Source organism: Pandoraea sp. LA3 (assembly GCF_022696215.1).
GTDB classification, from domain to species: Bacteria; Pseudomonadota; Gammaproteobacteria; order Burkholderiales; family Burkholderiaceae; genus Pandoraea; species Pandoraea capi.
This window is the reverse complement of the sequence record NZ_PTPY01000038.1, coordinates 115,343-173,013: the sequence shown is the minus strand read 5'-3', so window position 1 is coordinate 173,013 and position 57,671 is coordinate 115,343. Positions and strand designations below refer to the sequence as shown.

51 protein-coding genes (1 of these 51 cut by a window edge) are annotated in these 57,671 nt (G+C 64.2%); 21 read left to right on the top strand and 30 right to left on the bottom strand.

The window, feature by feature from the left end; translation table 11 throughout:
• Positions 1-32 precede the first annotated feature (32 nt).
• On the top strand, positions 33-1,013 hold the full coding sequence (locus C5N93_RS23350; protein WP_242561104.1) for a 2-hydroxyacid dehydrogenase: 981 nt from the start codon (positions 33-35) through the stop codon (positions 1,011-1,013).
• A 163-nt stretch (positions 1,014-1,176) separates the two neighbouring features.
• Here the strand turns inward: C5N93_RS23350 and C5N93_RS23345 are convergent, their stop codons facing one another.
• From C5N93_RS23345 to C5N93_RS23335, 3 genes are all read right to left on the bottom strand, one after another.
• Positions 1,177-2,988 (bottom strand): hypothetical protein, encoded by a 1,812-nt coding sequence (locus C5N93_RS23345; RefSeq protein WP_242561103.1) that lies wholly within the window; start codon positions 2,986-2,988, stop codon positions 1,177-1,179.
• A 101-nt stretch (positions 2,989-3,089) separates the two neighbouring features.
• Complete coding sequence (locus tag C5N93_RS23340) at positions 3,090-4,139, bottom strand: porin (RefSeq protein WP_069342429.1); 1,050 nt, start codon at positions 4,137-4,139, stop codon at positions 3,090-3,092.
• 275 nt (positions 4,140-4,414) lie between these two features.
• A complete protein-coding gene (locus tag C5N93_RS23335) occupies positions 4,415-4,882 on the bottom strand; it encodes a VOC family protein (protein ID WP_150720285.1) in 468 nt (155 codons plus the stop codon).
• A gap of 286 nt (positions 4,883-5,168) precedes the next feature.
• Between C5N93_RS23335 and C5N93_RS23330 the strand changes: the two genes are divergently transcribed.
• From C5N93_RS23330 to C5N93_RS23310, 5 genes are all read left to right on the top strand, one after another.
• Positions 5,169-5,822, top strand: coding sequence for a GntR family transcriptional regulator (locus C5N93_RS23330; protein WP_069342427.1), 654 nt, complete (start codon positions 5,169-5,171; stop codon positions 5,820-5,822).
• 391 nt (positions 5,823-6,213) lie between these two features.
• Positions 6,214-6,717, top strand: a complete 504-nt coding sequence (locus tag C5N93_RS23325) for an inclusion body family protein (protein WP_069342426.1) — start codon at positions 6,214-6,216, stop codon at positions 6,715-6,717.
• A 102-nt stretch (positions 6,718-6,819) separates the two neighbouring features.
• Positions 6,820-7,368, top strand: a complete 549-nt coding sequence (locus tag C5N93_RS23320; RefSeq protein ID WP_242561102.1) for an AidA/PixA family protein — start codon at positions 6,820-6,822, stop codon at positions 7,366-7,368.
• A gap of 266 nt (positions 7,369-7,634) precedes the next feature.
• Positions 7,635-8,879, top strand: coding sequence for an amidohydrolase family protein (locus C5N93_RS23315; RefSeq protein WP_242561101.1), 1,245 nt, complete (start codon positions 7,635-7,637; stop codon positions 8,877-8,879).
• A gap of 172 nt (positions 8,880-9,051) precedes the next feature.
• Positions 9,052-9,891, top strand: coding sequence for a bifunctional allantoicase/(S)-ureidoglycine aminohydrolase (locus C5N93_RS23310; protein WP_242561100.1), 840 nt, complete (start codon positions 9,052-9,054; stop codon positions 9,889-9,891).
• Positions 9,892-9,953: 62 nt separating this feature from the next.
• On the opposite strand, the gene C5N93_RS23305 is transcribed toward C5N93_RS23310, so the two are convergent.
• The 10 genes from C5N93_RS23305 to C5N93_RS23260 all read right to left on the bottom strand — a co-directional run bounded on the left by C5N93_RS23305 (position 9,954) and on the right by C5N93_RS23260 (position 22,006).
• Positions 9,954-10,844: a LysR substrate-binding domain-containing protein gene (locus tag C5N93_RS23305; protein ID WP_069342422.1), complete on the bottom strand. Its 891-nt coding sequence runs from the start codon at positions 10,842-10,844 to the stop codon at positions 9,954-9,956.
• A gap of 103 nt (positions 10,845-10,947) precedes the next feature.
• Entirely contained in the window at positions 10,948-12,648 is a 1,701-nt protein-coding gene (locus C5N93_RS23300) for a gamma-glutamyltransferase family protein (RefSeq protein ID WP_242561393.1), read from the bottom strand.
• A 199-nt stretch (positions 12,649-12,847) separates the two neighbouring features.
• Entirely contained in the window at positions 12,848-13,384 is a 537-nt protein-coding gene (locus C5N93_RS23295) for a DUF1097 domain-containing protein (RefSeq protein WP_083253889.1), read from the bottom strand.
• A gap of 28 nt (positions 13,385-13,412) precedes the next feature.
• Entirely contained in the window at positions 13,413-14,684 is a 1,272-nt protein-coding gene (locus tag C5N93_RS23290; protein WP_242561099.1) for an amidohydrolase family protein, read from the bottom strand.
• Between the two features lie 307 nt (positions 14,685-14,991).
• The gene (locus tag C5N93_RS23285; protein WP_242561098.1) at positions 14,992-15,636 is read right to left on the bottom strand and encodes a response regulator transcription factor; all 645 of its coding nucleotides are present in this window, start codon (positions 15,634-15,636) and stop codon (positions 14,992-14,994) included.
• Positions 15,627-16,775, bottom strand: coding sequence for a PAS domain-containing protein (locus C5N93_RS23280; protein WP_242561097.1), 1,149 nt, complete (start codon positions 16,773-16,775; stop codon positions 15,627-15,629). Before C5N93_RS23280 ends, C5N93_RS23285 begins: the two co-directional genes overlap by 10 nt.
• A gap of 264 nt (positions 16,776-17,039) precedes the next feature.
• Positions 17,040-17,777 carry an aspartate/glutamate racemase family protein gene (locus C5N93_RS23275; protein ID WP_242561096.1) on the bottom strand — a complete coding sequence of 246 codons (738 nt, stop codon included), beginning with the start codon at positions 17,775-17,777 and terminating at the stop codon, positions 17,040-17,042.
• A gap of 116 nt (positions 17,778-17,893) precedes the next feature.
• The gene (locus C5N93_RS23270) at positions 17,894-19,420 is read right to left on the bottom strand and encodes an NCS1 family nucleobase:cation symporter-1 (protein WP_242561095.1); all 1,527 of its coding nucleotides are present in this window, start codon (positions 19,418-19,420) and stop codon (positions 17,894-17,896) included.
• 201 nt (positions 19,421-19,621) lie between these two features.
• Positions 19,622-21,247, bottom strand: coding sequence for an ATP-binding protein (locus tag C5N93_RS23265; RefSeq protein ID WP_242561094.1), 1,626 nt, complete (start codon positions 21,245-21,247; stop codon positions 19,622-19,624).
• A gap of 126 nt (positions 21,248-21,373) precedes the next feature.
• Positions 21,374-22,006, bottom strand: coding sequence for an esterase (locus C5N93_RS23260; protein ID WP_242561392.1), 633 nt, complete (start codon positions 22,004-22,006; stop codon positions 21,374-21,376).
• Here C5N93_RS23260 and C5N93_RS28500 point away from each other — a divergent pair.
• On the top strand, positions 22,005-22,151 hold the full coding sequence (locus tag C5N93_RS28500; RefSeq protein ID WP_242561413.1) for a hypothetical protein: 147 nt from the start codon (positions 22,005-22,007) through the stop codon (positions 22,149-22,151). The two genes, C5N93_RS23260 and C5N93_RS28500, sit on opposite strands and share 2 nt — an antisense overlap.
• An 83-nt stretch (positions 22,152-22,234) precedes the next feature.
• On the opposite strand, the gene C5N93_RS23250 is transcribed toward C5N93_RS28500, so the two are convergent.
• Positions 22,235-23,125, bottom strand: a complete 891-nt coding sequence (locus C5N93_RS23250; RefSeq protein ID WP_242561093.1) for a LysR family transcriptional regulator — start codon at positions 23,123-23,125, stop codon at positions 22,235-22,237.
• 108 nt (positions 23,126-23,233) lie between these two features.
• On the opposite strand from C5N93_RS23250, the gene C5N93_RS23245 reads away from it, so the two are divergent.
• Together C5N93_RS23245 and C5N93_RS23240 are read left to right on the top strand one after the other, a co-directional pair.
• Positions 23,234-24,265 carry an NAD-dependent epimerase/dehydratase family protein gene (locus C5N93_RS23245; protein ID WP_242561092.1) on the top strand — a complete coding sequence of 344 codons (1,032 nt, stop codon included), beginning with the start codon at positions 23,234-23,236 and terminating at the stop codon, positions 24,263-24,265.
• Positions 24,266-24,377: 112 nt separating this feature from the next.
• Positions 24,378-24,875 (top strand): DUF2165 family protein, encoded by a 498-nt coding sequence (locus C5N93_RS23240; RefSeq protein ID WP_242561091.1) that lies wholly within the window; start codon positions 24,378-24,380, stop codon positions 24,873-24,875.
• A 33-nt stretch (positions 24,876-24,908) separates the two neighbouring features.
• On the opposite strand, the gene C5N93_RS23235 is transcribed toward C5N93_RS23240, so the two are convergent.
• Together C5N93_RS23235 and C5N93_RS23230 are read right to left on the bottom strand one after the other, a co-directional pair.
• Complete coding sequence (locus C5N93_RS23235; protein ID WP_242561090.1) at positions 24,909-25,814, bottom strand: IclR family transcriptional regulator; 906 nt, start codon at positions 25,812-25,814, stop codon at positions 24,909-24,911.
• 41 nt (positions 25,815-25,855) lie between these two features.
• Positions 25,856-26,533 (bottom strand): hypothetical protein, encoded by a 678-nt coding sequence (locus C5N93_RS23230; protein WP_150720301.1) that lies wholly within the window; start codon positions 26,531-26,533, stop codon positions 25,856-25,858.
• Between the two features lie 213 nt (positions 26,534-26,746).
• Between C5N93_RS23230 and C5N93_RS23225 the strand changes: the two genes are divergently transcribed.
• Positions 26,747-28,009, top strand: coding sequence for an MFS transporter (locus tag C5N93_RS23225; protein ID WP_069342414.1), 1,263 nt, complete (start codon positions 26,747-26,749; stop codon positions 28,007-28,009).
• A gap of 135 nt (positions 28,010-28,144) precedes the next feature.
• Here C5N93_RS23225 and C5N93_RS23220 read toward each other — a convergent pair whose 3' ends face one another.
• From C5N93_RS23220 to C5N93_RS23200, 5 genes are all read right to left on the bottom strand, one after another.
• Positions 28,145-30,046: a feruloyl-CoA synthase gene (locus tag C5N93_RS23220; RefSeq protein WP_242561089.1), complete on the bottom strand. Its 1,902-nt coding sequence runs from the start codon at positions 30,044-30,046 to the stop codon at positions 28,145-28,147.
• Positions 30,031-31,203: an ABC transporter substrate-binding protein gene (locus C5N93_RS23215; RefSeq protein WP_242561088.1), complete on the bottom strand. Its 1,173-nt coding sequence runs from the start codon at positions 31,201-31,203 to the stop codon at positions 30,031-30,033. The genes C5N93_RS23220 and C5N93_RS23215 overlap by 16 nt, the downstream gene beginning before the upstream one ends.
• Before the next feature lie 64 nt (positions 31,204-31,267).
• A complete protein-coding gene (locus C5N93_RS23210) occupies positions 31,268-32,188 on the bottom strand; it encodes a 3-keto-5-aminohexanoate cleavage protein (protein ID WP_242561087.1) in 921 nt (306 codons plus the stop codon).
• 73 nt (positions 32,189-32,261) lie between these two features.
• Positions 32,262-33,188: a 3-hydroxyacyl-CoA dehydrogenase NAD-binding domain-containing protein gene (locus C5N93_RS23205; RefSeq protein WP_242561086.1), complete on the bottom strand. Its 927-nt coding sequence runs from the start codon at positions 33,186-33,188 to the stop codon at positions 32,262-32,264.
• Between the two features lie 38 nt (positions 33,189-33,226).
• Positions 33,227-33,985, bottom strand: coding sequence for a crotonase/enoyl-CoA hydratase family protein (locus C5N93_RS23200; protein WP_242561085.1), 759 nt, complete (start codon positions 33,983-33,985; stop codon positions 33,227-33,229).
• Positions 33,986-34,225: 240 nt separating this feature from the next.
• Between C5N93_RS23200 and C5N93_RS23195 the strand changes: the two genes are divergently transcribed.
• From C5N93_RS23195 to C5N93_RS23175, 5 genes are all read left to right on the top strand, one after another.
• Entirely contained in the window at positions 34,226-35,137 is a 912-nt protein-coding gene (locus tag C5N93_RS23195; protein ID WP_242561084.1) for a helix-turn-helix transcriptional regulator, read from the top strand.
• A gap of 246 nt (positions 35,138-35,383) precedes the next feature.
• On the top strand, positions 35,384-35,893 hold the full coding sequence (locus tag C5N93_RS23190) for a sigma-70 family RNA polymerase sigma factor (protein WP_242561083.1): 510 nt from the start codon (positions 35,384-35,386) through the stop codon (positions 35,891-35,893).
• Positions 35,890-36,894, top strand: coding sequence for a FecR domain-containing protein (locus tag C5N93_RS23185; protein WP_242561082.1), 1,005 nt, complete (start codon positions 35,890-35,892; stop codon positions 36,892-36,894). Before C5N93_RS23190 ends, C5N93_RS23185 begins: the two co-directional genes overlap by 4 nt.
• 123 nt (positions 36,895-37,017) lie before the next feature.
• A complete protein-coding gene (locus tag C5N93_RS23180) occupies positions 37,018-39,543 on the top strand; it encodes a TonB-dependent receptor (RefSeq protein WP_242561081.1) in 2,526 nt (841 codons plus the stop codon).
• Between the two features lie 8 nt (positions 39,544-39,551).
• On the top strand, positions 39,552-41,057 hold the full coding sequence (locus C5N93_RS23175) for an alpha/beta hydrolase-fold protein (RefSeq protein ID WP_242561080.1): 1,506 nt from the start codon (positions 39,552-39,554) through the stop codon (positions 41,055-41,057).
• Between the two features lies 1 nt (position 41,058).
• On the opposite strand, the gene C5N93_RS23170 is transcribed toward C5N93_RS23175, so the two are convergent.
• Complete coding sequence (locus C5N93_RS23170; RefSeq protein WP_242561079.1) at positions 41,059-41,568, bottom strand: helix-turn-helix domain-containing protein; 510 nt, start codon at positions 41,566-41,568, stop codon at positions 41,059-41,061.
• A 108-nt stretch (positions 41,569-41,676) separates the two neighbouring features.
• Here C5N93_RS23170 and C5N93_RS23165 point away from each other — a divergent pair, with 108 nt between their 5' ends.
• Both C5N93_RS23165 and C5N93_RS23160 read left to right on the top strand, forming a co-directional pair.
• Entirely contained in the window at positions 41,677-42,186 is a 510-nt protein-coding gene (locus C5N93_RS23165; protein WP_242561078.1) for a DUF2938 domain-containing protein, read from the top strand.
• Positions 42,187-42,322: 136 nt separating this feature from the next.
• The gene (locus C5N93_RS23160; RefSeq protein WP_150720314.1) at positions 42,323-43,108 is read left to right on the top strand and encodes an FRG domain-containing protein; all 786 of its coding nucleotides are present in this window, start codon (positions 42,323-42,325) and stop codon (positions 43,106-43,108) included.
• A gap of 99 nt (positions 43,109-43,207) precedes the next feature.
• On the opposite strand, the gene C5N93_RS23155 is transcribed toward C5N93_RS23160, so the two are convergent.
• Positions 43,208-44,572 carry a GGDEF domain-containing protein gene (locus C5N93_RS23155; protein ID WP_242561077.1) on the bottom strand — a complete coding sequence of 455 codons (1,365 nt, stop codon included), beginning with the start codon at positions 44,570-44,572 and terminating at the stop codon, positions 43,208-43,210.
• Positions 44,573-44,724: 152 nt separating this feature from the next.
• Positions 44,725-44,973 carry a hypothetical protein gene (locus C5N93_RS23150; protein WP_069342404.1) on the bottom strand — a complete coding sequence of 83 codons (249 nt, stop codon included), beginning with the start codon at positions 44,971-44,973 and terminating at the stop codon, positions 44,725-44,727.
• Positions 44,974-45,185: 212 nt separating this feature from the next.
• On the opposite strand from C5N93_RS23150, the gene C5N93_RS23145 reads away from it, so the two are divergent.
• On the top strand, positions 45,186-45,656 hold the full coding sequence (locus C5N93_RS23145; RefSeq protein WP_242561076.1) for a VOC family protein: 471 nt from the start codon (positions 45,186-45,188) through the stop codon (positions 45,654-45,656).
• A 10-nt stretch (positions 45,657-45,666) separates the two neighbouring features.
• On the opposite strand, the gene C5N93_RS28495 is transcribed toward C5N93_RS23145, so the two are convergent.
• Genes C5N93_RS28495 through C5N93_RS23125 form a run of 3 tightly spaced genes read right to left on the bottom strand, consistent with a single transcriptional unit; the run spans position 45,667 to position 50,879 of the window.
• A complete protein-coding gene (locus C5N93_RS28495) occupies positions 45,667-48,741 on the bottom strand; it encodes a VTT domain-containing protein (RefSeq protein ID WP_347403324.1) in 3,075 nt (1,024 codons plus the stop codon).
• Positions 48,742-49,392 carry a DUF4142 domain-containing protein gene (locus tag C5N93_RS23130; protein WP_242561075.1) on the bottom strand — a complete coding sequence of 217 codons (651 nt, stop codon included), beginning with the start codon at positions 49,390-49,392 and terminating at the stop codon, positions 48,742-48,744.
• Positions 49,393-49,430: 38 nt separating this feature from the next.
• Complete coding sequence (locus tag C5N93_RS23125) at positions 49,431-50,879, bottom strand: sigma-54 dependent transcriptional regulator (RefSeq protein ID WP_242561074.1); 1,449 nt, start codon at positions 50,877-50,879, stop codon at positions 49,431-49,433.
• A gap of 166 nt (positions 50,880-51,045) precedes the next feature.
• Here C5N93_RS23125 and C5N93_RS23120 point away from each other — a divergent pair, with 166 nt between their 5' ends.
• Positions 51,046-51,999, top strand: a complete 954-nt coding sequence (locus C5N93_RS23120) for a sigma-54 dependent transcriptional regulator (protein WP_242561073.1) — start codon at positions 51,046-51,048, stop codon at positions 51,997-51,999.
• 153 nt (positions 52,000-52,152) lie between these two features.
• On the opposite strand, the gene C5N93_RS23115 is transcribed toward C5N93_RS23120, so the two are convergent.
• A complete protein-coding gene (locus C5N93_RS23115) occupies positions 52,153-53,106 on the bottom strand; it encodes a BON domain-containing protein (RefSeq protein ID WP_242561072.1) in 954 nt (317 codons plus the stop codon).
• A 562-nt stretch (positions 53,107-53,668) separates the two neighbouring features.
• Between C5N93_RS23115 and dapA the strand changes: the two genes are divergently transcribed.
• The gene (gene dapA, locus C5N93_RS23110) at positions 53,669-54,619 is read left to right on the top strand and encodes a 4-hydroxy-tetrahydrodipicolinate synthase (RefSeq protein WP_242561071.1); all 951 of its coding nucleotides are present in this window, start codon (positions 53,669-53,671) and stop codon (positions 54,617-54,619) included.
• A gap of 22 nt (positions 54,620-54,641) precedes the next feature.
• Here dapA and C5N93_RS28380 read toward each other — a convergent pair whose 3' ends face one another.
• Together C5N93_RS28380 and C5N93_RS23095 are read right to left on the bottom strand one after the other, a co-directional pair.
• The gene (locus tag C5N93_RS28380; RefSeq protein WP_277990420.1) at positions 54,642-56,267 is read right to left on the bottom strand and encodes a methyl-accepting chemotaxis protein; all 1,626 of its coding nucleotides are present in this window, start codon (positions 56,265-56,267) and stop codon (positions 54,642-54,644) included.
• Between the two features lie 375 nt (positions 56,268-56,642).
• On the bottom strand, positions 56,643-57,167 hold the full coding sequence (locus C5N93_RS23095; RefSeq protein WP_242561070.1) for a DMT family transporter: 525 nt from the start codon (positions 57,165-57,167) through the stop codon (positions 56,643-56,645).
• Between the two features lie 97 nt (positions 57,168-57,264).
• Between C5N93_RS23095 and C5N93_RS23090 the strand changes: the two genes are divergently transcribed.
• Positions 57,265-57,671: the start of a LysR family transcriptional regulator gene (locus C5N93_RS23090; protein WP_150720324.1), read on the top strand. The gene runs 502 nt beyond the window's last position; 407 of the gene's 909 nt are visible here — the first part of the coding sequence; it begins with the start codon at positions 57,265-57,267; its stop codon lies off the right edge, out of view.

Sequence of the window (57,671 nt, the reverse complement as noted above, 5' to 3'; positions counted from 1 at the left end):
TTCAATCCAACGCATCGAGGCGATTAAGACCCATGACCGACGCTCCGCTCCTCCTCAATCTCATCCCGCTCGAACCGCTCGCACGGGCGCAATTGCTTGCCGCAGGACTGCGTCTGCACGATGTCGACGTGCGCACCACGCGCCTCGAATCGAGCGACATCACGCCCGGCGTGCGGCTCGTGCTGACCAACGGCACGACGGGCTTCACGGCGGCGCAAATGGACGCCATGCCACACGTCGAGCTCATCTGCGCCTTCGGTGCGGGCTTCGAGAACATCGACGTCGCCGCCGCCACCGCACGCGGGATCGCGGTCGCGCACGCTCCCAACACCAACGGCGAGACCGTGGCCGATCACGCGCTGGCGCTGATGCTCGCAGCCGCGCGCGGGCTCGTGACACTCGATCGCGCCGTGAAGGCGGGCGGCTGGGCCAGACATCGTGCGCCGCGCCCGACCCTGCACGGTGCGCGACTCGGCCTCGTCGGCCTCGGCAACATCGGACAAGGCATCGCAACGCGCGCCGAGGGCTTCGGCATGTCGATCGGCTATCACACGCGTACGGCGCGCACCGGTTGCCGGTGGCAGCACTACGACAATGTCGACGCGCTGGCCGCTGCCAGCGACTTCCTCGTGCTCGCCTGCCCCGGCGGTCCTGCCACGCATCACCTCGTGAATGCCGACGTACTCGCACAACTCGGCGCCAACGGCTTTCTGGTGAACGTGGCGCGCGGCAGCGTCGTCGATACCGTGGCGCTCATCGAAGCGCTGTGCGACGGCGTCATCGCAGGCGCCGCGCTCGACGTCTACGAGAACGAACCGGAAGTCCCTTCCGCGCTGCGCATGCTGGAAAACGTCGTGCTGACGCCGCACATCTCCGGGCGTTCGCCGACGGCGTTGCAAGCGCAGATCGATCTGTTGCTGGCCAACGTGCGCGCCCACCTCTCGGGCAAACCGTTACCGGCGGCCGTCAACACCGTCAGTACCGTCACAACGCATCGCAAAGCGAACGAATAAAAAAGAAGCGGGCAACCGGGAGACCATCGGAGGTTGCCCGCTTCAACACTTCACGCTTTGGAGGCCCTGTGAAGTCGTTCGCGGCAGCGGCACGACATCACCTGTCGTGCCGCACTGGCGTAATGCATTGACGCAGTGCCTATGAAGGCCGGTCAGCCACGTCTCATCGCGCCGGCCAGGGCTTTGCCGGTGCGCCCATGACCGGCTCACCCAGCAAGGGGCTCGACAGTGCGTAGGCGCCGTTCTCGGTGAAGGCCCACATGATGTTGCGGTCGTACTCGGTGTACATCGCGAAGACGCCCTTGCCCAGCGTGTAGACCGGCAGTTCCGTCTCGTCGGCCAACCCCGGCACGAAGTACCCGGCAATGCGCGGCTTCGCCGGATCCTTCACGTCGAAAATCTGTACGCCGGCGTTGTAGTACGAGTAAGGCACGATGCCCTGACGCCAGGTCCCCGGCTGTCCGATCGAGTTCGAACGCTTCGGGCCGTAATTGCCGCCACGCTGGCAGAAGCTCGTGAACGGCGCGCCTTCCGGGATTTCCGGCTCGGGCAGCTTCGTCGTGACCTTCATCCTGGCGGGATTGCGCGCATCGACCACGAAGATGTCCTTGAACGGCTCGTAGCAGTCGCGGTTCATCGGATAGCCGCTGGTGAGCACATAGCCCGTGCGCTCGTACTGGCTGACGTCGGCGTTGTCGTACTCCGTGCCCGCGAAGCTGGGCGGCGTGTTCACGTTGCCCACCACCTTCGGATGTGCCGGATCGGACAGGTCGAACGACCACAGCCCCAGACCGCCCATGGCGCCGAAGCCCACCTTGCCGCCCTGCTCCAGCGGCTTGGGCAGGAAGATCGGCATGCGCGAACCCATCCACGACGTACGGTTGCCCGCGCGTGCGTTTTGCAGATACGCCTGCTCATGTTCGGCGTTGCCGAGAATCTGTCCCGGGACCGAAATCTGCGAGACGAACTTCGGGTTGGCCGGGTCCGACATGTCCCACACCTGATAGCCCGGCGAGTAGAGATAGTTCGGGTACTCGGTGAGCGCGTAGCTGTCGTCCGGTGCGGACGAGAGAATCATGTACTTGCCGCCGTAGAACTCCGGCGAGTCGAGCGAACCGGACCCCTGCTGCTGGCCGACGGGGGCATCCGGATGCTTGTAGTCGGTCGTGCGCGTGGCGATCAGCTTCCAGTCGGAGGGCAGCGGTCCGTCCATCACGAAGACCTTGAAGCCCTTGAGCGAGTTGTAATTGCGTTGCGCTGCGACCTTGTCAGGCTGCTTCGACTTGTCCTGCATCAGCCCGTAGCGACCGATTTCGAACGAGGCGACGAGGATCGGCTTGCCCAGCTTCTTGTTCCACACGATGGTGGCGCCGCCGAGATAGTCCTGCACGTTGTTGGCATCGAACTTTTCGCTCGATCCCTTCGGCCCCCATACGCCGCCTTTCGAATACACGACCTTGCCGTTCGCCGGATCGGTCACGTCCATGATGCGCAGATAGTCGCGGTCATGGATGTAGAGATAGCGCTTGCCGTTGAAGTCGGCGATGTTGTTCCACGCGTGGAACGGCGAATCCACGCCCGGGTAGAACGCCAGCACCTTCACGTTCTTCGCATAGCTCTTCTTGTCCCATGACGTCAGCTCGCCGGGAAAGCGCTGGCCCGTGTGGACTTCAGGCGTGGCCTTCGGCCAGATGAACTTTCCCGTCGCGGGGTCCATGCCGTAGTCGACGCCGGGTTTGAGCGGCTTGGGCTCGCGATCCGGCGTGAGACGCAGCCAGCCGGCCAGATACGGATCCTTGACGTTGGGCGTGCCCGGCGTGCCGCCCGGCTGTGCCTCGGCAGCCTGTGCAGCCTGTGCCGGTTGTGCGGCCGGCGCACTCTCGGGTGCCGACGCGTGGGCCGCGAGCGTCATCGTCAGCGCGGCGAGCACGGCCGTCGCTGTCAAGGACACACCGAGTGATTTCGTGCGAAACATGTCTTCCTCCTTCGTCTCAAAAGTCTTCTTGCCAGCGCCCCGATGTCGGACCCGACACGCGGGCACTGGCGGCTTGATGCAGGCAACCGGAATGCGTCCGGTCAGAACGCGTGACGAATCCCGAACTGCACGCCCGACGGGTTTTGCGAACCGGTCGGCGTGACCTGGAACGTCACGGGGTAATGAACGAGCGTGTCGTTGCTGTGCTGGACACGGGCGTAGGTCGCATAGAGCGTGGTGCGCTTGGACAAGCCGTACATGTAGCCGACGACAAAACCGTTGGCGTTCGAAAGCGCCTTGTTGTCGTCGTCCTGACGATGGACGAAGCTCGCGTAGAAGCGATGGCGATCGGTGAGTGCATAGCGCACGCCCGCCTGAATATCCCAGCCGCGCACGTTGAAGGCGACATACGGGGGATAGGCGTAATAGCCGTTGTACGTGTGATAGATCAGGGTCGGCTCCACGCTGCCGAACTTGTACGTCGCCGCGAAGTAGTTGTCGCGCGATGAACGGATCTGGCTCGACGAATAGATGTCGCGCGTGTATTGCAGCTCACTGACCGCGCCCAGGAAGATGTTGCCGCTGCGGTATTCGAGTGCCGCCGAATAGAAGCGGCCCGAGCGCGTGCCGTCGCCCACACCGGTCGTTGCCATGAAGCGGGCGTTCAAGCCGTACCACGACGGTGTTTTGTACTGAATGGAGTTGTCCACGCGGTACGACGCGTAGAAGAACTCCATGTTGTTGACCATACTGAAGTCCGCCGCCCAGCTCGGGTCAGCGTACCCGGCGATCCAGTACGAGGGCGTGAACTGACGTCCCAGCGACAGATCCCCCCACGGTCCCTTGATACCGACGAACGACTGACGCGCCTGCGCCGATTGCGAACCGTTGTTGGCCGAGAACATCGGCTCATAAGTGAAGAACGCGCGGTTGCCGCCGCCGAGTTCTTCATAACCGCTCAAATTGAAGCGAGAGTTGTTCAGCCCGCCGCTGGACACTCTTGTGACCTTGCCGCCGTTCGCGCCCGAGCCCCACAACTGCTCGATATTCAGGTCCACGAACCCCGAAAGCGTCACACCCCCGGAAGATTGCGCATACGCACCGCCCTGCATTGCACCCAGCAGCAATGCACACAACACTCGCTTCTTCATGCTGTCTCCTGATAGTTCTCGTTTTATTTGCGGCGCTCCCTTCTCTGTTACCGGGATGTCTGCCGCCCGCCCGTTGTATGTATACAATCGTTCGAACGATTATACATATCAAAGAAATTGAATTTCTACTGCTATTTGCTTATACAAACGGGCTATTTTTTTATAGCGGGTTACCCCTGATACCCGATGCGTAGCGAGTCGAGGCCGCCGCCGGCGTCACGCTGCCGGCGGGGTTTTGGAAATACCGAGGGGATGCGTCGTTCGGGTGTGCCTGATCAGAGACCGGTGCGATCGGCTTGCAGCCCTTCGTGACGCAGCTTCGGAGCATCGTCCGTGCGTGTGCCGTCTTTCGACGCGCCGCCCCAGCCGTGGGCCGTCACGTCGAAGATCACGCCGTTCGGATCGAAGAACTTCACTTCATAGAAGATGTTGCTCTTCACCGGCACTTCGCCCATGTAGTAACGGCCGCCGGCCGCTTCGATCCTCGCGCGCGTGGCCTCGACGTCCTCCACCCAGATACCGATGTGGTGCAGACCGACGTACTCACGGCCGCGATCGCCTGCGGCCTCGTCGTTCTTGTAGTTGAGCAGCGCAAGGTTGATGACGCCGTCGGAGAGATACACGCCGCGCGCCAGCGACGAGTCGGTCTCCCCCACTTTCTTGAAGTCGAACGCCTGCATGTAGAACTCGGCCGCCTTCCAGGGATCGGGCACGGAAAGGGCGATGTGACGCAGTTTGGCCATGGTGAATGTCTCCTTCCAGTTAGGTTTCAAGCGAGGTTTCAAGCGAATCTCAAACGAGATAACAAGCCCTGCACGAGATGTCGGGCAGATGGCTTATGTATACTATCCCAGCTATTTGCATTCAAAAACGTATTTTTGAATGCATTAAAGTGTCCTAATCTTTATGGAAACCGACCAAACCACGCCCCACGTGGCGTCAGCACTGCATCGCGCGGGAAAATACTCGTATAATCCGCATGTATACAATCCAATCAAAACGACGCATCCACGGAGCGAATAGATCAGCATGGCCGAAACCATTGCCGCAAGAATCTGCCGGGTGTTGACGGGCGAGATCATCGACGGAAGCCTGCCGCCGGGGCAAAAGCTGGAAGAAGTCGTGCTGGCCGAGCGTTTCAAGGCGTCGCGCACGCCGATCCGCGAAGCGCTTCGCGAGCTCAATGCGCGAGGACTCATCGAACTGACGCCGCACAAGGGCGGTGTCGTGGCGAGCATCAGCGTCGACGATCTGTCCGACATGCTCGAAGCGATGTGCGAACTCGACGCCCTGTGCTGCCGCCTGAGCGCGCAGCGCATGAGCGCCATGCAGAAGAAGCAGCTCGAAATGATTCACGTCCAGAGCAAGCAATGCATGGATGCAGGCGACGAGGCCGGCTATCTGGCGCTCAATCGCGAATTCCATCAATTGCTGAGCGCAGGCACCCAGAACAAGACGTTGATGGCGCTCATCGACAGCCATCGGGAACGGCTCGCCCCTTTCCGGGCCGCGCAATCCGATGTCGAAGAGCGTTTCACGGTGTCGTTCGATGAACACGAGCGTGTCGTCGAAGCCGTGCTCGCCGCTGATGCCGAAGCCGCTTATAACGCCATGCGCAGTCACACCGCACGCCTGAGCATTCACGTGCTCGAACGTCTGCAACACAGCCGCAAGCCTGGCTGACACACCTACCGAGCGGTGACGCGTCGCAGCGCGTCGCCACGAGAAACGATCCGGCCCATGCCCGCCCCGCGCGCATGGGCCGTTTTGTATGGGTCGATTTGGTCACGAAGCTCCAATTTTTCGATTGGTAGCGTTCGGGCGAGTCCCCGCGCCGCCAGCCGCAGCGCGGCCTCGCGGCCCGAAGTCACTCATCGTAGGCACCCGTGCGTCGTTGAACGCCTCTCATTCCCTTCCTACGCTCCACCGGTGAAACCAGCAGTGGCCGCCACGCCGTGCGCGACCGCCGCGACGTTTCCGCTCGCGGCTGACGGGCCGCTGCCTGACCGTTCGACTCAGGGCCGGTATCGCGCCCGGTCGGCGGCATTCAACCAAGTCTTTCGTGGAGAATCCCATGTCGCAAATCACCGATGTGCTGGTCAGCATCGACACCAAGACGATCGTGGACCGTTACGGCAAGAACACCAGCATGACGAATCCGCCGATCATCGACTTCAAGCACGTCTTCATGATCGTGACGCAAGGCAATGTGGTGAGCGGTCAGGCCGGTGGCGAACTCGATGTCGCCGCCACCGTCGGGGACGTCATTCGCTGGCGCGAATGCTCGCTGTCGCTGGGCTTCGAGCAGTCCTGCATCTTCTACAAGTTCGTGGGCAATCAGGGCAACGAGCTGATTTCTCCGCCGTCCCCGCGTGAAGCCGAGGTCACGATCCCCGTTCCGAATCCGCCGGATCCGACCAAGCCGAAGAAGCAGAGCTGCTCCAACTACTTCTGGTCCTGCGAGACGCTCAAGACCGGGCGCGTGACCTACCACTTCCAGTTCATGGTGCTCGATCGCGCAGGCAACCTCTGCGGTTGCTATCAGTGGGATCCGTTCATCACGATTCGCAATCATTGACGCACTGCGCGTTCTGCCTGCCCGCTACCCGTCATGCCGCTTCGTTCATGCCGGGGGGCGGCGCCTCCGGATATCCCCGCTGGTTACGCCCAAGGAAACTCCATGTCCGATGCACAGACCTGCGGCACCGGTGATGGCGGAGGTGCTCTCGTTAGCGCCGCCGTCACCGATGTGCTGCTCGTGATCGATACGGCAACGTTGCTGGACAAGGCCGCCGGGCCGACGTCTTCACCTGTCGCGGTCGACGGCGACGATTGCTACCGCCTGTCGCCCGGTCACGACACCCTTGACGGCGACCGCGAGACCCACGCGGCGGGTTGGCGCATCGACGCACGCCCGGGCGAGCGGATCCGGATACGCTGGACCGCGCTAGCAATGCGCGGCGAGCACGCGGTGCTGTTGCAACTCGCGCTGGCCGACGATGCGACGCTGGGCAATCTGCAACTCCACGTCGAAGACAGCGCCGTGCGCTATGCGCCGCGATCCGACAAGCCGGAGGAAGCCGTCGCACGGCAAGCCCCCGATGCTTACTGGCAAGCGGATGTTGTTGCCAGCGGCGAGGCCGAAACGAGTGTCGAAGCCACCGTCACCGACCGTGACGCGAATGTGCTCGGGCGCTTCACCTGGTCGATGCGGATCGCTGTGGCATGAATCCGCCAGTCCGATAAGCACACGGAGACCGGCGCGATGCCCTCCTCGGTATCGTCGTCACATCGGCCACGCCCGGTCATCGACATCCACTATTCAAAAATCGAATGCCATGCATTTTGATATTTAATTTGTCGATGTTCGACCGGTTCGCTATCTTGTAAGTCTTACCCCGCAGTTTCACTCCCCTAAGAGACCCCGCGGCGCGGCTGCGCCCACCACACGGAACGCAGCACCAGCGAGGGCCCGGGCAGCACAGAGGTCGTTCCATGAGTTCCTCCGGTCATCACCGCGTCTTCGTTGGCGCCATCGACGCCGACGGCAATCCCATCACGCTCGCTACGCGCGACGGACGTTTCACCTATGTCGGCGCACCCGCGTCCTACACGGCCGACGCCAACGCACAAATCGTCGATCTGCAAGGCAAGCTCGTGCTGCCCGGTTTCGTCGACGGCCACATCCATCTCGACAAGAGTTTCGTCGGCGATCGCTGGCGCCCGCACCGCCCCGCAGCCACCCTTCGCGAGCGTCTGGCCGCAGAGAAGCAGGAAATCGCCGCCGCCGCGCCCATGGCCCAGCGTGCGGACGCCCTGATGCGCCAGACCGTGTCATTCGGGACGGTGGCGATGCGCTGCCATGTCGACGTCGACGCGAGCACCGGTCTCTCGCATCTGAACGAAGTCATGGCCATGCGCGAGACATGGCGCGAATGGCTCGACATCGAACTCGTCGCCTTCCCGCAGGCGGGTGTCATGACCTGCCCTGGCACGGCTGAAGTGCTGGAGGATGCGGTTCGCGCGGGCGTTCACGTCGTGGGCGGCATCGACCCGACCACGCTCGACGGCGACCCGCACGGCCAACTCAACGTGATCTTCGGCATCGCTGAGAAGCACGGCACGAAGCTCGACATCCATCTGCACGAACCCGGCGATATCGGTCTGGCACAACTGCATCGCATCGCCTCGCGTACACAGGCCGCCGGTTTGCAGGGTCGCGTCAGCGTGAGCCATGCCTACGGACTCGGCGACATCGGCCCTGCCGAACTCGACACCATCGCACGCGCATTGGCCGACGCCGACGTCTCGATCATGACCAACGCCCCCGGCGACCGCGCCTTCCCGCCGATTCTCCGGTTGCGCGAAGCCGGTGTGCGTGTGTTCACGGGCAACGACAACATTCAGGACAGCTGGTGGCCGTACGGTAACGGCGACATGCTGCAACGCGCGATGCTCATCGGCTATCGCTCGGGTTTCTATACGGACGAAGATCTGCGCGTCGCACTGGAAATGGCCACGACCGCAGCAGCCGCCGTGATTGGCAAGAACGACTACGGCCTGCATGCGGGCAACGAGGCGAGTTTCGTCGTCTTCGACGCACCGAACGCCGCCGCAGCCGTGGCCGCCGCACCGGCGGCCCGCGCCGTCATTCGTCACGCACGCTATTGGGGCGGCCCCGCGCAACTTGCGCTGGACCCCGCCCTGCTCAAGGACACAGCAGGGTCCACCCCGACCTGACTGTCATGCGCGACGTCACGCCCGGCACGAGACATGCCGGGTCGTGGCGCCGCAGGCGTTCGTCGCACCGAGGTCAAGCGGTCTGTGCGCGCCCCCAAGCGCGGATCGCAACCAAGGGGCCCGGCGGCGAACGATGGGGAGAACAATCAGAATGCATCAGGAGCCAACTGCAATGTCGAAGACTACGTATTACGCGCCGCATGGCGGGCATCCCGGCCAAACGGAACTGCTCACCGATCGCGCCATGTTCACCGAGGCGTACGCCGTCATCCCGAAGGGCGTGATGCGTGACATCGTGACGAGCCATCTCCCGTTCTGGGACAACACGCGCCTGTGGGTGCTGGCACGTCCGCTCTCCGGGTTTGCCGAGACCTTTGCGCAATACATCATGGAAGTCGGCGCCGGTGGCGGCAGCGACAAGCCCGAGCAGGACGACAAAGCGGAAGGCGTGCTGTTCGTCGTCGAGGGCGAAATCACCGTGACGATTCAGGGCAAGGCCAACACGCTCACCCCGGGCGGCTACGCGTTCATTCCTCCCGCGACCGACTGGCAACTGCGCAACAACAGCCAGGGCACCGCGCGCTTCCACTGGATTCGCAAGCACTATCAGGCGGTGGAAGGCCTGCCGTATCCGGAACCGTTCGTGAAGAACGAACAGGAGGTAGAGCCGATCCCGATGCCGGGCACCGACGGCCGCTGGGTGACGACGCGCTTCGTCGACATGCAGGACATGCGCCACGACATGCACGTCAACATCGTGACGTTCCAGCCGGGTGGCGTGATTCCGTTCGCGGAAACGCACGTCATGGAGCACGGCCTGTATGTGCTCGAAGGCAAGGCCGTCTATCGTCTGAATCAGGACTGGGTGGAAGTCGAAGCCGGCGACTTCATGTGGCTGCGTGCATTCTGCCCGCAGGCCTGCTACGCCGGTGGCCCCGGTCCGTTCCGTTACCTGCTGTACAAGGACGTCAACCGTCACATGACGCTGACGTTGGGCGCACAGCCGAAGTAACTTAAATCACCCGACGCGGACGTTCTCGAAACGTCCGCAGCCGCGCGCGTCGATGATCTCACTCATCTCGACGCGCGCGGTTTCGTTTCGAGCATCCCCACGAGCACCTTGGCGAGCGCGCCGACCATCGGATCGGCCGTCGGACGGTGGAAGATCGCCAGCTCGAACGTATCGATCACCGGCAGGCCCTGCGCCCGGCCGAGTACCACATGCCCCGGCAAGACCGCGCGCGGCGGCACCAGACTGATTCCCATGCCGTCGGCGACAGCGCCCTGTATGCCACTCAGACTGGAGCTGGTGAAGCTGATGCGCCAGTTGCGTCCCATGGCCTCCAGCGCGTTGATCATGTCGTCCCGGTACAGGCCGCGTGTCGGAAAGGTCACCAGCGGCACGGGATCGAGTCCGAACGAGGGATGCTTCGCGCTGTCGATCCATGCCAGCTTCTCCGGACGGCTTGCCACCGATTCGCGGCTGTTGCGTCGCTGCTTGACCAGCACGAGATCGAGCTCGCCGTGATCGTAGCTGCCGAGCAGATCGCGACTCAGCCCGCTCGTCACTTCGAGCTTCACCTGCGGGTACTGACGGTTGAAGCGCGCGAGCACCTGCGTGGTCGCCCCTGTGGCGAAGTCCTCCGGCACCCCAAGACGCACCGTGACGGCCACGACCGCGCCCGAGAGCGCTTCGAACATCTGGTCGTTGAGGGCGAGCATCTGACGTGCGTAGCCGAGCAGCAACTCGCCGGCGTCCGTTGCATGGACCTCGCGATTGCCACGGTCTAGCAGCTTGTGCCCGACCATGTCTTCGAGGCGCCGGACCTTCTGGCTGACGGTGGACTGCGTCGAATGCAGACGCGCGGCCGCCGTGGTGAAGCTGCCGCAATCGGCCACCATGATGATCGAGCGCAGCAGATCCAGATCAAACAGCGGTCGATTCGATTTTGCACTGCCAGCCATGTCTCGTATTTGTTTTGTCGATGGATGGCTGAACTTGTATCACGTGCAACGAATGCCCGACAACTGGGGTTTTCGGCGTAGTCGGGCATTGACCGCGATCGCGTTACACGCCGAGCGCTCTGCCATCGCTGCGCGGATCGTGCGCACCGCTCATCTGCCCCTGCGCACCGATGCGAATCGCCCCCGGATGCCCCGCTAGCTGACTTTGCGGCGGCAGCGGGCTCATCTCATGTCCACGAGCCGCAAGCGCCGTAAAGACCCCTGCCCCGGCGTCCTGTTCGAGCTTCAGACTGTCGCGGGTATCCGAGAACGTCTTGCCGAGCAGGAAGCGCGGACGCCTGAGCGCCGTGAGCGGATCCATCTCGTAGTCGATCAGACGCGTGAGCACGGCCGCGAGCGTCTGCGGCTGCCCGTCGGCGCCCTGTGTACCGTATAGCAACTGCGGCCGCCCCTGCTTCAGATACATGCCCGGATTGAGCGTATGGAACGGACGCTTGCCACCCGCGAGCACGTTCGGACTCGTGGGGTCCAGGCTGAACGAGGCGCCCCGGTTATGCCACAGCACACCGGTATCGCCGAGCACCACGCCGCTGCCCCAGTCGAAATAGACCGTTTGCAGCATGCTCACGCAGTTCCCCTGACTGTCAGCCGCGCCGATATAGACGGTGTCGCCCGTCTTGAAGACGTGCGGCCACGGCATCGCGCGATCCATGCGGATACTACGGGCGTGCGCGTCCAGATTCGCACTGGAGAGCAGACGATCCACGGGCACATCGACGAAGTCCGGGTCGGCCACGTAACGGTTGCGGTCGAGGAACGCGAGCTTCACCGCTTCGACGAGCACGTGATAGTAGTCGGCACTGCCCTCCGGCATCGACTTGAGATCGAAGCGATTGAGAATGCCCATGATCTCAAGCGTCGTCACGCCTTGCGTGGGCGGCCGCAGCCCGAGCAGTTCGCCGTCCCGATACGCCACGCGCAGCGGGACTTCTTCGCGCGCCTGCGCTCGCGACAGATCGCTGGCGCGCAAGGGGGAACCGGCCTGCTTCAGCCCGGCGGCGATGCGCCCCGCGAGATCGCCCTCGTAGAACTCGCGCCCCCCGTGCGTCGCAATGCTATCGAGGCTTCTCGCCAGTGCGGGCTGATGGAACCGCTCGCCGACCTGCGGAATGCGTCCGCCGGGCATGAAGACGGACGAGAAGCCTTCCCAGTTCGGCAAATCGCCCGCTCGGAACGTCTGCCAGAAGTGTTGCGACGGCGTGACCGGAAAGCCGTTTGCCGCATATTCGGTCGCGCGTGAAAACAGTGACGACCAGGCTTGCTGACCATGCCATTGCGTGCGGCTGAATTCGAACGCCTTGTCCCAGATGGCGACCGTCGCCGCTGTGGTCAACGTCGCGCCGGGGCCGCGCACGGGAATCGCGCTGCCGTATGACGGCGTTTGCGCGGCGGCCTGTCCGATGCCGGAGAGCGTGCGCACGTTGCCGTCGCGATCGCTGATGACCATGAAGGCGTCGCCGCCCAGACCGGTGAAGTGCGGATACGTCACGCTCAATACCGCGCCGATGGCGATCGCGGCCTCGATGGCGTTGCCGCCCGCGCGCAGCACTTCCAGCCCTGCTTCGCTTGCCAGCTCGTGCGGGCTCGTGACCATGCCGCGCGTCGACTGTGCGAGGCGCGGACCGGCGTCTGCGTCGGTCTTGGAGAACGCCGCAGGTGCCGTCGCGACAGCCGCTGCTGCCGATGCTGCGGACGCCGTCGACATGGGCAACACGGCACTGCCCGCCAGGGCGGCCGTACTCATCAGAAAGTCCCGACGCGTGGTACTGCTGGCCGCCTCGGTCTCGTTTAAGGCGTTTTGCGGATGCGCCGGAGGTGTCGTGTTCAGCCCATCGGCCGTTTTTTGTGCGAACGTCATGCCGTCTCCCCTCGGGATTGTCGTTAGAGGACGAAGCGCGCCCGACACTGGCGTCGCTTCGTCCGAACACCATCGAATCGTCAGATCAGACTTCTGCCTTCCAGCCCTTCCAGTTGCGTTGATGCGTGACTTCCGGCGCCGAATAGCGCTCCTTCACCCACGCGTACACCGGGCCGAGCGCATTCATCGCCACGGCGGCTGCGAGTGCGGCGAGCGGGTCTTGCGCGACCGGACCGAAGCCGCCGAACAGCGTGGCGAAGTACGTCGCGAAGCCGAAGAACATGCCGGGAATGAAGTTCAGTCCCGGGAAGAAACGTGCGAGCGCCATCATCGAACCGTTGCCCGCAAAGAGAATCACCATCTCGGCGAGCACCAGCGTGTTGCCGCTGAATTGCGTTGCCGCCTGCTTGAATCCCAGCACGATGAGGAACGCAAAGAATGACCCGACGGGCAGCGTGGCCCAGATGCGTTTGAGATTGACGAACGTTGGCCCGCCCATGGCGAAGGTGGCGGCCCAACTGATGAAGATGGCCCATGGCGGGAGATGTAACGGCAACATCGCAATCGGAATGGTGGTGACGGCGAGTAACGAGGCAACGACTTCCGCAGGCAGCTTCTTCATGATTGTCTCCTTGAGTTTTATAAGAACTTCATTGCGCACAACAACATGAATGCCGGTGAATTTCGCAGTGATGCTGCGTCACGACCGTGATGCGGCCGCGTTTGATGACCCACAGGCGTGGCGGGATATCGAGCAGCGCATCGGCCACCCGGAACGTATCGAGAATGATCAGATCGGCCTGCTTGCCCACGGCGATGCCGTAGTCGTGCGACAGCCCGATGGCGCGCGCGGCGTTGTGCGTGCCCATATCGAGAATTGCCTGCTGATGCTCGGGCACCCCGAACTGCGCCACGTGCGCGAGCAGATTGCCGATCTGCAACATGTCGGCCTTGCCGAACGGCGTGAAGGCGTTGCGCACGTTGTTCGACGAGTACGCCACGTTCACGCCCGCGCTATGCAGCGCCTTGACCGGCGTGAGGCCGCGCCTCGGGTTCTGCGTGTCCTTGCGTCCGCCCAGATAGAGGTCGGTGGCCGGTAGCGTGACGATGCTGATCCCCGCCAGCCGGATCTGTTCGATGACCGGGGCGAGTTCGTCGGAATCGAGTGCGCCCAGACTGGTGACGTGCCCCAGCGAGACACGTCCCTGATAGCCCGTCTCGATGGTCTTTTGCGCAATGTAGGAGATCGCGGCGAAGCGCTGATCGCGAGTGTCGTCCGCGAAATCGGCATGCATGTCGATGGGCGCACCGAAACGTTGCGCCAGCTCGAACACGATGTCGATGTGCCGCTTCGTGTCATCCCAGTTCAACTCGTTGTACGGGCATCCGCCGACGACGTCCGCGCCCATGCGCAGTGCGTCGATCATCAGCTCGTACGTGCCTTTGGACTTGAGAATGCCCTCCTGCGGGAACGCCACGATTTGCAGGTCGAGCAGGCTGTCGTATTCGTCCTTGAGCGTGAGCAGCGTTTCCACGCCGATCAGCCCCTGAATCAGATCGACGTCGGGGTGCGCGCGCACGGCGACGGTACCGTTCTTGACCGCCATGTCGAGCACCTGACGCGAGCGATCCAGCACGTCTTCGCGTTCCTGTTTGCTCTTGAGAATACCGGTGACACGAATCGCCTCGTCGAGCGTGCCGAAGCGCGCCGGCAGCCGGCGATGCAGCAGCGCCTTGTCCAGATGCAGATGCGCCTCGACGAGGCCGGGAATCGCGGCACGACCCTGAGCGTCGATCTGCTCGTCGGCGCTGGCGTCGATCCCCGGCTCGATCGCGACGATACGCCCGCCCTTGATGGCGATGTCCACGAGTGGCGCGTCATCGCGCACGCACACGTTGCTGATCAGCAGGTCCACATGCATGGTGCGGTCTCCTTACGTCACGAATGGTTTGAATGGTTGAAGTGCTGGCAGAACATCTGGGAACGCTGCCGGCCGGGTGGCAAAGGTCTGAACTCATCGTAGGGGCGCGCCCGGGCGCGGGGCATCGGGATTTGCTGGTTTTCGTCTAGGAATTTCCCTAGACGCGGTGCAGCAATCCAAACGCGCGGTAAGTCGACGGGTCGGCGAGACCCAACTGGGAAGAAAAATCGCGCGGGAAATCGCAACGCCGGACGGGAGTCCGGCGCGAGCGGGCATGCTGGCGCAGAACGTCGATGTCAGTTCGATGTCAGGCGTCGGTTCCCGCGACGATCAGGCCATGTTCGATGGCGTAGTGGACGAGGCCTGCCGTGGATGGAATGTCCATCTTGGTCAGAATGTTCGCCTTGTGGGTGCTGACGGTCTTGGCCGACAGCGACAGGCAACGCGCGATGTCGTTGATGCCGTTGCCTTCGACGAGCATCTGGAAAATCTGAAACTCGCGCGCGGTGAGACGCGTATGCGGTAACGCCTGCGCGGGTTGTTGAAGCTGACGCACGAGTTTTTCCGCCACCAGCGGCGAGACGACTGTGCCCCCACGCGCCACACGACGGATCGCGCTCATCAATTGTTCCGATTCGGCGTTCTTCGTCAGGTATCCGGCAGCGCCCGCGCGAATCGCCTGCACGGCGTATTGCGATTCCCGATACATGCTCAGCACCAGCACCGGCAGCGCGGGATAGGTCGCCTTGATTTGCGAGATCAGGGCGATGCCGCTCTTGCCCGGCATCGACATGTCGAGCAGCAGCACGTCGACGGTGGTGAGGCGCAGGCGCTTGAGGACGTCGTCACCGTCCACCGCCTCGGACACGACGGCCATGTCGGGCGCCATCGCAATGATCTTTTTCAGGCCATCGCGAATGATGGCGTGGTCGTCGGCAATCATCACGCGCATGTCGACGACCCCGCTTTGGCTGCGCCCGCAGGCGCTGCGTCGGGCAATGAATCGCGCTCATGCGTGGTGTCAACACCCGTCAGCCCGCCTGCACCCGCTCTCGCCGGAATTCGGACCAGGATGCGCGTGCCCTGCCCCGGTGCGCTATCGATTTCGAACGCGCCGCCCAGCATCAATGCGCGCTCGCGCATGCCCATCAGCCCCAGACGCTGACCATGTCCGGCACGAGCGGTGTCCATGCCCCGGCCATCGTCGGCAATGCTCACGTGGCAATGACCCTCACGCAGATCGAGCGCCACGCGCACGTGTGTCGGCTGGCCGTGACGGCTCGCATTCGTGAGTGATTCCTGCACGATGCGGAAGATCGCCGTGCTGCATTCGCTGTCGAGGCATGCCGTAACGGCTTCGGGCATGACCAGTTCGCACGGTAGCCCATGACGCTGTGTGAACGACTCGGTGAGCCACTCCAGCGCAGCGTGCAGTCCGAGTTCGTCAAGCACTGCGGGACGCAGATCGGCGGCGATCCGGTGCACGGCATCGATGGTTTCGTCCACGAGTTCCTTGAGCATCTGGATGTGGGCCGACTGATCCGCAGCGGGCATGTCGGGCTGCGTCTCCAGATAGTTCAGGCCGAGGCGAAGGCCGCCCAGCCATTGACCGAGTTCATCGTGAAGCTCGCGGGAGAGTCGCGTGCGCTCCGCTTCGCGCACGGTTTGCAGATAAGCGGAGAGTTGGCGCAATTGCGCGCGAGAGTCGAGCAATGCCATCTCGGAGCGCTTGCGGTCGGTGATATCCCGGGAGATGCCGACCGTGCCGACGATGCGACCGACTTCGTCCCGCACGGGCATCTTGACGGTGTCGAACCAACGTGGCGCGCCGTCCGCACCGGGACGGCTTTCCTCGTAGCGACGCCGCATGCCGCTCGCGACAACCGCTTTGTCCGTGGCGAGGTACACGCGTCCCCAGTCGGACGACCAGACCTTGTCGGGGGTACTGCCGATGATGTCGGCTTCGCTGCGGCCGCACGCGGCCATGAAGGCCTCGTTGACGAGGATGTAACGCGACTCGGTGTCCTTGAGCCACGCCTGATCCGGGATGTTGTTCAGAATCGCCCGGTGCAGTTCGCCATGCGTCTCCACTGCGTCTCCTTGCCGTACCGATGAAATGGCGCGGCGCAACACAGTCAGAGGCTCGCGAACAAGGCGTTGGCCCTGCCGGAGGTACGCGGTGACATCGGCGCCGGTCCGGAACCAATATAGCCAGACCGGCGGTCGCGCGCGCCTCTAGTTTTCCCGCATATCGGAATGCTGCGTCGTTTCATGAATTTATCTGATGAGCGCACGACACACCCGACAGCCCCGGGAGACGCGGCAGCGCCCGGGCCGCGTGAGCGACGCTATCGTTCAGCCCGCTTCACCGAGCAAGGCGTGCGGCCAGCCGACGATCTGCTTGCGGCGCGGCGTCGCATAGGTGCGCACCTTCGACGTGCTAAGCCCCAGACGCACCAGCGACTCGGCCAGCACGACGGCGGCGGACACACCATCGACGACGGGCACGCCCGTGCGCTCGCGAATCTTCGCATCGAGCCCGACCATGCCGCCGCAGCCCAGGCAAATGACTTCGGCGTAATCGTCACGCACGGCACGTTCGGCTTGCGCCACCACGGCGTCGATAGCGCGCACCGGGTCGCGCTCCAGTTCGAGCACCGGCATGCCGCTTGCGCGCACCGAGGCGCAGCGTGCATCGAGACCGGCAAGCTTCAGACGGTCCTCGATCAACGGCACCGTGCGATCGAGCGTGGTCACGACCGAATAGCGGTGGCCGAGCAGCATTGCCACGCTCGCGGCGGCTTCGGTAATGTCGACGACCGGCACATTCAGCAGCTCCTGCAACCCTTCGCGTCCATGCTCGCCGTAACCCGCCTGAATTACGGCGTCGTAAGGCTCGTCGTAGCTCATCACCCGCTGCATGACGGCAATCGCGGCGAGATAGCTCTCGAAGTTGCCTTCGACGGATTCCGCGCCAAAGTGCGGCGTGAGGCCGACGATTTCGGTACCCGGCGACGCGCTAGCACGTGCATGGTGCGCAATGGCGTCGGTTATCGCGGCCGTCGTATTGACGTTCACGACGAGGATCTTCATAAACACTCCTGATGGGGGCTGAGACAGTGGAGACAGCGGATACAGCGGTCATGCAAGCCGGTTGCCCTGCCGTCGAACGATGCTCAATGCTCGACGGCAAGGCAGCCAGCGGGGGATCAGTGCGCGGCGCTATCGACGGCGAAGTGCTCGCCCGAGCAGTCCTCGAACGGCTGCCGACGGTCCGAAATCGCGTAATAGACGCCACCGGCAATGCCCGCGCCCAGCAGCCACGAGAATGGGGTGAGCGCGCTGAACGCGGGGACCAGCGCTGCCGTCACGGCCGCGAGTGCCGAGGGCACCAGCGCGATCAAAGCTTTCGGATTCACGCCACGGAGATAGTGATAGGTGCTGCCGCGCATCTCGCTGTACAGATGCGGCACGTGCACGCACGTCTTGCGCAGCAACCAATAGTCGACGGTGATGATGCCGTACAGCGGCCCGAGCAACGCCCCCAGCCCCGAGAGGAAATACACGATCACGATCGGGCTGTTGTACAGATTCCACGGCAGGATCACGACGGCAATCGTGGCGCTGATGAGTCCCGCGCGGCGGAACGTCAGACGATGCGGCGCGAGGCTCGTGAGCACGAACGCCGGGGCGACGAAGTTCGCCATGATGTTGACGGCGACCGTCACGACGAGGAACGCGAGGCATCCGAGCACGAGGAACGTCTTGTCGGGAATCGTCGCGATGATTTCGGTCGGGCTGTGGATGATCTGGCCGTTCAGGCTGAACTGCGCACCGGCAAGCACGAAGCTGATGACGGCGAAGATCAGGATGTTGACGGGCAATCCCCAGAAATTCCCCGTGCGAATCACCTTGCGGCTCGGTGATGCCCGCGTGAAGTCGCAGAAATTGAGCACCAGCGTGCCATAGATGGCGAGCCACAGCGCGCCGCCGGCGAAGACTTTCGTCCACATGGCGAAACCGGTCAGCGGCTCACCCACCGACATGGCGATGTGACCGCCTGCGCGGTGGTACATCCACACGGCAAGGCTCGTCACCGTGATCAGGATGATCGGTCCGGCGAACGCTTCGTACTTGCGCACCATCTCCATGCCATACGCCAGAATCGCGAGCTGCACGAGCCAGATGGCAATGAAACTGATCCAGCCGAGCGTCGAGAGCCCCAGCACGGCATTGTGATCGTAGGCCGCCAGCCCGGGCCAGACAGCCACGAGCAGCACCCGCAGCACGACCGAGGCGAGATACGTCTGAATGCCGAACCATGCAATGGCGATCACCGCGCGAATGATGGCGGGAATCTGCGCGCCGTACACGCCGAAGCTCATGCGGCTGATCACGGGAAACGGCACGCCGGTCTTGTGGCCCATGTACCCCGTGAGGTTCATGAAGACGTAGACGAGCGCCGCACCGATGGCGAGCGATGCCAGCATCTGCCAGCCCGTGAGGCCCAGCGCGAAGAGGCCGATGGCGAAGGAATAGTTGGCGATGTTGTGCACATCGTTGGTCCACAGCGCGAAGATGCTGTAGCGGCCCCAGCGTCGTCCCTCCGACTTCGTGGGGGCCAGGTCGGCGTTATGTAGCCGTGGGCTGAGGCCATGTGCCGACGGCGCATGTGCGTGTGCCTGCCCGGTCGAGGGCATCGCGCCCAGGACCTCGTTCGAAACGTCCCATTGCATCCGCATTGTCTCCTTGATGAAGCAAGGACGGCCTGACCGCTTATCTGTTGCCTGCCGTGCGGTCTTCGTACCGTCCCCGCTGAATGCGTGTTGGTGCTCTGGAGTATGGGTGGGACGTTTCGAATTGGGAAATTAAATGTTTGGTTGCCTGCTATTCGGAAAATGGATGCATACCGGACGAGGAAAGCCCACGTATTCCGCTCATGCGTCGTAGCCGCGAAACAGACCGCACAGGCGGAAGACGTCTTCCGTGTAAGGCATGTTCTTGACCTTGCAGTAACGGCTGGCGAGCTTCATCAGCTCCTTGATGTCGCGTCCGCTCGCCTTCGGATAGCGGGCCGCGAGCGTTTCGATCAGGCCGTCGTCGAGATACGCCCCGACCTGCTCCGCCTGCATGCGCCACAGTCTGCGCGCGTCGGTCGCGCACGGCGTCTCGTAGTGAATCGTTGCGATGCAACGCGAGAGAATCGCGTCGTCCACGTCGCCGATGCGGTTCGTCGTCATGAACAGCAGGCCGTGGAAGTATTCCAGCGAGCGCAGGAATTCCGCCACGATGGCGTTGTGCTCAAGATCGTTGTCGCGCCGCCGGATGTACACGTCTGCCTCGTCGAGCAACAGGATCGCGTTCCAGCGCATGGCGCGGCGCAGAATGCTCATGAGTGTGGCGCCGACCGACGCCGCCGTCGTACCCAGTTGTCCGGAGTGCACGCGATACAACGGCTTGCCGACGACTTCCGAGTAGATCTCCGCCGTGAGCGTCTTGCCCAGGCCCGGCGCGCCCTGACACAGGATCGTGGCGCCCCCCGATTTGCCGGGGACGAAGTCCGGCATCATCGCGTCCATGTTCGACGTCAGAATATCGATCAGATCGTGATGATGTGCCGGCAACACCAGTTTGTCGCGCAGGCTCGGCTGGTATTCGTACTCGGTCATGTTCTGCACGTGCACCCAGAGATTGCGATGCCAGTCCAGATGGAACACGTGCACGTAGCAATGCAGCGGAATCGTCTCGAACGCCTGCGCGATCTCGGCATTGCGCCAGAAGTCGGCGTCGCACGCCATCTCGAAGTTGCGCTCCAGACGCTCTTCGTCGTTCACGCACTTCGCTGTCACGCCGTCGCCCACGCGAATCAGTTCCGTGCCGCCCTTCGGATCGACGGAGAACGCGGCGCGGCTCAGCACGAACTGCGCGCCGAACGCACGCTGCACGCGCAGGAAGCGCTGGGCGTGCTGTTCGTATTCGGCCTTGAACTCGGCGCATTCCTTGTAGAAGCCGAACTCCGCGAGCAGTTCGGGAATCGTGCGATTCGCAATGTCGTCGCGCGTGAAGACCAGCGACGTGGTCATGCCGGAGCGGCGCGGACGATGTTCCGTCGGGCTCAGGTTGGCCGATTGCATCGTGTTGGCCAGCATGTCCACGACGACATACGGAGCCCCCTGATCTGGCTCCACATAGCGCAGTCGACGCACGAGCCACGGCAGCAGCGCGCCGTCGCGATGACGCTGATAGAGCCAGCCGTCGATGACGTCGCGCGCAAGGTAGGCGACCAGCCCCGGCACCAGCTTGTCCAGACTCGGAATGACGCGGGCCTGCGGCGCGTTGTAGACGTTGTCCAGCGCGAGCATCTGGAACATCAGCGCCCGCTCGTTCTGCGACTTGCTCAGCACGTAGAGCGTATTGAGCGACTTGGCGTCGAACCATTCGCTGGAGACGAGCATGTTGCCGCGACACACGCCGTAGGCCGTCAATTGCTTGCCCAGCGGCGAGTCGGTGCCGATCAGTTGCATCAGCGGGTGAATCAGTGATTCGGGAATTTCGAAATCCATGGACGGCACTCCCCGTATGGCGTGTCAGGCGGATGAGGTCTTGAAGACGTTCGTGACATTCGCAACATTCGGCCCGGGCGCTGCGTCGTGTCGACGCGGGTAACGCGTGCAGACCGATGCGCGCGTTCAGGCGAGGAAGAAGTCGATGGCCTTTGCCACCACCCCCGGCTCGATGATGTGCAGTCCGTCGAATTCGACGTATTGCACATCGTAGCCCGCCGCTTTGAGCTTGTTTGCGTTTTGTCGCCCGCTGGTGGCGATCGGCAGTTGCTCGTCGATCAGGCCATGCGCGATGAATACCTTCGGCAGCCCTTCCTGCACGAAGATCGACATGAAGCCGCCGGAAAACGCGATGACGTGGCTCGCGATATCGCCATTCGTCACCCCGATGGACAACGCATAGCTCGCGCCATCGGAAAAGCCGGCGAACGCCACACGCTTTGCGTCGATGGCATAGCGCGCGGCAACCCGGCGCAATGCCGCCTGCAACCGCTCCAGATCGGGCCCGTTGCCGCCAATGACGATGTCCCACGTCGGGAAGGTCGAGTGCGGGGCGAGCACGAGAAACTTGTGGCGATCGGCATGTGCTTCGATGAACGGCAACACCTTCTCGGGGAAGCCGCCCGCGCCGTGAAACATCACGAACAGCGGCACCGGCTTGTCGGTCGGCAAATCGTCAGGCACATACAGCACGGCGTCGCGTGTCTCGCTTAGACCGAGCGGATGGCGCCCGGGCGCGAACGGTTCAGAAGCAGAAATGGAGACGGAAGCGGAAGCAGAAGCGGGATCAAAAACGGAAGCGGCGGCCGACGCAGACTCAGGCGTCGCCAGAGGCATCGATGCGGACGTGATGACGTCCGGTGACATGCGTCCGAACAATGAAGGGTCGAACATGGCGCGGTGATTGTCTCGTGATCGTTGATGTTATTGATATATTGTATATCACACATTTCTTCACTGACATTCGGTATTTGCCGCGCAGCCGCCTTATCCGGCCATGTAGGTGGTTAATCCGGCCACGAGTGCATCGAAGGTGACCTTGCATCGGGGGCTTGAACGCAGGTCTTCGTGCATCGTCACCCAGGTGTGCAGGCGGAAGCGGAACGCGCTGGGCAAGATCCGTACGAGACGCGCATCGCGTCTGGCGAGCGGCACCTGACATCCCCCGATGCCATAGCCCGCGCGAATCATCGCCAGTTGCGACAGATCGCTGTCGGTGCGGAACGCGAAGTTGTCGCGCGACCACACGGGCACACCGCGCGTGGCTTCGCGCAGGAAAGGTGTCATCTGGTCGAAGCCAATCACCGTATGGTGTGCGAGATCGGTTAGCGACGCCGGCACGCCATGGCGTGCGAGGTAATCGTCGCGGGCATGCAGTCCGACGTCGATGATCCCCACCCGCCGCGCGATCAAGGCGTCTTGCTGCGGAGGCGCCATGCGCACCGCGATATCCACTTCGCGATGCAGCAGATCCTGAATGCGGTTCGTCGGCACGAGTTCGATGATAAGGTCCGGATGCGCGCGACGCAGCGCCGTCAGGATCGGCGGCAACACTTCTACCCCGACCACCTCGCTTGCCGAAATCCGTACGACACCGCGGGCACCGTCTCCATGACTGGCGGCCGCCCGCTCGAACGCCAGCGCCGTGTGCTGCATGGCCTGTGCGTGCGGGCGCAGCGACTGTGCGGCGTCCGTGGGCAACAGGCCGGTCTGCGAGCGGGTGAACAGCGTTTGCCCGAGCGCCGCCTCAAGCGCCGCAATATGACGGCCAGCGGTCGGCTGCGTAATACCCAGCGCACGCGCGCCACCCGACAGCGAGCCTTCCGTCAACACGGCGAGAAACGTCCGGTAAAGGTCCCAACTCAGTTCTGAGGTCATGTTCTTCACCATACAAAAATGTATAGCTGATAGATGATTTTCAGCAATTTTATTCCAACTCGCTCGCGCGGAGAATGGCATCACCGACAACCAACGAGGTGCCTCCTCATGATCCAATCGACTCAACGAAAAGTGTCCCGTGCGCTGGTCCTCGGCGCGACGGGTGGCATTGGCGGCGAAGTCACGCTGCAACTGCTCACGGCCGGGTGGCAGGTGCGTGCGCTGCGTCGCGGCGGTGCGCCGCACTCGGCCGCGTCCGCGACCCAGGCGCCCGACATCGGCATCGAATGGATCGACGGCGACGCCATGCAAGCGGACGATGTGCTCGCCGCCGCGCGCGATTGCGACGTGATCGTGCACGCCGTCAATCCGCCGGGATATCGCAACTGGAACACGCAGGTGTTGCCGATGCTCGACAACACCATCGCCGCCGCCACGCGGTATGGTGCGACCATCGTCCTGCCGGGCACCGTCTACAACTATGGTCCGGAGACATTTCCGAGGCTGCGCGAAGATGCGCCGCAACGCCCCCTCACCCGCAAGGGCAAGATTCGCGCGACGATGGAAGCCCGTCTGCGCGACGCCAGCCACAATGGCGTGCAGACGATCATCGTGCGTGCCGGAGACTACTTCGGCCCACGCACGCGCAATAGCTGGTTCGCGCAAGGACTCGTGAAGCCGGGGCAACCGGCGCGTATCGTGCAAGTCCCCAATGCCCCCGGCATCGGTCATGAATGGTCCTATCTGCCGGACGTCGCGCGCGCCATGGTCATGCTGATCGAACGACGTGCCACCCTCGCCGATTTCGCCAACTTCCATATGGCGGGTCATTGGGATGCGGACGGCACCGAGATGGCCGCCGCCATCACCCGAGTCATGGCGCGCCACGGTATCGAGGTCACGACCCGGCACTTTCCGTGGTGGCTGATGACGTTGCTGTCGCCCTTCGTCACGACGCTGCGCGAAATGCGCGAGATGCGTTACCTGTGGAAGCAACCGGTGCGCATGGACAATACCCGGCTCGTCGATGTGCTCGGGGAAGAACCGCACACGCCGCTCGACGTCGCCGTCCACGCCACGCTCGAAGGGCTGGGATGCCTGCCGGGCAAGCGGTCGGGCAAGGGCTTCGCATACCCCTGATTTATACAAGTGTTAACTTGCATAAATCATCATGCGCTCCTATCCTTTGGCGTACTTCCCAATGCTCGTCCTCACGAAGACGGGCATCCCGAAACCACAGGAGCCCCTGCCGATGTCCGGTGTTGTCGAGACGTTCGATGCTTTCGTAATTTTCAAGCTGGTGCTGGTGGCCGGACTGACGTTATGGTCCGCCATCGCTGCGCTGAACAATGTGGTGGCGTTCGGCGCGTCGGCGGGTGCCATCGGCGCCACGTTGAGCATGGCGCCGTTACGTGCGGCACCGGCCATCGACCTCCCGCTGTTGCGTCGCGCGTTGCATGCGAAGGGATGGTCCGTGCTGGCGTTATCGACCGTAATTGCGCTTCAGATCGCGGCCACCGTCTGCCTCGGATGGGGTGGCATTCAGTTGGCGGGAGCCATCGGCCACGGCGCAACAGCGGCGGCCATCGCATGGGCGACGCTTGGTCTCAGTGCGCTGAGCGCTGCGTGGCTGATGATGATGATCGGCGGCCTGTGGTTCGGCTACTGGATCCGTCAGGAAGGTCTGCAACTCACGCACATGATGTTGCTGACACTGACGATTGCCGCGGCCGCCGTGCTGCGAATGTAATCCGGGATGTGAATCGGGGTGTACGGGGTGTAATCAGTCGCCGCGCGCCCCGCCGAGCAGACGCGAGATGCGCCGCGCCGCATCGGTGAGCGCTGCGACCGTCTGCGGATTCGGGTGCGCGGGCAGATAGTGGATCGAGCCGACGATGGCGAGCGTGCCGAACAACGAACCGTCGTCCTGCACGATCGGTGCGGCCAGCGCGTTCACGCCCAGAAACACCTCTTCCGGCGCATCGGCCCAGCCCCGCTCGCGCACCAATGCAAGCTCGTGCGACAACCGCATCGCGTCGGTAATGGTATGCGGCGTGCAAGCATCTAGCGGTGCGGCGAGCACTGCGTCGCGCCGGTCCTGCGCGCCGAACGCCAGCGCAATCTTGCCCTGCGCCACGCTATGCAACTTGAACTGCGTGCCCGGGTGCAGCAATATCTCCAGCGGACTGCGGCCGCGCATCACATCGAGCACGACCACATCGGTTTCCGTGAACGAACTGATGACGATGGTCTGCCCCACGGCATCGCGCAATTCTTCCATGACGGGACGCGCCAGTCCCACGACATCGAACTGCTTGACCAGCTTCTGGCCCAGCAGGAACAGACGCCAGCCGATGCGGTAGCGGCTCGTGCGCGGGTTCTGCACGACATACCCTTCCTGACGCAGCGCCGTGAGATGGCGATGCACCCGCGCTTTAGGTACGCCGAGCGCGTCTGCCAGATGCGTGACGCCGCACTCGGCATTGCGCTCGGCCAGCAACTCCAGAATGCGCAACGAAATGACCGAAGTCGACGACGTGTTGAGTTCGTCTGCGCCCCGCTCTCCCGCATCGCCCGCCGCGTCGCCCATGCCGCGCTCCCCCGCGCCCGGTGCAGTGGCGGCACGTACGGTGCGAGGGCTGCGGGCGCTCTGGATCACGTCGTTCAGGCTGTCCTTCGATCGTTTCACTGATTGTCCTTTGTCACTGTCGCCGCACGTCGACTAAGCGGCTATTGCGCGTCGAGCGAGATGAAACGCTCGCCGAACACGTGATAGCGCTGCGGCTTGTTCTTGTTCGCGTCCTCGGGGCGCACGTAACGAATCGAGCTGCGATTGCGACACGCCCGCGGCAGAACGAAGCAGCGGATGAACGTGGTATCGCGCGCCTCGGTCGTCGGTGCGAGCACCGGCGCGTGGCCGAGTTCGAGCCAGGCCTGTCCCGGCCCGTGGGTGTGCGATGCGCCGAGCGTCTCGATCGTGATCTCGCCCTCCAGCGTGCAACGCACGCCGGGGCCTTGATGCACGTGCGTATGCGCCACGCCGCCGGGGGGGAATTGTACCTTGTCGCAACGCATGAGCCACTGTTGGCGCGGGTCCAGCTCGATCGGCGCGGCAAGCTTGAGCGTCGACGATGCCCCCGGTGCCGAAGCAATCTCACCCGGCGACGGCTCGTTGCCCGTCATCAACTCCCAACGCCACAACGTCGCCCCCTCGCTGCCCGCGATCAGCGCCACGCTGTCCTCGCCCAGCCAGGCACTTTGCGCCGGATGGTGCTGGGCGCCTGTATCGAATTCGATAGCCACGTCGCCCTGCACGACGTAAATCGCCCGGCGCGCGGCCGGCAGATACACGGGCGGATGGTTCGGCGCAATGACATCTTCAAACAAACGCAATTGAAACGGCTTCACTTCTCGATCTCCTGTGACCAACCTGTTGCCCCGACCATCGAGACAACCTTGGCATTGAGTATCGACTATCGATACGTAAAGCACCATTTATGGTTTACCACGAGAACAGATTTCCAAATGTCCTGTTAATATTCAAACGAAATCATTCCCATACGTATCGATAGTCGATACGTGAGGTATGACACTAGGATGGGTTCCATGAAGGAGACAAGAATGGACACTGGCACGACCGCCCTGAATTCGGCGGGCGCGGCACGCCGGCCGTGGTATCGCGGTGCGAGCGCTGCGCAATGGCGCGCGTTTGGTTCGGCCTACATCGGCTGGATGCTCGACATCATGGATCTGATGCTGTTCGCGATGGTGATTCGCTACATCAGCGTCGATCTGCATTTCGACAAGGGCGTGGCGGGCATCATCGCGTCGCTCACGCTGCTGGCGACGGCCTTCGGCGGCCTGTTCTTCGGCTTTCTCGCCGACCGCATCGGCCGCACCAAGTCGATGATTCTCTCGATCCTCTGCTACTCGATCGGCACCGCGCTGTGCGGCTTCGCCGATTCCGTGACGTCGCTTCTCATCTTCCGCTTCCTGCTTGGTCTCGGCATCGGCGGCGAGTGGTCGGCGGGTGCCGCACTGATCACCGAGACGTGGCCGGCCGAGCATCGCGCCAAGGTCATGGCATGGGTGCAGAGCGCGTTTGCCGTGGGTTACGCGGTGGCTGCCATCGTCGCCGCCGTGATCCTGCCGCACTTCGGCTGGCGCTGGGTGTTCGCGTTCGGTCTGGTGCCGACGGTGCTGGCCTTCTGGGTGCGCCGTCACGTGGAGGAACCGGCGATCTGGCGTGAGCAGCGGGTGCGACTGACGCTCGGTCAGACGCTTGGCATGCTGTTCGGGCCGTATGCCCGGCGTACGATCGTCGGCCTCGCCTTCACGGCGGCGGCGATGTGCGGCTACTGGGGGTTGTTCACGTGGATTCCGGCCTATCTCTCGACACCGATCGACCAGGGTGGCCCGGGCTTCGATCTGATTCGCTCGACGACGTGGATCGTCATCATGCAGGTCGGTGCGGCGGCGGGCTTCGTGTGCTTCGGTTACATCGCCGATCGCATCGGATGCCGCAAGTCGTTCCTGCTGTTCTTCATCGTGTCGGCGATCACGGTGCCGCTCTATGTCGTGATCCGCGAGCCGATGTTGCTGCTGGCGTTCGGGCCAGTCGTAGCGTTCTTCGGCACGGGCTTCTATAGCGGCTTTGCCCCGACGTTCGCCGAGATGTTCCCGACGCAGGTGCGCGCCACCGCTCAAGGCTTCATCTACAACACGGGACGCGCCGCCAGCGCCCTCGCACCGGCCGCCGTCGGTCTGCTCTCGCGCGGCGAGAACGTGAGCGTCGCGCTGGGTGCGACCGCCGGGTTCTTCCTGCTCGCGGCCATCATCGTCTACTTCTTCCTGCCGGAAAGCCACGGCGAAGCGCTCGCCTGAATTGGCGTCTGAGTCTGCGTCTCATGCCGAAAGTTGCATGACGACCTCACGCGCCGGTGACATGCCCTGTCACCGGCGCGTGGTCGTTCTCACCTCCCCCGATCTCTCGGACTTCCCTGCGGTGTCACGCTACGATTACCGCGTAGTCGATGCCGCCTCTGCCAGCCGGATGACCGACGCGCAATCCGAATATAGGCGTACGACGTCGTCGGCTCGCAGCGTCAGCACGGCCCGCTGGTTGACGTACCCCTTGTCCGTGATCTCTCCTTGTTCCAACGACGGTGGCGATGCCAGGATGGCAGCCCGCGCGGCCCGCTGCGAACTGCCCGCGTCCTGTGCGAGTTGCGCAAGCGCCTGCGCGATGTGCGAGCGCACGTCGTCGTGCATTGCCATCGCCTTGCCCGCATGGGGCTCTTGCCGCGTGTCGGGAGGTGCCGCCACATCCGCCACCCTCGCTCGCATGGCGGGACTCGGAAAGATCAACAGCCCGATCTCGTCCCGGTCATGGCCCGCGATGACGACATCCGATGCATACGGCGCCAGTGCCGTCACCGCGCGCAAACGCAGTGCGCCGACAGAGACCCACGTGCCGCTCGTCAGCTTGAAGTCTTCGGACACGCGACCGTCGAAGATCACGCCCGCCCCCGGATCGTCGACGTCGGACAAACGGCCCGCGTCGCCGGTACGGTAGAAGCCCTCCTCGTCGAATGCGGCTGCCGTGGCGTCGGGGTCCCCCGCGTAGCTGCGAAAGACCGACGGCCCACGCACGCGCATCTCCAGCTTGTCGCCGTTGGGCACGAACTTGAGTTCGTTGCCCGGCGTGGGCAGGCCGATGTTGCCCGCCCCCGGGATCGGGAAATGCACGCTCGTGATGAGCGGCGACGTCTCCGTCGCGCCCCACGCCGAGGTGAAGAACGGCATCGTGTCGCAATGGCGTGACGCCAGCCGCTCGAAGCGCTGCCAGACCGCAGGCGGCAAACTCGCCGCCGCGTAGAACAGCACTTGCAGACGACCGAAGAAGCGCGCGGCGAAGTCCTCGTCGTCCTCCAGATACGGCGCCAGCGCTTCGAAGCCCTTCGGTACGTTGAAGTGCAGCGTGGGCGACACGTCGCGCAGGGCTTCGACAGAACGGCCGATCAGCTCCGGAACGGGGCGTCCATCGTCCACATAGAAGGCGCCGCCATTGCGCAACGCCATGTGAAAGTTGTGATTCGCGCCGAACGTATGGCTCCAGGGCAGCCAGTCCACGACGACCGGCGCGGCCTCGTCGAGAAAATGCCAGCATTGCGCAATCATCTGCTGGTTGGCGGCCAGCATCCGATGCGTGTTCACTACGATCTTCGGCTTGCCGGTCGATCCCGAAGTCAGCAGCAGCTTGGCCGTGTCTTCGGGACGTACCTGTGCGAAGACCGTGTCGAGCGCCGCCGACGCCGACGTACTCGCCAGCGCGTCGAACGTCAGCCAGCCGGGGCGCGCATTGCGTGTCGCCACGATGGGGCATGCGATCGGCGCGCCATCCAGCGCGCGCGAATAGGCGTCGCCATCTTCCACATACACCAGCGCCGGATCGAGCCGCGCGAGAATGCCGTGCAGCTTGCTCATGTCCTTCGCGATGCGCGAGTAGGCCGACGACACGATGGCCGTCTGACGCCCCGCCATCATCGCGCCGAGCACGAGCAGCGCATGATTCACGCTGTTGTCCGACAGGATGACCACCGGCCGGTCGCGCGGCACGTCGAGATCGAGCAATGCCTGCCCGATGCCACGCGCCATCGCCAACGCTTCGCGGTACGTCACCCGTCGCCAGAGATCCGTGGACGTCGCGCCCTCGCTCGCCTGACGACGCTCGGCCACGAACACGGCGTCGGGCGTGCGCGCCGCCCATTGCACGAGCCAGTCGGCCGGGCTGCGCGCGAACTCGCCCAGCGGGGTGCGCGAGCGGATGACGAAACTGCCGTCCGCGCGCTGCTCACGCTCGATATCCGGCCGGGCAAGACGGCGCGCGCCGGCCGTCGCCACGCTCAGTCGATCGTCCACTTTCCGCCCTTGACCGTGACGAGCACGCGACCGTCTTCGCCGTAAGCCGAATGGTCCTGTGCGTTGACGTTGATCATGCCGTGCGTGGCAGCCAGACCACGCGTCTGTTCGATGGCGGCGACCAGGGCGTCGCGAAACGCCTGCGTGCCCGGTTGCGCCTGTTTCGCGGCGACCGCGACAGCACGGTCGAGCACCAGATAGGCGTCGTACGCATACCCTGCGAACAGGTTGCGCGAGCCTGCGCCGTACTGCGCCTCGTAGCGCCTGGCGAAGTCCGTCGCCACGGCCTTGCCCGGATGGCTCGCCGGCAGTTGCTCGGCCACAAGAATGTTGCCCACCGGCAGAATCACGCCCTCGGCGCTCTTGCCCGCCACGCGCAGGAAGTCGTTGTTGGCCACGCCGTGCGTCTGGTAGATGCGTCCCTTGTAGCCGCGCTCGCGCAACGTGCTCATCGGCAGCGCACCGGGTGTGCCGCTCGCCGCGATGATCACGGCGTCGACATTGGCCGACATCACCTTGAGCGCCTGCGCCGTCACCGACTGGTCGTTACGGGCATAGCGTTCGACGGGCGCCACCTGAATCTGACGTGCCCCTGCCCGCGCCTGAATGTCCTTGAGCCACGCTTCGCCGTACGAGTCGCTAAAGCCGATGAAGCCCAGCGTCTTCACCTTGTGCGCCTTCATGTCGTCGAGCACCGCGTCGGCCATGACCGCGACCGACTGCGGCAACGAGAAGACGTAGCGCATCTGCGCCGCGCTGGGCACGAACGGGCACAGCCCCAGTTGCGGCGTGCGCGTGTCGGCCGCCACCGCCGCCACAGCCAGACACGCCGGCGTGGTGGACGACCCGATGATCGCGTCGACCTTGTCTTCCGTGGCGAGACGGCGGGCGTTCTTCGTCGCGGTGGTCGGATCGGTGGCGTCGTCGAGCACCACGTAACGTGCCGGCAGCCCGCCAAGCGTCTGCGGCAGCATGCTGATCGCCTGCTTCTCCGGAATGCCGAGCGAAGCGCCCGGACCGGTGGTCGACAGCGTGACGCCGACGGTGACGCCCGCCGGTTGCGCGCTCGCCTGCGTCGAGGCGCAAAACGCCGCAACGCATAACGACAACGCCGAGAGCGAGAAAGCAAAACTGCGTGTGAACCCGTTTGCCGCCATGTGACATGTCTCCTGGAATGTTTTCGTTCTTGGGGCCGGACAGCTTGCGACGCACACCTGCGGATCAACGCACCGCGAACTCCGGCAGCACTTCGCGATTGCGCGGCAAGCCCATGATTTCGCGCGCTTCCTTGGGCGTGGCGGGCTCATAGCCCATTTCGCGCACGAGACGCACCACGCGCTCGGTGAGTTGCTGGTTCGTCGCCGGCACGCCGTGCTCGTAGTACAGGTTGTCTTCGAGTCCCACGCGCACGTGCCCGCCGAGCAGCAGCGAGTTCATGGCAGATGGCAATTGCGCCGGGCCGATGCCGCTCACGCAGAAGATGCTGCCCTTGGGCAACAGATCGACCATCGACTGCAACACACGCGGCGTATACGGCATGGCGTTCTGAAAGCCACGATGCACGCCGAGCACGAGATTGACGAAGAACGGCTCGTCGTCGAAACCGGCGGCCGTCAGCGTAGCGAGGTCCTGCACGATATGCGTCGGGCTGAACACTTCCCACTCGGGCTTGATACCGCGCTTCTTCATCTCGATGGCGAGATGCTTCGAGCGCTCCGGCGAGGTATGCATCAGCAGTTCGCGGCCGCCGAAGCTCGCGATGATCGTGGTGGCATCGAGCGTGCACATCTCCGCACCCGCATCCATCCCCTTGAGGCGTTCTTCCCAGAGGATTTCCCAGTAGCCGTTGTCGGCCTGCCCGATCATGTCGCCGTGCACGCCGCCGCCCGTCGAGTTGTTGATGACGATGTCGCACTTGTCGCGAATCCGGCGGTTGATGTCGCGATAGATCGCCGGATCGCAGGTAGCGCCGTCGTCACCCGGACGACGGGCGTGAATTGCCACGACGCTCGCGCCCGCGTTGTAGCAGTCGTAGACGTCGCGGGCGATCTCGTCCGGTTGCGTGGGCAGATGAGGGTTCTGCGACTTGTAGGCCATGCCGCCGGTGGGCGCGATCGTGACGATGACTTTGGGTTTGCTCATGCCTGTCTCCTGATGCGATGTCTTGTTCGATGTCTTGTGCGATATGGGGTTGGGTCGGGGGCGTGCCCCACCGTCACGACTTGCTCGCGAGAATGCCGAGAATGACGGCGTCGCGCTGGGCTTCGAGGCGCGCATTGCCACGCCCGGCCAGTTCGGCTTCGACGCCGGCGGTAATGCGTGCCTTGAGGTCATCGGTGAGCACCGGTGCGCCGAGGTCGGCCCACCACGACTCGATGGGCGGGCCGAGATGGTCGAGCAGATGCGCGATGCCGCCCGCACCGCCCGAAAGGTGCAGATTCAGGAAGGGCCCGAGCGCCGCCCAGCGCAATCCGGGGCCGTAGGCGATGGCGTCGTCGATGTCCTCGACGGACGCCACACCGGCGTCGACGAGATGCATCGCTTCGCGCCAGAGCGCCGCCTGCAAGCGGTTCGCGATATGGCCCTTGACCTCTTTCTTCACATGAATCGCCCGCTTGCCGATCGCACGGTAGAACTGCATCGCGGTCTCGATCGCTCTGGCGGACGACTGCTCACCGCCGATGACCTCGACCAGCGGAATCAGATGCGGCGGATTGAACGGATGCCCGAGCACGACGCGCGCCGGATGCGTGCACACCGATTGCACACGACTCATCAGCAGGCCCGACGAACTCGATGCGATCACGACGGATGGAGGCAACGCGGCGTCCATCTTGCGAAACAGATCCTGCTTCAGATCTTCGCGCTCGGGGCCGCTCTCCTGGACGAAGTCGGCGCCTTCGAGCGCTGCGTCGAGCGTGTCGTGGAACGTCAGCGCGTCGCGCGTCGCCCCGGCCGTCAGACCGATGCGGATGAGCGTCGGCCAGTGCGCGTCGACGGCTTCACGCAAGCGCTCGCGCGCTCCCGGCGCAGGGTCCCACGCGCTCACACGCAAGCCGCGCGCGAGAAAGTACGCGGCCCAACTGGCGCCGATGACGCCCGTGCCGATGACCGCAATCTGTTCGATGTTGTCGTATTTCACCTTCGTCTCCGTGGGGGATGGCCGCTCATGTCTCGCGCTCAGCGCGTGGATCGGCCCAGAAAACTTTCCATGCGCGCACGCGCTTCGGGCGTGGCCAGCATCAGCGCACTCGTCACCGACTCGGTAAAGAGCCCATCGGCCATCGACATGTCGTGGATGCGCGAGAGCGCGTGAATCGTCGCCCAGTTCGACAACGGGCTGTTCGCGGCTGTGTCGCGGGCCAGTTGCGTGGCAAGGGCGAGGCCTTCACCGGCGTCCGTCAGATAGTGACCGAGGCCGAGGCGCTCGCCATCGACGGCGTCGTAACGGCGACCCGTGAGCATCATCTCCGTCATGCGGTCCGGGCCGAGAATGCGTGCGACGCGTACCGACGCGCCACCGCCGACGAAGATCCCGCGTTTGCCCTCGGGCAACTGGAAGAAGGCGCTGCGCTCGATCACCCGCACATGGGCGGCAAGCGCCAGTTCGAGACCGCCACCGATGACGGCGCCCTGCAATACGGCGACGACGGGACGTCCGCCGAACTGGATATCGTGGAAAACCTTGTGCCAGCGCTGCGAGACACGCAGCACGTCGATGGGATCGCGCGTGCTGTTCTCGGCGAGATCCAGTCCTGCGCAAAAATGGTCGCCGGCGCCGGTGAGCACGACGGCGCGCACGCTGTCGTCGAAGTCACGAAACGCCGCTTCCAGAGCGTCGATGGCCGCATCGCAAAGCGCATTGCGCTTGTCGGCACGGTCGAGTGTCACGAAGGCGATGGCGTCGTCGACGCGTACACGCAAGTGGGGATAGGTCATTTTCTGCATTCGCTCCAAATCGTGAAAAGTATCTTATAAGATATTTTTCACGTTGCGGGCGTTGTGCAATGCAGTTCAGGGTTAACAGGGATAATTCGGCAATAAAGGCAATTTAATGCATATTATTGCCATGCAATGCGTCACCCCTGATGAATCAGCGCCTTACATGCGGTATCTCATAGTATATTTACCGCTAACCCTGCCTGATCCTCGACGATCACGCGACCGCATGACTTTCCGATGACGACATTCCCTCCCGACGCTGCTTCCCCCGATCTGGCCGACGACGCCGGAGTGTCGTCACGCCTGGCCTCGCTCGCACGGCAAGTGCGCACGTTGCGGGCGCAACGGGGCATGACTCGCAAGCAACTGGCCGCCCAGTCGGGGGTGTCGTTACCGTATCTCGCGCGCGTGGAAGCCGGCACCGGCAACGTTTCGCTCGCCGTGCTCCACAAGCTGGCCGAAGCGCTGAACGTCGGCGTCGAGACGCTGGTCGCTGAACGCACCGTCTACGACGGCGACTTGCTGATCCTGATCGAATACCTGCGTCAGCAACCGGCCGACGTGCTGTCTCGTCTGCGTCGGCAGATCGTCGTGCCGAGCACGGCGGACATGCGTCACACCGGGCAGCGCATCGCGCTCATCGGATTGCGCGGCGCGGGCAAGTCGACGCTCGGCCCCCAACTGGCAAAGGCCATCGGCGCGCCGTTCATCGAACTGGATAAGGAAGTGGAACGCGAAGCGGGCATCGCCATCGGCGAGGTCATCACGCTTTACGGGCAGGCCGCGATGCGTCGTATCGAACGGCAATGCATCGAACGGATCATCGCCGGGCACGAGCATGTGGTGCTGGCGACCGGTGGCGGCATCGTCTCGGAAGCCCCGACGTTCGAGCGCGTCCTGCGTGCCTTCCGCACGGTCTGGCTACGTGCACGCCCGGAAGTCCATTTCCAGCGGGTCATGCAACAGAACGACGCCCGTATCGCCACCGAAGCGCTGCGCAACGAGGCGCTCGATCACATCCATCGCATGCTCGACGCGCGCGAGTCGCTCTACCGGCTGGCCGATGTGACGCTCGACACCTCCGACATGACGCCCGAAGCGGCGCTCGCTACCCTCAAGGCCTCGCTGGCGCGGGCTCAGGCGGCCTGAACACCCGCGCCCAACGCAAGCACCAGAACGTCGACTGCCCCGCCATCCCTCGCGGCGGTTGTTTCGCCTATTGCGTCGCCTCATGATTCACAATTACAATTAATAAGAATCATTATCATTTGCGAATCGACGACAGCCACCGGCTGACTGCCGCAAGACCGGCGGCGTCAGCGAGGTCGACCGGCCTGCCCTGTGCGGAATTGCATGGCGACGTCGGGAAGCGGCGTCGGGCAAACACGGGGAATCATGGAAAGTCATTTTCAGCGCGAGGTGGGAGCGCTCTATCGCGATCATCACGGCTGGCTGCGCGGCTGGTTGCGCAAGAAGCTCGGCAATGCGCTCGATGCCGCCGATCTCGCGCACGACACCTATCTGCGCGTGCTGTGCACCGGACGCGCGCCACAAGCCGACGACTCCCGACGCTACCTCGCGCGCATCGCCAACTGTCTGGTTGTCGATCTGTTTCGCCGACGTCACCTCGAAGCGGCTTACCTTGAGACGCTGGCCGCGCTCCCGGAGCCGGTCGCGCCATCGCCCGAGACACGCGCGCTGGTGCTCGAAGCGCTCGTCGAAATCGACACCCTGCTCTCCCGCTTACCCGCCAAGGCCCGCACCGCCTTCCTGCTGTGCAAGCTCGAAGGCCTTGGCTATCGCGAGATTGCCGAGCGATTGCAGGTCTCGGTGTCGTCAGTGGAGAAGTACGTCGCGCAGGCGCTGCGCGAGTGCTATGCCGTGCAGTACGGGAGCGACGCATGAACGCCACGCACACGGCGTCGCCGCTCGCCCCGGAAGTGGTCGAGCGTGCCAGTCTCTGGCTCGCCCGACTCTGGTCCGAAACCGTCACCGCCGAAGACATTGCCGCCTGCGAACGCTGGCGTGCGGCGCATCCCGATCACGAACGCGCGTGGGCGCGCCTCGGTGTCATCGGTCAAAAGTTTCAGGCGCTGGAGTCGCTTGAGTCGCTGCCGCCCCGCGTTGCTTTCGAGACGCTGACGGCACGCCCTTCACCGCGCGTGGCCAACGCCGGACGCCGTCGCGCGTTGCGCGTCTTCGGTGGCGTCATCACGCTTGCCGGTGCCGGCTACACGCTGCGTCGCTCGCCCATGTGGGACACCGTCGTCGCCGACTATGCCACGGGGGTCGGCGAAGTCCGGCAGGTCACGCTGGCGGATGGCACGCGGCTGTGGCTCGATACCGCGTCGGCCGTCGACGTGCGTTTTTCGCCGGGCGAACGGCGCATCGCCCTGCGGCGCGGACGCATCTGCGTCGAGACCGGCGCGGCACGTCATGGCACGCCGCTGGTCGTTGCCACGCGGCAAGGCGAGATTCGCGACATCGGTACACGCTTCACAGTGCGCGACGACGGCAATCGCACCCAGGTCGCCGTCTTCGACGGCATCGTACTCGTGCAACCGACCGACGGCACCCGCACCCAACGCCTCGATGCCGGACAGGCGGCGAGCTTCTCGTCGACCGACATCGATCCGGCCGACGCGTCGGCAACGTTCGACGAAAATGCCGCCGCCTGGACCCGTGCGCAGCTCATCGTCGAGCGCATGCGTCTGGGCGACCTCGTCGACATACTGGCCCGTTATCGACGCGGCATTCTGCGCTGCGACGCGGCGGTGGCCGACCTGCGCGTGAGCGGCGTGTTCTCGCTCGCCGACACCGACCGCGCGCTGTCGAGTCTCGCCGTCGGCCTGCCCGTGGAGACGGTGTACCGCACGCGCTACTGGGTCACGGTGAAGGCCAGATAACCGCCACAGGCATCCGTCAACGCCCCGCCAGACAACGATCCGACAACTTTTTTCATTTTTTTGCGATTTCGGTTGAGGGTTTGCCGATCTCGTTCGGAATACCTGTATGCACCGGTGCGATGTGTGCACGACGCTCACATCGCACCGGCATCCCTTTCCGAACTCACTGGCTTCCCAGCTACTACGACCGTGTTGATTTCCGAAGCTGTTCCTCTGCGTCCGACGCCTTTCGCCGCTGCCCTTCGTCCCGCCGTGGCGCTCCTCATCACGCTGGCTGCCGCCGGCATTACCGATCGCGCCAGCGCGGCCCCGCCCGCACCCGCAACCGCCGCGCAGAGCGCCCCCGACGCCCGCCGCGCGTGGCAGGTCGCCCCGGGCACGCTCGACGCCGTGCTCAACCGCTTCGCCAACGCCGCAGGCATCGAGCTGGTCATTGACGCGTCGCTCACACAGGGCCGCCAAAGCACCGGGCTCGACGGCGAATACACACTGACGCAAGCACTCTATCAGTTGCTCTCGCCACACCAGTTGCAGGCGATGCGCAGCACTCAGGGCGTCTACACGCTTCGCGCCGCCGCACAGGACACCGGCGCTGCGATGGGCGACGGTGTACTGCTGCCCACGACGCATGTCGTCGCGCAGGCGGTCGGGCTGCCGGAAGCCTACGACGGCGGTCAGGTCGCACGCGGCGGCCATCTCGGTCTGCTCGGCAACAAGGACCTGATGGACGTGCCGTTCAACATCACGTCCTACACCGCCAAGACGATTCAGGACCAGCAGTCGACCACGCTCGCCGACGTGCTGGACAACGATCCCTCGGTGCGTTTCACGACATCGAGCGGCCACATGTACGAGAACTTCAGCGTGCGCGGCTTCCCGCTCACCGCCGATGAAGTCTCGCTCAACGGCATGTTCGGCCTATCGCCGTACGGTCACGTGCCGACCGAGTTCATCGAGCGCGTGGAAGTGCTCAAAGGCCCCAACGCGCTGCTCAACGGGATGTCGCCGTCCGGTGCGGTCGGGGGTGCGATCAACGTGGTCACGAAGAAAGCCGAGAGCACACCGCTCGCGCGTGTAACGGCCGATTACCTTTCCGACTCGCAATTCGGCGTGCAGGCCGATCTCGGACGCCGCTTCGGCGACAACGAGCAGATCGGCATCCGCTTCAACGGCGCACTGCGCGACGGCCGCACCACGCTCGAAGGCCAGAGCAAGCAACGTCAGTTCGGCTCCGTCGCGCTCGACCTGAAGACCGACCGCGTGCGCATCGGACTCGACGCCTATACCGATACGGAGAAGTACACCGGCGGCAGCCCGTGGATGGCGACGTTCGCGACGAAGGTCGTCGCGCCGCCCGCCGCAGGCACCAACGTGCTGCTTGGCGAATACGGCAATCTGGAGAGCACCGGCGTGCAATTGCGCGGCGAGGTCGACGTGACGGACGCCGTCACGGCTTACGCCGGCATCGGTGCGCTGAGCTATCGCTATTCGGGTTTCATCACCGGCACGCGCACCGGCCCGATCAAGGCCGACGGCAGTTATACCGGCGCGACGTATTTCCAGCGCGGCTGGACCGACACCCTCTCGCTCGACGCCGGTGTGCGAACGCGCTTTCGTACCGGTCCGCTGGGGCATGAGCTGACCCTCTCGGCGACGTCGCTCGACACGACCAGCGGCAACGTCTTTACCACGAGCGCGAACTACACGTCGAACATCTACGCACCGGTTAACCCGACGCTCGCGAAAGATCCCGGCGCCGCGCCCAAAACAGCGGATTCGACATTGTCGAGCTTCGCACTGGCCGACACCGTATCGATGTGGCAGGACCGCGTCACGCTGATCGCCGGTCTGCGCAGCCAGCGGGTTCGGGCCGCCGCCTACTCGGCCACCACCGGGGCACGCACCTCGAACTACGACGAGAACGCCATCACGCCGGCGTTCGGGCTGGTGCTCAAGCCGTTCGGCCCGAACGTCTCGCTGTATGGCAACTACATCGAAGGACTCACGCAAGGCGGCATGGTGACCGACGTGAGCGCGGCCAACTACGGACAGGTCTTCGCGCCGTATCGCAGCAAGCAGGCAGAGGTCGGCGTGAAGTGGGACGCCGGCAGCTTCACCAACACGCTCTCGTTCTTCCAGATCACCAAGCCCGGCATGATCAAGGACGTGGCGACCAACACGTACAACCCGGACGGCGAGCAGCGTAATCGCGGCGTCGAGTGGAACGTGTTCGGCGAGTTCACGCCGCGCTGGCGTGTGCTGGGCGGCGTGGCCTACACACGCGGCGAACTGACCAAAACGGCGGGCAACCTCTACAACGGCAACACGCCGTACGGCGTGCCCAAGTGGACGGCGAACCTCGGCACCGAGTGGGATCTGCCGTGGGTGCCGGGCGTCACGCTCACGGGACGCATGATCACCACGAGTTCGCAATACGTGAACTCGGCCAACACGCAGCAGATCGGGGGATGGACGCGGTATGACGTCGGCGCGCGTTATGCCACGCGCATCTACGGCAAGGGCGTGGTGTTTCGTGCTGCCGTGGAAAACGTCACCAATCGCATTGCATGGTCGGGCACGTTCAACGACGGTTACGTGATCCAGAACGCGCCGCGTACGTTCAAGCTCTCCGCCAGCATCGACTTCTGAGGTTCGCCATGACATTTCCCATGACCCGGACGGCGATGGCCGTTGCCGTCACGATCTCTGCCGCGTGGCTCGGCGGTGCGACGAACCTGGCGCATGCCGCGCCCACCACATCCAACGAAGCATCGCCCGCCTGCGCAGGTGACCCGCAAGCGCCGAAGCATCGCCTCGGGCTGGTCAGTCCGCGTCTGCTGGCGCTGAACGCCACGCTTTGTGCCGGCGGCGACACCGCGGCATTCTGGCGCGACGTCGATGTCGCAGGCACGCCGATGATTGAAGCCGTTGCCCAGGACACCGTGACGGGCGACGAGACCGCCTCACTGCTCGCACAACCGCCGGGCAAGGTCTCGCTGATGACCTTCCTCTGGCGCGGACATCCGAAGAACGTGCGCATTCTGGGCGCGCCGTCGGGCGATCACGACGACATGCGTCAGTTGGGGAACAGCGATGTCTGGTACCGCAGCTACGTCGTGCCCGACAGCGCGCGTCTGTCGTATCAGCTCGCGCCGGACGTCCCCGATATCGAAGGCACGGCCATGGAGCGCCGCCGCGCGGTGGTGAAGACCTTGCAGGTCGATCCGCTCAATCGTCACCCGTTCACGGTGGAGGGATTCGACGGCAAACGTAATGTGAAATCGTCGGTGACGTTGCCGGATGCCCCGCCGCAGCCGTGGATCGAACCGCGTGCCGGTATCCCGGCGGGCACCTTGCAAGCCGCCCGCTTCACCAGCAAGGTGCTCGGCAACACGCGCGATGTCTACGTCTACCGCCCTGCAGGGTATCGCGAGAACGATCCGTCGCAGGGATTGCTCGTCGTCTTCGACGCACACGCCTATGTGAACACGGTCCCGACACCGGTGATCCTCGACAACCTGATCGCCGAGGGACGCATTCCGCGAACGGCGGCACTCATCGTCGGTGTGATCGACGGCAGCACGCGCGGCAAGGAGTTGCCGCCGAACCCGGCCTTCGCGCGCTTTCTCGCCGACGAGTTGATGCCGTGGGCAAAAGCACATGGCGTATCGGCTCCCGCCGCGCACACGGTCGTGGCGGGATCGAGCTATGGCGGGCTGGCCTCGGCCTGGGCGGCACATGAAGCGCCGCAATGGTTCGGCAACGTGCTGTCGCAGTCCGGTTCTTACTGGTGGGCGCCGTCGCAGGGCGATGCCGACACGCGCGAATCCGGCTGGCTGATCCGCCAATACGCCGAAGGACCGCGCCTGCCAGTGAAGTTCTATCTGGAATCGGGGATCTTCGAAGACCGTCGCGGGCCGACGGGCATCGGCACCTCGGGACGCCACATGCGCGACGTCCTGCGCGCCCGGGGATATCGCGTGACGTACACCTCGACGGCCACCGGGCACGACTACCTCCAATGGCGCGGGTCGCTTGCCTGCGGCCTGATGGCGCTCATCGGCACGCCCGACACGCAGCGTGCATTGCAGGCGCGTCCGGCCGCCGCAGATAGCCTCGCCGGCGTCTGCTCGATGCCGTCGTTCGGCGCCCCCGCGAAGTAAATCAGCGCGTCTGCCGCCTCGGGCTCGGGGGCTTCGCGACCTTGCCTTGCCCAGGCGGCGTCTTTCGTGCAGACGGCATCACGATGGCGTCGGCGTCTGTCGCACGCCGCGCACGCTTGGTGCTCGTCGCACCCGCGAGCCGCAGCAATCGCTGGAACTGCGGACACGCCAGGTGCTCCGGCGCGGGGCATACGGCGGCGTGACGCAAGCCGTCACGCAACGCGCCGAGCTGGCGGATGGTCCAGTCGATGTCGTCCGCCCTAGCGGTCAGCCTTGCCCGGTCGATGTTCGCCTTGCCTTGCGGCAGCAACATGCCCGCAATGTCTTCCAGCGAGAATCCCGCCGTTCGCCCCAGTGCAATGAGCGACAGCGTCTGCAAGACCGAGTCGTCGTATTGACGGCGCAGCCCCCGCCGTCCCGTCGCGGCAATCAGTCCCTTCTCCTCGTAATACCGCAGCGTGGACGCCGGAACGCCCGCTCGCGCCACCACTTCGCCAATGTCCAGTGCCATGTCGATGCTCCCGCTTGACTTCAAGTCAACTTGAATTCGTATAGTGCCCTAAACGCGGTCGTGACGTCATGTCGCGTCCGCATGGATCACACGCATCGGGAGATGACCATGACAACGCTAGGACTTGCCGCACAAATTCTGACCATCGGTGTCTGTGCCACGGTAGTGACGGACCTTTGGGCCTTATTGCTGCGTCGCGCATTCGGCGTGGCGTCGCTGGATTTTGCGATGATCGGGCGCTGGCTCGGCCATATGCCCTCGGGACGTTTCGCGCACACGGGGATCGCGAAGTCTGCGCCGGTAGTCGGGGAACGAGGGCTGGGATGGGCGGTGCATTACCTCATCGGTGTCGGCTTCGCGGCCTGCCTCGTCGCACTCACCGGCCCGGTCTGGCTGGACTCCCCGACGCTGCTGCCGGCGCTCGCGTTCGGCATCGTCACGGTCGTGTTGCCATTCTTCGTGATGCAACCGGCGTTGGGCGCCGGTTTCGCCGCCGCCAAAACACCCAATCCCCCGCAAGCGCGCCTGCGAAGCCTCATGACCCACGGCGTGTTCGGGCTGGGCCTGTATGCAGGGGCATGGTTCGTTCATGCCGGCGTGGCGTCACTGGGTGGATGAGCTCGCGCCAGTGGGAGCGCCCCCGGATGTCAGGCGGCATGCTTGAGCTGTCACGCACGCCGTACTATAGTGGCCGACGTCATACCCGCACCTGCCGTGCGCTGACGTCCTCACAACATCAAGGATTGCGCCCCCTATGGAAACCACTGTCGTCGAGAGCTGGAAGGATTTCATGGAGCTGTCCTCCCGCTTCGAAGGCTGGGCGTTTCGCGGGCAGCAGGACGCCCGGTGGCATCTGCAAAGCTCGCTCTCGCGCTATCTGCATGCCTATGTGTCCGACAAGGAGCAGTGGCGCAGCCGCGAGGCCCGCGCGATCCGCATCTTCCGGCGAAAGGCGCACAACCACGTGCCGTGGCCCAAGCTGCTGCACGACGACCTGCGCTGCCTCGGGCTGATGCAGCATCATGGCGCCCCCACGCGTCTGCTCGACTTCACGAAATCGCCGTTCGTCGCCGCGTTCTTCGCATTGGAGCGCGCCACCTCTGATTCGGCCATCTTCGCGCTCAATACCCCGGCGCTCTACGACGATCGTGCGCGCCCGCGCCACGCGGAGTGGCTCACACGCGATACGATCGATCCGCGCGTCAAGGGGAATATGGAGAAGTACTTCCTCGGCAACGACAACGAAGTGGTCTGGTTCGGCGAGCCGGAAGAAATGGACGGTCGCCTGATCGCGCAGTCCGGCACGCTCGTCGTGCCCGGCGTGATCGACCGGCCGTTGCACCGCATTCTCGACGGGTACGATAGCGAGGAGCCGTTACTGCGCAAGATCGTGCTGCCGGTCGCATTGCGCGCCGACGCCATGAAGTGGCTCTACCGGATGAACATCACGAACGCCTCGCTGTTCCCCGATCTCGATGGGCTGGCAAGATCGATCGCCGTCGAAATCGAAATGGTCTGGCCGACGCAGACGTTGGGCTGACGAGCCCGGTACGAACCGGGGACCGGGGCGGCCGGCGCCGCCCACACTCGCTGACAGACGACTACACGCCCACACGCGCAGACAAGCACCGATACCGCGTCAGAGCAGTCGTTCCAGAAAGCTCGCACCGCCCGATTTGCGCGCGGCCTTGTTGGCGTACATGCGCTGATCGGCCACGCGGATCAGTTCGCTCATCGACTCGCCGTCGTCCGGGAACACGGCAACGCCTACGCTTACCCGCACTGTCAGACTGGTGTCGTTCACCGCAATGGCCTGCTCGATCTCGGCGCGCAGACGCGTCACCGCAAAGTCGATCCGGTCGACGACTTCCGCATCCTGAACGAGCGCCACGAACTCATCGCCCGAATGGCGGGCCACGAAGCCGCAGTCCGCCACACCAACGCTCATACGCCGTCCGATTTCCTTGAGCATCATGTCGCCGGCCGCGTGACCCATGCTGTCGTTCACATCCTTGAAGCCATCGATGTCCGCAAAGAGCAGCGCCAGCTTGCCATTGGTGCGCTGGGCGCGACGTACCGCCTCGCTCGCGAACTCGCCGAACGTGCGGCGATTCGGAAGCCCAGTCAGTTCGTCGAAGCGCGCGGCGTTGTAGAGATCGTCGATCAGTTGCTTGCGCTCGATGGCCAGCGCCGTCTGATCGCAGACGAACGCGAGCAAGCGCTGCGCAGCCTCGGCCTGCAACGCCCGCACGGGCCCGTAGATCATGAGCGTGCCGACCGCGCGCCGCGCGGTATGCATTGGCAGGACCGCGAGCGCGTGACGGGCCGCCTCGACATCGTCGTCCGGCGACAACGGCTCGGTGCGCACCTGCACAGAGGCCGACGTCACTGCGTTGCCGGGCGGGCTTTCGATCAGACGCCAGAGCGGCTCCTGCGCGTTGGTCGCCAGTACCGAGAGTTGTTCGGCCTGCGCCCAGTCGAGCAACGGGACGTCAGCGCTTTCGCGATACTGATACGCCTTTTCCCAGACGCGTAAATCCGCGTCGCACGTCGTCACGACGATGGCGTCGATGGGGAACAAGGTGCCCAGCGTGTCATGCACGGCCTTGCACAGCGACCGGATGTCGGCGGCGTCGTGTGCTGCCTCTGAGATCGAGTAGGTCGCGCGCTGAAGCGCTTCGGCGCGCTTTCGGGCGGAGACGTCGCGGGCGACGCCGATGCGAAGTCCATGCGCTTCGGACCAGCGCGCGGACCACATGATGTGAACGTAATGGCCGTCTTTGTGGATGTAACGGTTCTCGAAGCCGATCCGGGGGCGGCCCGCCATGACGAGCCGGGACTCCTCGATGGTGCGCTCGCGGTCCTCTTTCGCCACGTAATCGATCATCGAGCGTCCCATCAATTCTTGCGGCGTGTAGCCGAGAATATGCTCACAGGCCGGACTCACGTACACGAGCGTGCCGGTCTGATTGACGAGAAACACTGCGTCCAGCAGCAACTCCATGCAGCTAGCCAGGACGTCTTTTGTTACGAATTCCATTTGTTTCGAACGGCCATGATGCGTCGGGCCAGTATAAGGCAATCTCAACATGTGAATATTTCATCACAGTGACAACGCAAACCTTGCGATTGCCGTCCCGCACCGGCGCGTGCCGCCTAGAAAATAAGCTGTCTGACCCAGCGAGGCGTGACGACATCGGCTGCGCATTGCGCAAGGGCTTCCCGGTGAGCCCCATCGTACTCTTGGCGAAGCAGCTTGATTCGGGCTGCGACGAGGTGACGGAAAGCCAACTCACGTTCGCTAAACCCTACCCGATCCACATAGCGCGTGCCATCCGGCAACGCCCCTCGAATTTCGTAATAAGTCACCCCGTCCTGCAAATACTTCACCACTTTGGCTGCCATCTTGTTCCGATTCTTATTCGTTTTTGCCCGCGCTGTACCCGTTATTTTTGAGTGTCCGGGTTTTGGCGATTGTCACTTGGGAGATTCAAATAAGCAACCGCCAGGACACGCGCGTGGCGGCCGCGCGACGGGAACGAGACAGGCGCGCTCGCACCGGTGTAGTAACCTGAATTACCGCCTTTTTCGGATGGCGGCTCACCAAGGAGACCACCATGACGAAGCTCGTCACCTGCGTTTGGTTCAACGGTCAGGCCCGCGAAGCCGCCGAATTCTATGCAGCGACATTTCCCGACAGTCACGTTCAGGCGCGCCATGTCTCGCCCATTCCGGGTATCGGCGCCGGAAACGAGCTGACGGTCGAGTTCACGGTGCTCGGCCAGCCGTTCGTCGGCCTGAACGGCGGCCCCGAATTTCAGCCGAACGAGGCCGTCAGTTTCATGGTGGTGACGAAGGATCAGGAAGAGACGGACCGCTACTGGGATGCGATTCTCGCCAACGGCGGCAAGGCATCGGCATGCGGCTGGTGCAAGGATCGCTGGGGCTTCTCTTGGCAAATTACGCCGCAGCGGTTGCTCGATCTCATGGCAGACAGCGACGTCGCCCGTGCACGCCGTGCGATGGAAGCCATGATGACCATGCACAAGATCGACATCGCCACGCTGGACCGCGCCGCGGCAGGATGAACGTGCTGCGCTAACGCTCGTTCACGAGGGTCATGGCCCGGTCCGGCTCGCGGATCGATGCGTTGCCGGTCTGCGCCTTGCGATGCGCAGGCACGGTCGTGCGCAACACCGAGACGAGCGGCAGATGATCGGAGGCGCGGCGTGCGAGCGCCGTCGCATGAGCATGCACCGTTCCAAGATGAGCTCTGGGCGATGTCCAGATCCGGTCGAGTGCCAGCAATGGCCAGCGCGACGGGAACGTCGCCACGTGCGGTGCACGTTCGAAGAATCGGTGCAGCCAACGTAACGGACGCCCCCACAGAAACCACTCGTTCACGTCGCCCATCAGCACGGTCGGCGCACCCGGCTGATTCGCCAGACACGCCAGCAGACGCTGCACCTGCTCGCGCCGTTCGCCGGGACGAAGCCCCAGGTGAGTCGCAATCACGCGCAGTTGCATCTCGCGGCCGTGGGTGTCCTGCCAGGCGAGCGTCGCGTCGATGGCACCACGTGGCTCGCGTCCCGCCACACTCAGGTCGATGTGCCGCACGGCCACGGGCGCGAAGCGCGTCATGATGGCATTGCCGTAATCCCGTTCACCGCGTCTGAGTGTCGGCCCAGGGATGAAATGCATATCTCGCGCGCTGGCCAGTTTGGCCAAGGTGCCGACATCCGTCGCGCTCGCCTCGATCTCCTGCAACGCGACGATGTCGGCATCGATTTCGTCGAGCACGCGGGCGATGCGATCCGGCGAATGCTGTCCGTCCGTACCGACACAGCCATGCACGTTGTAGCTGGCCACACTGAGTTCGCGGCTCAGCACGCGCCCACGCTGCACCGACGTATCTCCCTGATCAGGCGAGGCGATCGGTCCGGTCTCGTTCGATGCGTCCGGCGCGTCACGCTCTCCGTCTTTGCCGTTCATCCCCGAAATGCGACGCCGTAACGCCACCACGCCCATGCCCGGCAACACGAGCACGGCTGCGAGCAACGCTGCCGTCCATCCGCTGGGACGCTGTGCCAGCGCCGCCACGCGATCCACCAACGCGGCCGCGATGACGATGCCCGGCAGCATGCCGATCAACGTGCCCAACAGACAGTCGCGCAACCGGATCCGCGATGCGCCCACAACGAGATTCACAAGGGTGAACGGTGCAATCGGCATGAGGCGCAGCACGACCATCGCCAACAAACCATGATTGCCGATTTGCCGGCTCAGCGCATTGAGCCGCTGCCCGCCGAAACGCTGCACGGCGTCGCGGCCCAGCATGCGACCTACGCCGTAGCCCGCTGCCGCCCCGAGCGACGTTCCGGCGAGCGCGTAGGCCGCGCCGGCAAAGGGACCGAAAACGACGACCGTCACGACAATGAGGACCGTTACGGGCACCATGACCAGCGTGCCGACGAGGTACACCGCCATGATTGCCATCGGGGCCAGCGGCACCAGTCGAATACGCTCGACGAGACGAAGCACGCGCGGCAGATCGGCCCATTCTCGCAACGGCGTGTAACGCCAGGCCAGCGCGATGCCCGCGAGCGCCAGCAGCAGGAGCACGAGTGCGACGATGCGCCCGGCAAGCAAGGGCCGCGCTTCCGTTTCGATAAACGTCCCCATCACATTCTCGAAATCGATGGGCTCCATTGGGTCGAGCACAACCGCGCCAGGCGACGCCGCATCGTCCGCGTCCCGTAGCTCGGGGACAAAGGCGCTCAACGTTCTTTCGCCGTCTCGATGCAGGGCATCGATGGCCCCATGCAATCCCGCGTCTCGCGACAGCGCCGACGCCATCGCAGCGTCGGTGACGTCGAGATGTTCGGCAAGCAAACGATTGCGCGCGCGGGCGATACCGGCGGCGATGCGGGCATCCCCGTTGGCGGCAACGGCAAGATTGCATTCGGTGTCGAGCGCCATCGAGCGGTTATTGAGGTTGGCCGAGCCGATCACGAGCAATTCATCGTCGACGACCATGACTTTGCTGTGGACGTTGACACAGGCAGGCGCGATGCCAGGCACTTCCGGGCAATACAGGCGAAACCGTGCGCGAGGGTCTGCCGCCCGCAGCCGTCGGTACAGCCGCGCGCGTAACACGCCCATGCTCTGTTCCTGTAACCAGCCGCTTTCGGCCCGGCGCGACACCACCGCAATGTCCGGACAGTCAGGGGCGGCAAGACGATCGATCAGCGCATCGCCGATTACATTGGCGGTGAAATACTGATTCTCGAGATAGAGGCGTCGGCGGGCGCTCGCAATCGCATCGCGGTACAGCGCCTCGATCTCCTGCACGGCGGGCCGCCCTTCGAATGCCGGCGCCGTGCGCGAAATCGCGATGTCGACGTCTGTCAGGTCGGGGGCGACCGAAACCGGCCATGGGTCGAGCGGCGCGTACGGTGCGTCACGCGCGCTGCGCGGCGTGAGATCGACGTGCATCCCCGTTGCACGATGCCAGCGGTCTTCGGCCAGTTCGGCCAACGCATGCGCTGCCGGGCCGTCGACGAGCGCCTGCACGTCGTGAAACGGTGGATAGGCGTGTCCGGCCGGATCGCGTCGCGCAGGCGCATCCGGTGCATGGGCCGACGTGTCCCAGCGATTGCGCGTGAGATCGAGCCCCCCGACGAAGGCCACGCGCTGGTCGATGACGACCACTTTCTGATGGTGTGACGCGCCCGTCGGGTGACGCCCGTCGAGCCGGAAACTCAGACGTCGGTGCGTTTTCCAGTCGAGCTTCACCGATGGCAGCCACTCGCGCTCGAGCGCGTAGAGCATCGCGAAGTCCCAACTGAGGCAGTAGATGCGCAGAGACTTGCGACGCCTGACCAGCGCGTCGAGGAAGTCGCGCAGTCCCGGCGGGAAGCCGTCATCGGGACCGTTGGGCGTGAGCTGCATCCGACTGTCGATGTCCCAGCCGAGGATGAATACCGTGTGACGCGCCGCAAGCAACGCCTCACGCAGCGCGCTGAAATACGCGTCGCCGTCTACCAGCATGCGCATGCGTGCCGCAGGCGCGATGCGCCAGCAATTGCGCCCCGCCTGCAACAATCCGTGCGGCGACCCGGTGGCCTCGCCCGCCGGGCTGCCGGACATCGGCTCCGGTCGTAGGTCAGGCACTTACTTCCCCATTTCGACCTTGGCGGACACTTCCCGCGCCTCGCTCAGATGGTGACGAAGCGTCGGCAACGTTTTCTGTGCAAAGGCCCGCAGATGCGGATCCTGTCCTTTTTCGGCCTCGGTCTGGAACAACGTGACGGCCTTCTCATGCGCGTCGGGGCCGGCAAGCGCCAGATAGGCGACATCGAACTCGCGTCCCTTCTTGCCCTTCAGCGCTTCGATATCCGGATCGACAGCCGCGTCGTTCGGCACGCTCACGCCCTTCTTCGCCGCTAGTTGACGAAGCGCTTCGTTCGCCTTGCTGTGATCGTTCACCATCTGCTGCGCGAAGCGTTTGATAGACGGGTGAAGCGAACGCTGAACCGCTAACTGGCTAGCCTGCACCTCCGTCTTGCCAGCCTTCTGAGCCTTGTCGACGAACTCGACGTCCAGGCCTGCCGTCGGTTGCGCGGCACGCACGGCTTTCGACGCCGCGTGTGTGACCTCCTCACCCGCGCCGATGGCAGCCTGATCCGTGCCGCCGCCCTGTCCGGGCTCGCCCCTTGGGAGTTCCTGCCCGATCGCCGATGGCACGTACGGCCCCGCCATCAATGCGGCCAGCGCCGCGCCCAACAGACAGGTGCCGCGCAACGTGAGATTGGATGAATGCATATTGCCCTCCCGGAATGTGCATTTCGTTGGATGGATGTCTAGCCCGACGTTTCCGACATTCGTGCGAGCTGCGCGTACAGCGTCTTCAGGCTGATGCCGAGCTTTTCTGCCGCGCGCGCCTTCACACCCCCGCTCTGTGCAAGTGCGCCGAGAATGACCTGACGGTCGAGATCGGCAAGGGACGCGTCAAGCGCGATAGACGTGCGATCGTCGCGTACCGGAAATTGCGCAAGCGTCTCGGAAATCGGGGGCGGCAGCGAATCAATGGTGACCGTCCGGCTCAGTATGCGAACACGCTGCACGAAATTGCGTAACTCCCTCACGTTGCCCGGCCAGTCGTGACGGCGCAGCGAGGTCAATACATGAGGCGCGAAACGCATCGCGCGACCATCAAGCGCATTGGCAGCGTCGAGCATGGCTTGTGCGAGCAACGTCACGTCGTCTCCACGTTCGCGCAGCGGCGGCAGCGTGACGGGGAAGACATTGAGACGATGGAACAGATCGGAGCGAAGCTTTCCGGCGCGCATGGCCACACCGGGAGAAACGTTCGTCGCGGCGACGATGCGCACATCGACGGCAATCTCCTGCGTGCCGCCCAAACGCGTCAGCTTGCCCGTCTCGAGCACGCGCAACAGATTGACCTGCGATTGCAGCGGCATTTCCGCAATCTCGTCGAGAAAGAGCGTGCCGCCGTGCGCCCGCTCGAAGAATCCGTGATGACGTCGCTCGGCCCCTGTGAAGCTGCCGCGCTCGTGACCGAACACTTCGCTCTCCACGAGATTCGGGGCGATAGCGCCACAGTTAACGGCGAGGAATGGCGCATCCCGACGCTCGCTGAGATCGTGCACCGCGCGCGCCGCCAGTTCCTTGCCGGTACCCGATTCGCCAGTGAGCAATACCGCAGCGTGCGTCGGTGCGACGCGCGAGAGCGATTCGAATACCCGCTGCATGGCGTCGGACTGGCCCAGCATTCGGGAGAACGCGTGCGCGGCCTCGCCGGCACGAGCGATGTCGCGCGCAGAGGCTCCCTCACTCCCCACCGCATGCTTTGTCGCGCGGGCAATCCATTGGCCCGCACGCTCACGGTCGCCCGGCAGCACAAGATAGTCGCGGGCACCACGACGCAGCGCCTGCACGGCGCTCTCCCAGCCGGGCCGTGCCGTACACATCACGACGTCGAAATCGCGCCGGCCGGCCCATCCCTCCAGCACGTCGAAACCACCACTGCCGTCCGGCATATCGACATCGGTCATGACGAGTGACGGCGGCGCAAGCGATAGATGCGAAAGGTGCGAGAGATGCGCATCGGCCTCCGCCAACGTGCCGGCCCAGGAGGGAGGGAGAAGCGTCGGTGGACACAGACTGAGACACAGGTCAGACAACGCGTCGCGCGTCACCTTATCGATACCGACCAGCAGAATGGGCGACCGGTTGGCAACGGCGCGTGCCCCGGATTTGACGAACGGGGCGGATGATTCGCATGACATGAACCCTCCGGACATCGGTGATTGCCTGTTCGACTACGTTTTTTGCGATGCCGTTCGGCATGACGTCATCGAAACTTCCTATGCATTGCCGTGACGGGTTACAGAATTTCAATGTCGAATTTGCGAATCTTCGGGATATTCGCGGTGCACTTCACGTCACAACGGCATGACACCTCGCCCCGAGTCCGCATCCCTGTCAGGCCGATCACCCGCCATTCGTGCGCTGCGTGCGCAAATCGAATGTGTCGCCCCGACAGCGTTGAGTGTTCTGATCCTCGGTGAGAGTGGAAGCGGCAAAGAACTTGCCGCGCGGGCGCTGCATGCCGCCAGCCCGCGGTGCGACGGCCCATTCGTCGCCGTGCCATGCGGCGCCATGCCTGAAGATCTGGCGGAATCGCAATGGTTCGGTCACGAGCGCGGCAGCTTCACGGGCGCGGTCGACCGGCGTCGCGGCTATTTCGAGTCGGCACACGGCGGCACCTTGTTTCTCGACGAGATCGGCGACATGACGCCGTCGATGCAAGTCAAGTTATTACGTGCGCTGGAGTCGGGCACGATATGCCGCGTCGGCGGCACTCAGTCCGTTGCGGTCGATGTGCGCGTGATTGCCGCGACACGTCACGACGTCTCGCAGGCGCTGCGAAGCGGCACACTCAGAAACGATCTGATTTACCGGCTCGCCGCTTTCACCCTTCACGTGCCGGCGCTGCGTCATCGAGCGGGCGACATTGCCGCGCTTGCGAACGCACATCTCGATGTGCTCAATGCCCGCACGCGGCGGCTGACGAAACCCAAACGATTGTCGGCAGCGTCCCTGCGCCAGTTGAACAGCCATCTGTGGCCCGGCAATGTTCGCGAACTGCATCATGTCATCGAGCGCGCGTTCATCCTCGCAGACAGCGTGCTGCATATCGTCATCGATACCGCCCCACCGTCCGATCCGGAGATACACGATGGCGCATTGGCATTGCCTCGCGGCATCACGCTGGCAGACGCGCGACATCGCTTCATCGCCGCGTCACTGGCGCATCACGAAAACGACAAACCCCGTACGGCGCGCGCGCTTGGCGTGAGTCTCAAGACGCTCTATAACCGTCTCTCGTCTTCGGCGCAGCGCTGACTCGACGCTTCCCTCTCGTGTCCCTCCCGCAACACTATGCGCGACTACCACGCGCCTCAGCGACGTCGCCGACAGGCACGACATCGCCAACGCGCCTGACGCGGTCGCCGCCCTCTGTGCGTCTTGCTTAGCGACCGCGACAGCCGGTCACGCTCAGTGATGCTTGCCTGATTCGTTAGACGTGCCGGAAGTCCCCGACGACGATCCCGTGGAACCTGCCGCGCTGGAAGCCGTGCTTGAGCCCGCCGTGCCCACGGTGCCGGACTGCCCCGGCGAGCGGTGCGACGCCGACGTGCCCGAGCCCGTGCCCCCGTGCGGGTGATCCCCCTGACTACCGGACGATTGCGTGCGAATCCGGTTCTCCACGTCCTGCACGCCGAAGCATTGCTCTGCGACGTCTTCGATGACGTGCTTCATCCAGCGCTGCGGCACATGACCTTGCAGTTCGACGTGACCGTCCTTGACCTGCACGCTGACCTCCTGCACTTCCAGCTGATGGGCCATGCACAGGCGCTCGCAGACATCTTCGCGAATGCGTTCGTCGGTACGGCTATAGCCCTTCGGCCCCTGCCGGTGGCGCATATCCATCGAAGGGCCGCCCGAGTTGCCGCCGTAAGGCCCATAACCGCCATAGTCGCCATAGCCGCGCTGTCCCGCGTCCTGACGCCCCTGCCACCGCCCCTGCCCCGGCTCGCCCGTCCCGTAGCGTTGCTGCTGTGCCCCGCCCTGCGACACCCCGCTACCGTAGTCGCGGTCGTAATCACGGCCGTAGTCCCGGCCGTAAGCGTCGCGCGAATAGCCTTGTCCTTCGCTCTGACGCCCGACGCCATAGCGTGAGTCGCCCGAATCACGCGTGTCACGTCCGCTGCCGTAGCGCTCGTCACGGAACTCATCACCGCGCGAACGGCCCGATTCGCTCCAGTCGGCCCGCCATTCGCCGCGCCCGCGCGACGGTTGCATGCCGTAGTCGTCCTCCTGATCGTAGGCGGAGAAGTCGCGCTGCATCGCCTCGTCGTCGTAGTCGCGACGGTATTGGCCACGCTGTCCGCCGCCTTGCAGTTGCCGCTCGTTATCGCGGGTGGCGGACATGGGATTTCGTCGTTGCATGATGATCTCCTGTTCAACGGCGCCGCCGGCCCGGAAGCAATGGCCTCCGTTCAGCCTGCATCGACGCCAGACAACTGCGTGCAAGTCGTATGCCACCCTCCAGCGCCAGCAGCGCCGCGCACGTACTCAGGTCGTACGGACGGCCAACGAGGATTTTTTTCCATTTCTGGCAAGTTCGCCCTGACGATGGGACCCGCACGATGCTGTCGACTTTCCGTCAACTCGCTTGACGTAACCCGCGCATCGCGTATAGAGTCACCGCATGACGAATTTCAGCCACCTCCGCTCGCAAGCTTTGCGTGCTGTCCTCACCGGACAGGCGGGTGCGTTCGTCAAAAGCAAAAAACAGTCGCTCAACTGACCGGAGCGTGCTGTTCCGTCAGTTGAGCGACGGAATAGCCACGTGGACCCGGCAGTCCCGCCCCGCGCCTCGCGCCGCTGCAACACCCGGCCAGCCTGCCCCGAAGTCTCCCACGCGTGTCCATCTCTGCGTCGCCCTGCTGAACGGTTTCCGTACAGGTCACCACTCGTTCATCGCATTCGTATCGTCCAGGGAGACACCATGCAAGACGCGCAACCGCAGACAACACCGGCCACCGTTACCGCTACCCGCTTTCGCGGCATCTGGCTGCCGCTGATCACCCCGTTTACCCGTGAAGGCGCGAATACGCCCGTCGACCATGCCGCGCTGCGGCGCCTCGTCACGCATTACCGCCACTCGGGAATTGCGGGCTTCGTGATCTGCGGTACGACGGGCGAAGCCGCGGCACTGGACGACGCCGAACAACTTGCAGTGCTCGAGACCGTACTCGCGCACGCCGATGGTCTGCCAGTGATCGCCGGGCTGGCGGGCAACCACCTCGGGCACACGCTGACCCGGCTGGACGCCTTCAATGCGCTCCCGCTGGCCGGGGTGCTAGTCCCGGCCCCGTACTACATCCGCCCGTCGCAAGCGGGTCTCATCGACTGGTTCAGCACGCTGGCCGATCGTTCGAACGCGCCCCTCGTGCTGTACGACATCCCCTACCGCACAGGCACGACGTTGACCCTCGACACGCTGCTGACGCTCGCGGGTCACGACAACATCCGGGGTATCAAGGACTGTGGCGGCAACGCGCACACAACACAGGCGCTGATCGCCGACGGCCGCCTGTCGGTGCTGGCGGGCGAGGACCATCAGTTGCTGTCGACGCTGACGATGGGCGGACATGGGGCGATCATTGCGTCGTCGCACTGCCGTCCCGCGCATTACGCGGCGCTGTATCGCGCCGTTCAGTCGCAGCAACTCGATGTGGCTCGCGTGCTTTTCCACGCGCTCATGCCCGTGGTGAAGCTGCTGTTCTCGGAAGCGAATCCCGGCCCGGTGAAGGCATGGCTCGCGCGTGAGGACTTGCTGGAAGACGTGCTGCGCGCGCCGATGACGAGCGCGTCGCCGGCGCTGGCGCAGCAGTTGGTGGACGCGGTCGCCGCCATCGACGCCGCGTTTGGCGCGAAGGCGGCCAACGCCGCCTGATCGGGCTAGTGTGCGTCTGACGTCAGGCGACGGCGCGCAAGCGAACTTCGCCTGACATTGCAGGCATAGACGAAGTGGAGACGACACTGCCATACGCCGCGCCTTCGCGATTGACCCGGAACTTCGACGCTTCGGTCACCAGTTCACCCGCTTGCTGGCGCATGTGTTCAGCCGCCGCTGCCGCCTCCTCCACGAGCGCGGCGTTCTGCTGCGTGACCTGATCCATCTGCGCGACGGCCTGATTGACCTGCTCGATGCCGCGCGCCTGTTCGTCGCTCGCGGCGGCAATTTCCGTGATGAGTTCGCTCACACGGCGCACCGACACGACGATCTGGTCCATCGTGCGACCGGCAACTTCCACGCGCGACGAGCCGTCCTGCACTTGCTGGACGGACGCCGCGATCAGTTCCCGAATGTCCTTGGCCGTGCCTGCCGAGCGTTGTGCCAGCGTACGCACTTCACCCGCGACGACCGCGAAGCCACGCCCCTGCTCGCCCGCGCGCGCCGCCTCCACGGCCGCATTGAGCGCCAGAATGTTGGTCTGGAACGCAATGCCCTCGATGGCCGAGATCATCTCGCTCATGCGTGCCGAGGCGCTGGCCATCGCCTGCATCGTCTCGACCACGGCGCGAACGCTTTGCGCACCGGCATCGGCCACGCCCGACGCTTCCTGCGACAGACGCTTCGCTTCCAGCGCATGCTCGACGTTCTGGCGCACCGTTGACGTCAGCTCTTCCATGGACGCTGCCGTTTCTTCGAGCGACGCCGCCTGCTCTTCCGTGCGTTGCGAGAGGTCCGTGTTGCCTTGGGCGATTTCGCGTGCGGCGGTATCGATCGCGCCGGACGCGCCCTGAATGTTGCGCACGAGATGGCCGAGCTGTGCGATTGCGGTATCGAGCGCGTTCGCCATCTGACCGATTTCATCGGTCGAATCCACCTGCACCCGGTGCGTCAGATCCCCGCTTGCCAGGGCGCTGGCGCCATCGACCGCCGCCTGCACCGGACGCGTTACCGAGCGCGCAATCGCGATGCCGCTCGCAACCGATGCCGCCACGGATGCCAGCAGTGTCACCAGCAACCACAACCGTGCGGACAGGTAGGCGTCGTTCGCATCAGCCGCTTCCTTCGCACTCACGGCCTTGCCTACGTCCATCAGGTCATCCAGTGGCGAGAAAAATGCCAATTGCGCCTTTTGAATCGGCCCCATCAGTTCGCTCTTTGCGGCGGCGAAATCGCCGTTGTGCACCAACGTTCTGAACCGGTCGATCTGCTTGCCGTACTCGGCACCGGCGGTCGTCAACGTCGCGTAGAGCGCTTTGCCCTTCTCGGTGTAGAACATCGTCGCCATGGCGTCGAGGCTCTTGAGGTTCGCGCGATGCAGTTCGTCGATCTTGCCCAGACGGGCATCGAGCTGCGAGGCGTCTTCCGACATGGCGATGTCGCGCATGAGCACCGCCACGTGTGCCGCCCGGTCCTTGAGGTGGTGGAATTCGAGAATCTTGTTGTTCAGATCGGAGACGATGAGTTGCGTGTTCTTGTCCATCGTCGCCATTTTCGTCACGGCGACGACCGCCACGACCAACAGCATCACGACGTTGAGGGTGAAGGCGGCGGCGAGCCGTTTGCTGATACTCAGGTTCTTGAACATTGCCTTGCGCGCTTTGGTCGATGTGTCGATGTTGGCGATTCGTCTTGCGTCGTCTCGCGGTCGTATTCACGATCTGCCGCCGGTCGGCACGGCAGTCGCTGTCTCTCTCAGTCCCGTCTCTCAGGTCCTTCTCTCTGGACCTCTGACGAGACTTAACGAATGCTTTTGACGAAACTTGAGCTTCCTCTCGACAAATTCCTCCGACGGCCCGCAAACGCCCGTCACACAAGGCTTTCCACCGGTGGTCACATGCACCGAAAACGTGCTGGAACCGTTTGAATCACATATATCAGGGATCCGATTACATCGACGTTGAGCGCAATGCCGACCGCATGACGCCGATGACCAGCCGGCATGTCGTCGGCGTCACGACATTCACGAGCCGATGGCGCTCGCCGCCGAGGCCCTCACCGGTGCGGCGCGAGTGCCCCATTGCACGACGATCATGCCCGCGACGATCAGCACGACCCCGGCAATCCGCACGAGGTTGACGGGCTTGGTCGGCAGTCCCATCAGGCCGAAATGGTCGATGAGCAGCGATGCGACGACCTGCCCCGCCACCACGCAAACGATAAAGTTGGCGGCGCCCAGACGCGGCGTCAGCACCAGCGCGGCCGTGATGTAGGCCACGCCCGCGAGGCCGCCGATCCACAGCCACCAGGGACCGCGCGCGGCGGCGGCGAGATTCGGCAACCCGGCGCGCATGCCGATCAGCACGGGCAGCACGACAATGAGACTGACCAGCAGCGACGCGACCGTTGCCCACAGTGGATGCCCGAGCGTGCGTCCGAGCGCGGCATTGCTGCCTGCCTGGAACGGCACGACCGCGCCGGCGAGCATGGCGACCACCAACGGCAACAGCACGGATACCGGCATTTGGGGCGTGAAGGATGCATTCATGAGGTGACCTCTCTATTCGTAAATAAGGCTTGCCTTCAGCATGAATCATCCATTTCAATAATGGAAATTCGTAATCGATACACAAACTATTCGTCATATGGATGATCTGCGTCGTATCGACCTCAATCTGCTGCTGACGCTGCATGCGCTGCTGGCGGAGCGTCACGTCTCCCGTGCGGCCCTGCGACTGCACCGCAGCCAGCCGGCGGTGAGCCATGCACTGGCGCAACTGCGCGGGATCTTCGACGACCCGCTTTTAGTGCGGCGCGATGGCGGGCTCGTCCTCACGGCCCGGGCGCTCGAATTGCAGCGCCCGCTCGAAGATGCGCTCGATCAGTTGCAAGGGCTGCTGCATGCGCCGACATTCGATCCGCGCCGGGCACGGCGAACGTTTCGCGTCGCGTTGTCCGACTATGGTTCCCGCGTGGCGCTCCCCGCACTCACACGCCGGCTTCGCGAGCGCGCGCCCGGCATCGATATCGCTGCCACGCAGGCGAGCCGCGA

What these genes read in the sequence shown, in the direction of transcription:
- C5N93_RS23350 (WP_242561104.1), top strand. Translation starts at nt 33, where the DNA reads ATGACCGACGCTCCGCTCCTCCTCAATCTCATCCCGCTCGAACCGCTC.
- C5N93_RS23345 (WP_242561103.1), bottom strand. Translation starts at nt 2,988, where the DNA reads ATGTTTCGCACGAAATCACTCGGTGTGTCCTTGACAGCGACGGCCGTG.
- C5N93_RS23340 (WP_069342429.1), bottom strand. Translation starts at nt 4,139, where the DNA reads ATGAAGAAGCGAGTGTTGTGTGCATTGCTGCTGGGTGCAATGCAGGGC.
- C5N93_RS23335 (WP_150720285.1), bottom strand. Translation starts at nt 4,882, where the DNA reads ATGGCCAAACTGCGTCACATCGCCCTTTCCGTGCCCGATCCCTGGAAG.
- C5N93_RS23330 (WP_069342427.1), top strand. Translation starts at nt 5,169, where the DNA reads ATGGCCGAAACCATTGCCGCAAGAATCTGCCGGGTGTTGACGGGCGAG.
- C5N93_RS23325 (WP_069342426.1), top strand. Translation starts at nt 6,214, where the DNA reads ATGTCGCAAATCACCGATGTGCTGGTCAGCATCGACACCAAGACGATC.
- C5N93_RS23320 (WP_242561102.1), top strand. Translation starts at nt 6,820, where the DNA reads ATGTCCGATGCACAGACCTGCGGCACCGGTGATGGCGGAGGTGCTCTC.
- C5N93_RS23315 (WP_242561101.1), top strand. Translation starts at nt 7,635, where the DNA reads ATGAGTTCCTCCGGTCATCACCGCGTCTTCGTTGGCGCCATCGACGCC.
- C5N93_RS23310 (WP_242561100.1), top strand. Translation starts at nt 9,052, where the DNA reads ATGTCGAAGACTACGTATTACGCGCCGCATGGCGGGCATCCCGGCCAA.
- C5N93_RS23305 (WP_069342422.1), bottom strand. Translation starts at nt 10,844, where the DNA reads ATGGCTGGCAGTGCAAAATCGAATCGACCGCTGTTTGATCTGGATCTG.
- C5N93_RS23300 (WP_242561393.1), bottom strand. Translation starts at nt 12,648, where the DNA reads ATGAGTACGGCCGCCCTGGCGGGCAGTGCCGTGTTGCCCATGTCGACG.
- C5N93_RS23295 (WP_083253889.1), bottom strand. Translation starts at nt 13,384, where the DNA reads ATGAAGAAGCTGCCTGCGGAAGTCGTTGCCTCGTTACTCGCCGTCACC.
- C5N93_RS23290 (WP_242561099.1), bottom strand. Translation starts at nt 14,684, where the DNA reads ATGCATGTGGACCTGCTGATCAGCAACGTGTGCGTGCGCGATGACGCG.
- C5N93_RS23285 (WP_242561098.1), bottom strand. Translation starts at nt 15,636, where the DNA reads ATGCGCGTGATGATTGCCGACGACCACGCCATCATTCGCGATGGCCTG.
- C5N93_RS23275 (WP_242561096.1), bottom strand. Translation starts at nt 17,777, where the DNA reads ATGAAGATCCTCGTCGTGAACGTCAATACGACGGCCGCGATAACCGAC.
- C5N93_RS23270 (WP_242561095.1), bottom strand. Translation starts at nt 19,420, where the DNA reads ATGCAATGGGACGTTTCGAACGAGGTCCTGGGCGCGATGCCCTCGACC.
- C5N93_RS23265 (WP_242561094.1), bottom strand. Translation starts at nt 21,247, where the DNA reads ATGGATTTCGAAATTCCCGAATCACTGATTCACCCGCTGATGCAACTG.
- C5N93_RS28500 (WP_242561413.1), top strand. Translation starts at nt 22,005, where the DNA reads ATGGAGACGGAAGCGGAAGCAGAAGCGGGATCAAAAACGGAAGCGGCG.
- C5N93_RS23250 (WP_242561093.1), bottom strand. Translation starts at nt 23,125, where the DNA reads ATGACCTCAGAACTGAGTTGGGACCTTTACCGGACGTTTCTCGCCGTG.
- C5N93_RS23245 (WP_242561092.1), top strand. Translation starts at nt 23,234, where the DNA reads ATGATCCAATCGACTCAACGAAAAGTGTCCCGTGCGCTGGTCCTCGGC.
- C5N93_RS23240 (WP_242561091.1), top strand. Translation starts at nt 24,378, where the DNA reads ATGTCCGGTGTTGTCGAGACGTTCGATGCTTTCGTAATTTTCAAGCTG.
- C5N93_RS23225 (WP_069342414.1), top strand. Translation starts at nt 26,747, where the DNA reads ATGGACACTGGCACGACCGCCCTGAATTCGGCGGGCGCGGCACGCCGG.
- C5N93_RS23215 (WP_242561088.1), bottom strand. Translation starts at nt 31,203, where the DNA reads ATGGCGGCAAACGGGTTCACACGCAGTTTTGCTTTCTCGCTCTCGGCG.
- C5N93_RS23210 (WP_242561087.1), bottom strand. Translation starts at nt 32,188, where the DNA reads ATGAGCAAACCCAAAGTCATCGTCACGATCGCGCCCACCGGCGGCATG.
- C5N93_RS23200 (WP_242561085.1), bottom strand. Translation starts at nt 33,985, where the DNA reads ATGACCTATCCCCACTTGCGTGTACGCGTCGACGACGCCATCGCCTTC.
- C5N93_RS23195 (WP_242561084.1), top strand. Translation starts at nt 34,226, where the DNA reads ATGACGACATTCCCTCCCGACGCTGCTTCCCCCGATCTGGCCGACGAC.
- C5N93_RS23190 (WP_242561083.1), top strand. Translation starts at nt 35,384, where the DNA reads ATGGAAAGTCATTTTCAGCGCGAGGTGGGAGCGCTCTATCGCGATCAT.
- C5N93_RS23185 (WP_242561082.1), top strand. Translation starts at nt 35,890, where the DNA reads ATGAACGCCACGCACACGGCGTCGCCGCTCGCCCCGGAAGTGGTCGAG.
- C5N93_RS23175 (WP_242561080.1), top strand. Translation starts at nt 39,552, where the DNA reads ATGACATTTCCCATGACCCGGACGGCGATGGCCGTTGCCGTCACGATC.
- C5N93_RS23170 (WP_242561079.1), bottom strand. Translation starts at nt 41,568, where the DNA reads ATGGCACTGGACATTGGCGAAGTGGTGGCGCGAGCGGGCGTTCCGGCG.
- C5N93_RS23165 (WP_242561078.1), top strand. Translation starts at nt 41,677, where the DNA reads ATGACAACGCTAGGACTTGCCGCACAAATTCTGACCATCGGTGTCTGT.
- C5N93_RS23160 (WP_150720314.1), top strand. Translation starts at nt 42,323, where the DNA reads ATGGAAACCACTGTCGTCGAGAGCTGGAAGGATTTCATGGAGCTGTCC.
- C5N93_RS23155 (WP_242561077.1), bottom strand. Translation starts at nt 44,572, where the DNA reads ATGGAGTTGCTGCTGGACGCAGTGTTTCTCGTCAATCAGACCGGCACG.
- C5N93_RS23150 (WP_069342404.1), bottom strand. Translation starts at nt 44,973, where the DNA reads ATGGCAGCCAAAGTGGTGAAGTATTTGCAGGACGGGGTGACTTATTAC.
- C5N93_RS23145 (WP_242561076.1), top strand. Translation starts at nt 45,186, where the DNA reads ATGACGAAGCTCGTCACCTGCGTTTGGTTCAACGGTCAGGCCCGCGAA.
- C5N93_RS23130 (WP_242561075.1), bottom strand. Translation starts at nt 49,392, where the DNA reads ATGCATTCATCCAATCTCACGTTGCGCGGCACCTGTCTGTTGGGCGCG.
- C5N93_RS23125 (WP_242561074.1), bottom strand. Translation starts at nt 50,879, where the DNA reads ATGTCATGCGAATCATCCGCCCCGTTCGTCAAATCCGGGGCACGCGCC.
- C5N93_RS23120 (WP_242561073.1), top strand. Translation starts at nt 51,046, where the DNA reads ATGACACCTCGCCCCGAGTCCGCATCCCTGTCAGGCCGATCACCCGCC.
- C5N93_RS23115 (WP_242561072.1), bottom strand. Translation starts at nt 53,106, where the DNA reads ATGCAACGACGAAATCCCATGTCCGCCACCCGCGATAACGAGCGGCAA.
- dapA (WP_242561071.1), top strand. Translation starts at nt 53,669, where the DNA reads ATGCAAGACGCGCAACCGCAGACAACACCGGCCACCGTTACCGCTACC.
- C5N93_RS28380 (WP_277990420.1), bottom strand. Translation starts at nt 56,267, where the DNA reads ATGTTCAAGAACCTGAGTATCAGCAAACGGCTCGCCGCCGCCTTCACC.
- C5N93_RS23095 (WP_242561070.1), bottom strand. Translation starts at nt 57,167, where the DNA reads ATGAATGCATCCTTCACGCCCCAAATGCCGGTATCCGTGCTGTTGCCG.